The sequence below is a fragment of the Streptosporangium sp. NPDC049046 genome, assembly GCF_040649155.1.
GTDB lineage: Bacteria > Actinomycetota > Actinomycetes > Streptosporangiales > Streptosporangiaceae > Streptosporangium.
This window is the reverse complement of record NZ_JBEZEZ010000013.1, coordinates 1-57,404: the sequence shown is the minus strand read 5'-3', so window position 1 is coordinate 57,404 and position 57,404 is coordinate 1. Positions and strand designations below refer to the sequence as shown.

The 57,404-nt window shown below is 70.1% G+C and carries 47 protein-coding genes and 1 pseudogene (1 of these 48 running past the window's edge); 22 read left to right on the top strand and 26 right to left on the bottom strand.

The annotated features are described in order from the left end of the window. Positions 1 to 842 carry the 3' portion of a prolyl oligopeptidase family serine peptidase gene (locus AB0B96_RS19935; protein WP_362900550.1) on the top strand. Its footprint begins 736 nt before the window's first position, so only the last 842 of its 1,578 coding nucleotides appear in the window; its start codon lies off the left edge, out of view; the stop codon is at positions 840 to 842. A 149-nt stretch (positions 843 to 991) separates the two neighbouring features. Here the strand turns inward: AB0B96_RS19935 and AB0B96_RS19930 are convergent, their stop codons facing one another. From AB0B96_RS19930 to AB0B96_RS19915, 4 genes are all read right to left on the bottom strand, one after another. Then, entirely contained in the window at positions 992 to 1,891 is a 900-nt protein-coding gene (locus tag AB0B96_RS19930; protein WP_362900548.1) for a hypothetical protein, read from the bottom strand. Further along, positions 1,888 to 2,943 (bottom strand): CU044_5270 family protein, encoded by a 1,056-nt coding sequence (locus AB0B96_RS19925; RefSeq protein WP_362900546.1) that lies wholly within the window; start codon positions 2,941 to 2,943, stop codon positions 1,888 to 1,890. Before AB0B96_RS19925 ends, AB0B96_RS19930 begins: the two co-directional genes overlap by 4 nt. After that, a complete protein-coding gene (locus AB0B96_RS19920) occupies positions 2,936 to 3,556 on the bottom strand; it encodes an RNA polymerase sigma factor (protein ID WP_362900544.1) in 621 nt (206 codons plus the stop codon). The genes AB0B96_RS19925 and AB0B96_RS19920 overlap by 8 nt, the downstream gene beginning before the upstream one ends. 298 nt (positions 3,557 to 3,854) lie before the next feature. Then, the gene (locus AB0B96_RS19915) at positions 3,855 to 4,793 is read right to left on the bottom strand and encodes an alpha/beta hydrolase (protein WP_350944167.1); all 939 of its coding nucleotides are present in this window, start codon (positions 4,791 to 4,793) and stop codon (positions 3,855 to 3,857) included. Between the two features lie 350 nt (positions 4,794 to 5,143). Here AB0B96_RS19915 and AB0B96_RS19910 point away from each other — a divergent pair, with 350 nt between their 5' ends. Further along, positions 5,144 to 6,652 (top strand): LCP family protein, encoded by a 1,509-nt coding sequence (locus tag AB0B96_RS19910; RefSeq protein ID WP_362900542.1) that lies wholly within the window; start codon positions 5,144 to 5,146, stop codon positions 6,650 to 6,652. A 180-nt stretch (positions 6,653 to 6,832) separates the two neighbouring features. On the opposite strand, the gene AB0B96_RS19905 is transcribed toward AB0B96_RS19910, so the two are convergent. Further along, a complete protein-coding gene (locus AB0B96_RS19905; RefSeq protein WP_350944170.1) occupies positions 6,833 to 7,846 on the bottom strand; it encodes an enolase C-terminal domain-like protein in 1,014 nt (337 codons plus the stop codon). Positions 7,847 to 8,102: 256 nt separating this feature from the next. Beyond that, entirely contained in the window at positions 8,103 to 9,611 is a 1,509-nt protein-coding gene (locus tag AB0B96_RS19900) for an MFS transporter (protein WP_362900539.1), read from the bottom strand. Positions 9,612 to 9,864: 253 nt separating this feature from the next. Here AB0B96_RS19900 and AB0B96_RS19895 point away from each other — a divergent pair, with 253 nt between their 5' ends. Together AB0B96_RS19895 and AB0B96_RS19890 are read left to right on the top strand one after the other, a co-directional pair. Beyond that, positions 9,865 to 10,494, top strand: a complete 630-nt coding sequence (locus AB0B96_RS19895) for a TetR/AcrR family transcriptional regulator (protein ID WP_362900537.1) — start codon at positions 9,865 to 9,867, stop codon at positions 10,492 to 10,494. Position 10,495: 1 nt separating this feature from the next. Next, on the top strand, positions 10,496 to 10,936 hold the full coding sequence (locus tag AB0B96_RS19890) for a thioesterase family protein (protein WP_362900535.1): 441 nt from the start codon (positions 10,496 to 10,498) through the stop codon (positions 10,934 to 10,936). Between the two features lie 234 nt (positions 10,937 to 11,170). On the opposite strand, the gene AB0B96_RS19885 is transcribed toward AB0B96_RS19890, so the two are convergent. From AB0B96_RS19885 to AB0B96_RS19865, 5 genes are all read right to left on the bottom strand, one after another. Then, positions 11,171 to 12,322 (bottom strand): VWA domain-containing protein, encoded by a 1,152-nt coding sequence (locus AB0B96_RS19885; RefSeq protein ID WP_350944177.1) that lies wholly within the window; start codon positions 12,320 to 12,322, stop codon positions 11,171 to 11,173. Continuing rightward, positions 12,315 to 14,882 (bottom strand): DUF5682 family protein, encoded by a 2,568-nt coding sequence (locus AB0B96_RS19880; RefSeq protein WP_362900533.1) that lies wholly within the window; start codon positions 14,880 to 14,882, stop codon positions 12,315 to 12,317. Before AB0B96_RS19880 ends, AB0B96_RS19885 begins: the two co-directional genes overlap by 8 nt. A 180-nt stretch (positions 14,883 to 15,062) precedes the next feature. After that, positions 15,063 to 16,130 carry an AAA family ATPase gene (locus AB0B96_RS19875; RefSeq protein WP_350944181.1) on the bottom strand — a complete coding sequence of 356 codons (1,068 nt, stop codon included), beginning with the start codon at positions 16,128 to 16,130 and terminating at the stop codon, positions 15,063 to 15,065. Further along, the gene (locus AB0B96_RS19870; protein WP_362900530.1) at positions 16,130 to 17,542 is read right to left on the bottom strand and encodes a DUF5691 domain-containing protein; all 1,413 of its coding nucleotides are present in this window, start codon (positions 17,540 to 17,542) and stop codon (positions 16,130 to 16,132) included. The genes AB0B96_RS19875 and AB0B96_RS19870 overlap by 1 nt, the downstream gene beginning before the upstream one ends. Continuing rightward, positions 17,539 to 19,029, bottom strand: a complete 1,491-nt coding sequence (locus tag AB0B96_RS19865) for an SWIM zinc finger family protein (protein WP_362900528.1) — start codon at positions 19,027 to 19,029, stop codon at positions 17,539 to 17,541. The genes AB0B96_RS19870 and AB0B96_RS19865 overlap by 4 nt, the downstream gene beginning before the upstream one ends. A 220-nt stretch (positions 19,030 to 19,249) precedes the next feature. Here AB0B96_RS19865 and AB0B96_RS19860 point away from each other — a divergent pair, with 220 nt between their 5' ends. Next, positions 19,250 to 19,681: a cupin domain-containing protein gene (locus AB0B96_RS19860; RefSeq protein ID WP_362900526.1), complete on the top strand. Its 432-nt coding sequence runs from the start codon at positions 19,250 to 19,252 to the stop codon at positions 19,679 to 19,681. Between the two features lie 225 nt (positions 19,682 to 19,906). Further along, complete coding sequence (locus tag AB0B96_RS19855) at positions 19,907 to 21,448, top strand: aldehyde dehydrogenase family protein (RefSeq protein WP_362900524.1); 1,542 nt, start codon at positions 19,907 to 19,909, stop codon at positions 21,446 to 21,448. A gap of 6 nt (positions 21,449 to 21,454) precedes the next feature. On the opposite strand, the gene AB0B96_RS19850 is transcribed toward AB0B96_RS19855, so the two are convergent. Further along, positions 21,455 to 21,886 (bottom strand): hypothetical protein, encoded by a 432-nt coding sequence (locus AB0B96_RS19850; protein ID WP_362900522.1) that lies wholly within the window; start codon positions 21,884 to 21,886, stop codon positions 21,455 to 21,457. A gap of 175 nt (positions 21,887 to 22,061) precedes the next feature. On the opposite strand from AB0B96_RS19850, the gene AB0B96_RS19845 reads away from it, so the two are divergent. Further along, positions 22,062 to 22,871 carry a methyltransferase domain-containing protein gene (locus AB0B96_RS19845; protein WP_362900520.1) on the top strand — a complete coding sequence of 270 codons (810 nt, stop codon included), beginning with the start codon at positions 22,062 to 22,064 and terminating at the stop codon, positions 22,869 to 22,871. A 168-nt stretch (positions 22,872 to 23,039) separates the two neighbouring features. Here AB0B96_RS19845 and AB0B96_RS19840 read toward each other — a convergent pair whose 3' ends face one another. Together AB0B96_RS19840 and AB0B96_RS19835 are read right to left on the bottom strand one after the other, a co-directional pair. Next, complete coding sequence (locus AB0B96_RS19840; protein WP_362900518.1) at positions 23,040 to 24,869, bottom strand: M14 family zinc carboxypeptidase; 1,830 nt, start codon at positions 24,867 to 24,869, stop codon at positions 23,040 to 23,042. Positions 24,870 to 25,033: 164 nt separating this feature from the next. After that, entirely contained in the window at positions 25,034 to 25,402 is a 369-nt protein-coding gene (locus tag AB0B96_RS19835) for an ATP-binding protein (protein WP_362900516.1), read from the bottom strand. Positions 25,403 to 25,631: 229 nt separating this feature from the next. On the opposite strand from AB0B96_RS19835, the gene AB0B96_RS19830 reads away from it, so the two are divergent. Both AB0B96_RS19830 and AB0B96_RS19825 read left to right on the top strand, forming a co-directional pair. Continuing rightward, positions 25,632 to 26,456 (top strand): helix-turn-helix transcriptional regulator, encoded by an 825-nt coding sequence (locus AB0B96_RS19830; RefSeq protein WP_362900514.1) that lies wholly within the window; start codon positions 25,632 to 25,634, stop codon positions 26,454 to 26,456. A gap of 34 nt (positions 26,457 to 26,490) precedes the next feature. Then, positions 26,491 to 26,721, top strand: coding sequence for a DUF397 domain-containing protein (locus AB0B96_RS19825; RefSeq protein WP_350944260.1), 231 nt, complete (start codon positions 26,491 to 26,493; stop codon positions 26,719 to 26,721). Between the two features lie 192 nt (positions 26,722 to 26,913). On the opposite strand, the gene AB0B96_RS19820 is transcribed toward AB0B96_RS19825, so the two are convergent. Next, positions 26,914 to 29,883, bottom strand: coding sequence for an AAA family ATPase (locus AB0B96_RS19820; protein ID WP_362900512.1), 2,970 nt, complete (start codon positions 29,881 to 29,883; stop codon positions 26,914 to 26,916). Between the two features lie 14 nt (positions 29,884 to 29,897). Next, positions 29,898 to 30,590: a hypothetical protein gene (locus AB0B96_RS19815; RefSeq protein WP_362900510.1), complete on the bottom strand. Its 693-nt coding sequence runs from the start codon at positions 30,588 to 30,590 to the stop codon at positions 29,898 to 29,900. A gap of 459 nt (positions 30,591 to 31,049) precedes the next feature. On the opposite strand from AB0B96_RS19815, the gene AB0B96_RS19810 reads away from it, so the two are divergent. From AB0B96_RS19810 to AB0B96_RS19765, 10 genes are all read left to right on the top strand, one after another. Beyond that, positions 31,050 to 31,742 carry a hypothetical protein gene (locus AB0B96_RS19810; RefSeq protein WP_362900508.1) on the top strand — a complete coding sequence of 231 codons (693 nt, stop codon included), beginning with the start codon at positions 31,050 to 31,052 and terminating at the stop codon, positions 31,740 to 31,742. Between the two features lie 5 nt (positions 31,743 to 31,747). Next, positions 31,748 to 32,896, top strand: coding sequence for an SRPBCC family protein (locus tag AB0B96_RS19805; protein WP_362900506.1), 1,149 nt, complete (start codon positions 31,748 to 31,750; stop codon positions 32,894 to 32,896). Between the two features lie 46 nt (positions 32,897 to 32,942). Beyond that, positions 32,943 to 33,374, top strand: coding sequence for a gas vesicle protein GvpJ (gene gvpJ, locus AB0B96_RS19800; protein WP_362900504.1), 432 nt, complete (start codon positions 32,943 to 32,945; stop codon positions 33,372 to 33,374). Between the two features lies 1 nt (position 33,375). Continuing rightward, positions 33,376 to 34,266, top strand: a complete 891-nt coding sequence (locus tag AB0B96_RS19795; RefSeq protein ID WP_362900502.1) for a GvpL/GvpF family gas vesicle protein — start codon at positions 33,376 to 33,378, stop codon at positions 34,264 to 34,266. A gap of 31 nt (positions 34,267 to 34,297) precedes the next feature. Further along, positions 34,298 to 34,519: a gas vesicle protein GvpG gene (locus AB0B96_RS19790; RefSeq protein ID WP_350944208.1), complete on the top strand. Its 222-nt coding sequence runs from the start codon at positions 34,298 to 34,300 to the stop codon at positions 34,517 to 34,519. A gap of 45 nt (positions 34,520 to 34,564) precedes the next feature. Next, a complete protein-coding gene (gene gvpO, locus AB0B96_RS19785) occupies positions 34,565 to 35,026 on the top strand; it encodes a gas vesicle protein GvpO (protein WP_362900499.1) in 462 nt (153 codons plus the stop codon). 13 nt (positions 35,027 to 35,039) lie between these two features. Continuing rightward, positions 35,040 to 35,444 carry a gas vesicle protein gene (locus AB0B96_RS19780; protein ID WP_362900838.1) on the top strand — a complete coding sequence of 135 codons (405 nt, stop codon included), beginning with the start codon at positions 35,040 to 35,042 and terminating at the stop codon, positions 35,442 to 35,444. Continuing rightward, positions 35,437 to 36,231 (top strand): GvpL/GvpF family gas vesicle protein, encoded by a 795-nt coding sequence (locus tag AB0B96_RS19775; RefSeq protein ID WP_362900497.1) that lies wholly within the window; start codon positions 35,437 to 35,439, stop codon positions 36,229 to 36,231. Before AB0B96_RS19780 ends, AB0B96_RS19775 begins: the two co-directional genes overlap by 8 nt. Further along, positions 36,221 to 36,496: a gas vesicle protein gene (locus AB0B96_RS19770; RefSeq protein ID WP_362900495.1), complete on the top strand. Its 276-nt coding sequence runs from the start codon at positions 36,221 to 36,223 to the stop codon at positions 36,494 to 36,496. Before AB0B96_RS19775 ends, AB0B96_RS19770 begins: the two co-directional genes overlap by 11 nt. An 80-nt stretch (positions 36,497 to 36,576) precedes the next feature. Continuing rightward, entirely contained in the window at positions 36,577 to 36,969 is a 393-nt protein-coding gene (locus AB0B96_RS19765) for a gas vesicle protein K (RefSeq protein WP_362900493.1), read from the top strand. 204 nt (positions 36,970 to 37,173) lie between these two features. Here AB0B96_RS19765 and AB0B96_RS19760 read toward each other — a convergent pair whose 3' ends face one another. The 3 genes from AB0B96_RS19760 to AB0B96_RS19750 all read right to left on the bottom strand — a co-directional run bounded on the left by AB0B96_RS19760 (position 37,174) and on the right by AB0B96_RS19750 (position 45,211). After that, positions 37,174 to 39,837 (bottom strand): exo 1,3/1,4-beta-D-glucan glucohydrolase, encoded by a 2,664-nt coding sequence (locus tag AB0B96_RS19760; protein ID WP_362900491.1) that lies wholly within the window; start codon positions 39,835 to 39,837, stop codon positions 37,174 to 37,176. 348 nt (positions 39,838 to 40,185) lie between these two features. After that, positions 40,186 to 41,739, bottom strand: coding sequence for an MFS transporter (locus tag AB0B96_RS19755; RefSeq protein ID WP_362900489.1), 1,554 nt, complete (start codon positions 41,737 to 41,739; stop codon positions 40,186 to 40,188). Between the two features lie 124 nt (positions 41,740 to 41,863). Beyond that, positions 41,864 to 45,211, bottom strand: coding sequence for a BTAD domain-containing putative transcriptional regulator (locus tag AB0B96_RS19750; RefSeq protein WP_362900487.1), 3,348 nt, complete (start codon positions 45,209 to 45,211; stop codon positions 41,864 to 41,866). A 215-nt stretch (positions 45,212 to 45,426) separates the two neighbouring features. Here AB0B96_RS19750 and AB0B96_RS19745 point away from each other — a divergent pair, with 215 nt between their 5' ends. Further along, positions 45,427 to 45,753 carry a carboxymuconolactone decarboxylase family protein gene (locus AB0B96_RS19745; RefSeq protein WP_362900485.1) on the top strand — a complete coding sequence of 109 codons (327 nt, stop codon included), beginning with the start codon at positions 45,427 to 45,429 and terminating at the stop codon, positions 45,751 to 45,753. 192 nt (positions 45,754 to 45,945) lie between these two features. Here AB0B96_RS19745 and AB0B96_RS19740 read toward each other — a convergent pair whose 3' ends face one another. Then, complete coding sequence (locus AB0B96_RS19740) at positions 45,946 to 47,205, bottom strand: nucleotide sugar dehydrogenase (protein ID WP_362900483.1); 1,260 nt, start codon at positions 47,203 to 47,205, stop codon at positions 45,946 to 45,948. A gap of 640 nt (positions 47,206 to 47,845) precedes the next feature. Here AB0B96_RS19740 and AB0B96_RS19735 point away from each other — a divergent pair. Then, positions 47,846 to 49,951 carry a DUF4082 domain-containing protein gene (locus AB0B96_RS19735; RefSeq protein WP_362900481.1) on the top strand — a complete coding sequence of 702 codons (2,106 nt, stop codon included), beginning with the start codon at positions 47,846 to 47,848 and terminating at the stop codon, positions 49,949 to 49,951. 44 nt (positions 49,952 to 49,995) lie between these two features. Here AB0B96_RS19735 and rfbB read toward each other — a convergent pair whose 3' ends face one another. The 3 genes from rfbB to AB0B96_RS19720 form a co-directional block, all read right to left on the bottom strand. After that, a complete protein-coding gene (gene rfbB / locus AB0B96_RS19730; protein WP_362900479.1) occupies positions 49,996 to 50,973 on the bottom strand; it encodes a dTDP-glucose 4,6-dehydratase in 978 nt (325 codons plus the stop codon). After that, a complete protein-coding gene (locus AB0B96_RS19725) occupies positions 50,970 to 52,037 on the bottom strand; it encodes a glucose-1-phosphate thymidylyltransferase (RefSeq protein WP_362900477.1) in 1,068 nt (355 codons plus the stop codon). Before AB0B96_RS19725 ends, rfbB begins: the two co-directional genes overlap by 4 nt. Before the next feature lie 133 nt (positions 52,038 to 52,170). Beyond that, positions 52,171 to 52,635 carry a GtrA family protein gene (locus AB0B96_RS19720; protein ID WP_350944228.1) on the bottom strand — a complete coding sequence of 155 codons (465 nt, stop codon included), beginning with the start codon at positions 52,633 to 52,635 and terminating at the stop codon, positions 52,171 to 52,173. Between the two features lie 35 nt (positions 52,636 to 52,670). Here AB0B96_RS19720 and AB0B96_RS19715 point away from each other — a divergent pair, with 35 nt between their 5' ends. Then, positions 52,671 to 53,720 carry a glycosyltransferase family 2 protein gene (locus AB0B96_RS19715; RefSeq protein WP_362900475.1) on the top strand — a complete coding sequence of 350 codons (1,050 nt, stop codon included), beginning with the start codon at positions 52,671 to 52,673 and terminating at the stop codon, positions 53,718 to 53,720. Positions 53,721 to 53,751: 31 nt separating this feature from the next. On the opposite strand, the pseudogene AB0B96_RS19710 reads toward AB0B96_RS19715, so the two are convergent. The 3 genes and pseudogenes from AB0B96_RS19710 to AB0B96_RS19700 form a co-directional block, all read right to left on the bottom strand. Beyond that, positions 53,752 to 54,462, bottom strand: a pseudogene (locus AB0B96_RS19710) (GNAT family N-acetyltransferase); the annotation flags it as partial. After that, positions 54,462 to 55,616, bottom strand: a complete 1,155-nt coding sequence (gene rffA / locus AB0B96_RS19705; protein ID WP_362900473.1) for a dTDP-4-amino-4,6-dideoxygalactose transaminase — start codon at positions 55,614 to 55,616, stop codon at positions 54,462 to 54,464. The pseudogene AB0B96_RS19710 and the gene rffA, both read right to left, overlap by 1 nt. Positions 55,617 to 55,695: 79 nt before the next feature. Then, positions 55,696 to 57,404 (bottom strand): hypothetical protein (locus tag AB0B96_RS19700; RefSeq protein WP_362900471.1); only part of this gene is annotated, 1,709 nt, incomplete at its 5' end.

Genomic DNA, 57,404 nt, shown 5'->3' with positions numbered 1-57,404 from the left:
TGCGCGAGCTGCTCATCCGCGCGATCGGCGCCGTCGACGCGGACTTCCTGCGCTACGACGGCCTGCCCGCGCTGCGCGAGATGCGGCAGCCGGTCCTGGCCCTGTACGGCACGCGCGACCCCTCGATCCCGTTCGTGGAGAGCAGCAAGGCGCTGACCGACGCCCTCACCGAGGGCGGCAACGACGGCTACACGATCCGCTACCTCGACCGCGCCGACCACGGCATGCGCTTCCACGGCGGTCCCCTCGTCCCCGACTACCTGCGGACGCTGTCCAACTGGGTGACGGGTCTGCCGGACACGGCCAAGCCCTCGGTGCACATCGCCGGCGCCACACCGGTACAGCGCCTGGAGGCGAGCGATGTTCCCGCCGCCCCCTGGTACGCCGGGGGCACGATGATCGGCCTGACGCTCTGCCTCGCCGTGGTCGGCTACGTGGTCGGGCCGGTCGCGGAGATGGCGGCGCGACTGCGGGGCCGCGCCACCGCGGCGCAGGCCGACGCCCTGATCTGGCCGCCGATCCGGCGGCGGTTCCGCCGGATGGCGTGGACCGGGGTCGGGCTGCTCGTCTCGGTGGTGGCGTTCATCACGCTGCTCGTGCTGTTCTCGGTCAACCAGGCCGGGGCGTGGCCCGCGGTGCTCGCCGGGTGGCTGGTCATCAGGATCCTGGCACTGCTGATGCTGCTGCAGGAGGTCACGGGCGTGGCGGCCGTCGTGTCGGGACTGCGCGAGGGCTGGCAGCCCTCGCGCCCGCAGAGCTTCGCGGTCGCCGGCGTGCTGGGCGGCACCGGCCTGCTGCTGGTGGCCGCCGCCTACTACGGCCTGTTCTCCTTCCCCTGGTAGGACCGCTCACCTCGTCCGGTCCTCGCGAGTTTCCCTGGATGACCCGTCTCCCCGCGACGCGTTCCCGGGGGCGCGTGGGTCCCGGGAACGCGAAGGCCCCTTTTGGGGAGATGGCGGGCGCCGGCCAGGTCGGCGTACGGAGCGCGGGGTCAGTCGGCGGCCGGGATGGCGGGCTTGTCGTCGGTCCAGCCGACCCTGTAGTAGTCGACCCTGCTCTTGCCCTTGTCAGAGGAGTCGACGTAGTGGGCGAGCAGCGTCATCGTGGTGGTGTCCACGACGAACCGCTCGTCGAGCGACCAGCCCTTCTGGTATTTCTGGACGAAGGGCGGCAGGGCGAACTTCTGGCCTGAGCGGTTCAGCGGGTCCTTGGCTCGGCCGAGGTCCTTGACACCCTTGGTGGTCTTCAACACCTGGTAGGCGGCGGACCTGACCTTGAGCGGCACCGGGTTCTTGTAGAGCAGATCGATCGCGTACTCGGCCACGTACCGATCCAGGTTGTTCAGCCAGTCGTCGATCGTGGACTTCGGAGAGGTGATCTTGGCCTCCTCGGCGGACTTGTCGATCCAGGCCCGCACGTCCTTGACCATGTACGCCCGCAGAGCAGCGGGATCGGTGGGCAGCGACTGGAGCTGCCGGTAGGTGACGAACCGCGCTTCGCCGCCCAGTTGGAAACCACCGGGCCACTTCGGCGTCTTCTTCACGTACCCTTCTCCGGGCTTGGTGGACAGGGAGATCTTCATGCCCTCCGTGCGATAGGTCCACGAGGTCGGCGAACCGTCGGCCTTCCAGGCCGCCCTGTCCTTCTCGCTCTTGGGCCGGGCGCCCAGCTCGCGGTAGGCGCCCCAGAGCTTGCCGTCGGGCGTCTGCCAGTCGACGCTGACCGATCGTTCCGTAACGGTGTAGCCACTGCCGACCGGACGCGGGTGGTCCCTGGTCTGCACCACCTCGACGCGCCAGTAGTCGGCCTCGGGCGGTGTGGCGGCAACCGCGGGAACGGCGAGCAGACCGGTGAGCAGCAGCCCGGCCAGTACGGTCATCGGATATCTCATTTCTTCTCCTTCAGTGGGTTGTCATCGGCCCAGCGGTTTTCCCTGACGGCGGTGAAATTCAGGAGCATGCCGTCGGCCACGGAGCGGGTCTCAAGGGAAAGGGGTGCTCCACTGCCCGGATCGACCACCAGCCGCGTCCGCGTCTCCCCGGCGTACGGTCTCGTGGGGAACTCCCCTGAGCGGTACTCGACCGCCTGCCCGGTGCGGCCCAGCACGTCGGTCACCTGACCGACGGCGTCGGTCTCGGGCATCGAGGCCAGCAGCCGGTAGGCGGCGGCCCTGGTCCCGCTCGTCACCGGCGCGAAGAAGAGCAGGCGGACGACGTTGTCGACGGTCGACCGCTCGTCGGTGCCCTTGAGAAGCTCCCGCAGGTCCTCGGGGGTGTCGGGCAGTTGCTCCAGCTTGGTCAGCGGTCGGCCCGCCATCACGACACGGAAGTCCCAGTCCTCGCTCGAAAACGTGTCCGGCTTCCCCCGCGCCGCCCGTACGACGCCCGGCGGCTCGTCGAACGACAGCATCCCCGGGGTGTTTCCCTCGTAGGTCCACGAGGTCGGCGCTCCGTCCGCGCGCCAGGCCTCCTCGTCCCGGGGCGTCGCGGGCTTGACTCCAAGACGTGTCCAGCGGTACCAGGTCCTCGCCTCCGGGTCGGCGGGGATCCAGCTCTCCTCCAACCGGGTCTGCCGCAGCGTGTAGCCACCGCCGGGAGAACGGAACTCCTCGCCGCTGACCAGGGTGCTTCCCCACCACGCGCCGTCGTCGGACATGGAGGCCACCGAGGCCGCGGCGGCCAGCAGGAACCGCTTGCCGTCCTGCGCGGCGATCACGCCACGTGTGGCGGGCGGGCTCGGCGGCGCCGCCGAGGTGACGACCAGGGTCGCCGCCGCCGCGCCGGCCAGCCCGAGGCCCAGCGCGCTCCACCAGGCGGCCCGGAGGGAGCGCCGTGCCCGCTTCGTGGCGAACGCGGCGTTCAGTCGTTCGCGTCCCGCCTGTTCCACCTCGAGCGACAGCGGCGGCACGGGCAACAGCTCCCGCACCGCCTGGTAGTCATCCATTGGAACCTCCATGCAGGGGGTTGACGCCGCCCAGGGCGGCGCGGAGCCTCTTACGCACCCGCGACAACCGGGATCCGACGGTGCCGTACGGGATGCCGAGCGCCTTGGACACCTCTTCGTGGCTCAGTTCGCCCAGCGCGCTCAGCATCAGCACGTCCCGGTCGCCGTCGGGCAGCGCCAGCAGCTCCCCGGCGAGGCGCTCCTGGGCGTTCAGCGCGTCGACGCGGGTCGCCACGCGCTCCTCGTGGCCGTGCTCCGCACTGGGCTGTGCCGCGGCACTGCGCCGTAGCGCCGCGAGCCTCCGGGTCTCGGTACGGCGGTGCAGCCCGATCAGGTTGGTGGCGATGCCGTACAGCCAGGGACGTACCTCGCCGCGCTCGGGGTCGAACCGATCGCGCTTCCTGAACGCCGTGAGAAACACCTCGGCGGCGAGGTCGTCGGCGGCCTGCTGGTCGAGTCGCCTGCCCAGGTAGCCGTGGATCTCGCGGAAATGCCGGTCGTAGATCTCACCGAACCGTTCTGGACTACGGAGCGACAGCTCAAGCAGGGTCGCGTCGCTGATCTCCCCCGGCGGATCGGCTCGGCCGACCGGACGTGTCACTTTGGCAGTCACGCCTTCTACTCAACCGATGGGACATTTCGCTTTCACGGCCCTTCTCACCAACGAGTGCCCGGCACCCGTGAACGCCCCACGCCTTCGAACGCCGACCGTTCGAACACTGACAGGCGGGCACGCCGACGCCTCTGGACCACGACTCCGCACTCGACGCCCGTGGAGGCCTGACACTCGTGCCGACCAGGCAACTTTGAACGCCGGGGGTCGGGAAACGCGGCCACCGGTGAACGCCCGCCACCGAAGCCGCCGGAGACGAGTCCGGAGTCGCCGAGGGGGCATCTCCCGGCGGACGGGCCTAGAGGCAGCCGTCGAGCCAGCGGTCCATCTCGGCGAGGACGCGCCTGCGGACCGGTTCGGGTGACAGCACCAGGTCGTGTATCCCGCCCCGCACCCGGACGCACGTCACGTGCGAGCCGATGCTGGTCGACCATCGGGCGATCTGGCCGGGGTCGAGCACGACGTCCGCCTCCTGGGCCTCGGGCATGAAGGCGCGCAGCCGCAGGCCCTTCTCCGCGCAGAGCACCAGCACCGGCACGTCCACCCGGAGGCCGTCGTGCAGCCTGCGCTGTGCCCGGCGGATCGCCCCCAGCCAGGCCGCGTGCACCGGGAACCCTCCGATGGGCTTCCACTCAAGGTCGAAGTCCCACTCGCCGTGGTGGCTGCGGTGCAGGCTCGTGCCGTACGCGGTGGCGGCCACCAGGGGCAGGACGGCGCGGGCGGGCAGCCTGGACAGTTGTCTTCGCAGCAGGTCGGCGGCGATCCGCACGGGAAGGGGGACGTTGAGATCGAGGAAGGGACTGTTGAGCACCAGCGCCTGGACGAGGCCCCGGCCGCGGACCCGGTCGGCCCAGAGCGGGGCGATCAGGCCGCCGGTGGAGTGGGCGTTGAGGACGACGCGGTCGTGCCCGTCGCGCTCGCGGATGACGCGTACCGCCTCGTCGATCTCCGGGAAGTACTCGGTGACGCTGCGCACGAACCCGCGGGTCTGGTGCGGCAGCAGCGAGCGGCCGTACTTGCGCAGGTCGAGGCCGTAGAAGTCGAAGCCCCTCGCGACGAAGTGGTCGGCCAGGTGGGTCTGGAAGAAGTAGTCGGTGAAGCCGTGCACGTAGAGCACGGCGCCGCGGGCGGGCTCGGGAGCCCGTCGCCGCACCAGTGAGGCCACCACCGTGCCCTCGTCGTCGTCGGCCATCGGCAGGACCGTGAGCTCGTAGTCGGGACCGAGAACGTCGGGCATGACGGTCAGGGTAGTTCGTGCGAATCATCCGGCCGCATCGGGACCTCCCGAAGGGCTTCGGGGCCTCACGCGGGAAGAGGACCGGGGTGATTCGTCCGGGAAGGCGGCGGTGTTCTCGGCGGCGCCGAGCGCGCGTGAGAGGTCGAGGGGCGTCGGGGATCATCGGGGATCACTGCGGCGGCGCTGTTTTTCGATCTCCGCGAAACCCTGATCGAACCCGATTGCAGCAGAAATGATGAGATATAGGCGTATTAGCTTCCCGGTTTGTTCACCCGTTTGTCGCCCGCGGCCTGGTTTCGCCCCCCTACCATCTCCCCTGCGGCGGTCAAGCGCGAGGAAACGGGGAGCAATTGCGGGACAGATCAAAGCCGCCCGGCGTCGGTGCGGTCATCGGCTGGACGGCACTGGCCGCCGTCGCCCCGGGCGCCGCGCATCTGCGTGCCGGATGGCGCAGGACGGGACTGGCGATCCTGTGCGCGTACGCGGCGCTGTTGCTGGCCCTGCTCTGGGTCGCGCTCACCTCCGACCTCGCCGACCTCGCCGGGCAGCTGGTCACCTCCTCCTGGCTGACCGTCGTCACAGTGGCCTCCCTCGCGCTCGGCGTCGCCTGGTTCACGCTGATCGTGCACTCGTTCGTGGTGATGAACCCCGGCACGCTGCCCAGTACGGGACAGGCGATCGCCGGAGGCGTGGCGGGGACGCTCGCGGTGGCCGTACTCCTGCCGTTCGGCCTGGTCGGGCAGTACGCGGCGGTCTCGCAGTCGGCACTGGACGACGTCTTCAACGCTCCGTCCACACCGCGTCCCGCGAGCGACGGGGACGGCCGCGAGGAGGACCCCTGGGCGGGCCGCGACCGGGTGAACATCCTGCTGCTCGGCGGCGACGCCGACACCCACCGGGTGGGCGTGCGGACCGACAGCATCAACGTGGCCAGCATCGACGTCAAGTCCGGCAACACCGTACTGCTCAGCCTGCCGCGCAACCTGGAGAACGTCCGCTTCGTCCCCGGCTCCCCCATGGCGAAACGCTTTCCCGACGGGTTCCGGCTCCCGGCCAACCCCGACGGCTCGCGCGAGGACCTGCTCTTCGCGGTCTGGGAGTACGCCGACTCGCATCCGGAGATCTTCGGGGGCCGTAAGAACCAGGGCACCAAGACGCTCGTCGACACGGTCGGCTACACGCTCGGGCTGAAGATCGACTGGTACGCCCTGGTCAACATGTGGGGGTTCGCCCGGCTGATCGACGCGATCGGAGGCGTGACGCTCACCGTTCCCCAGGACGTGGTCTTCGGCAAGTACGACGAGGGCCTGGTCAAGGCCGGAACCCGCAAACTGCGCGGCGCCGACGCGATGTGGTTCGCCCGCTCGCGCACCAACAGCGACGACTACACCCGGATGGGACGCCAGCGCTGCGTGCTGGGCGCGCTGCTCTCCCAGTCGGACCCGGCGACCGTACTGTCCAGGTTCAACCAGGTCGCGCTCGCCACCAAGGAACTGCTGCGGACCGACATCCCGCGCCCGATGCTGGAGCACCTCGTGCCGCTGGCGTTGAAGGTCAAGAACGCGAAGGTGACCAGCGTCCAGTTCGTCCCGCCGCTGATCAACACCGGCTACCCCGACTGGACCAAGATCCGTACGGTCACCGCCAAGGCTCTGCGCGCCTCGGTCGTCACCCGGCGCCCTCTCACCGCCACCGCGGCCCCCGGCGCCACCCCGAAGGCCACCACCGAGCAAGGGCCCACCCGCACCCCCCAGGCTGCGGCTGAGCAAGGGCCCACCCGCACGCCCCTCCCGGGAACGAGCGCCACGGCGAAACCGGACCCGACCACTCCCAAGGGCATCACCGAAGGCTGCGGCTGAGCGAGGGCCACCCGTCTCCGGACGACGGCTCTCCTGGCGACGGTCCTCCGGACGACGGCCGAAGCGCGACCGGGTTCCCCGGACAGGCCGGGGCGCGGTCGACCTCCCGCACGATCCGTCACCAGGCCCTCGGCCACCACATGGCGGGCCGGCGCTCCGGCTTTCACGCCGGGGAGCGTGTCAAGCCAGGTACGACTCCTTGGACAGGCGACGGACCCGGTCCTCGTCGATGCGGTGCCCCAGCCCCACCTGGGTGAGCGGCACGGCCACCACGCCGCCCGAGGCGCCGACCGGCGGGTCGACGATCTGCGCGCTGCGCGGCGGCTCGGCCACGTCGCAGGGCAGGTCGCAGCCGGGCAGGCTGGCCGCGGCTACGGTGGCCGCGCGGGCCAGCCCGGTTCCCTTTCCTCCCGCGCAGGCGATCTCCCACCCGGCGCGCACCGCGCGGTCGTGCACCCGCCGCACCTCACGCAGGGAGCCGAGGGCCGCGGGACGAAGCAGCAGCGCCCGGCCCGCCCTCGCGGTGACCGCCTCGTCCAGCTCTTCGGCCGAGGAGACCTCGAGCAGCACCGGGGCGGCGACGCGCTCCTGCAGGTCGGCATGGTCGCCGAGACTCGCGAGACCGGCGAAGGGGCGCTCGATGACGGAGAGCGTGTAGGCGTCCAGCGCCTCGAGGGCGCCGATGTCGGTGTAGGCGCCGCGGGCGTCCACGCCGATGCCCAGCGCCGGGTACGCCTGACGGACGGCGCGCAGCGGCTCGATGTCCCAGCCCGGGTGAACGTCCAGGGTGACGTGGGCGTACCCGGCGCAGACGTGCCGGTTCACCCGCGCGACCAGGCTCTCCAGGTTGCGCTCCGCGCCGATCCTGACGGTGGCCATGAGTGAGGTGCGGGTGCCGCCCAGCGCGTGGGCGAGCGGCACCCCGCGCATCTTCGCCCACAGATCCCAGCAGGCCATGTCGGCGGCCGACCCCCCGGGAATCGAGCCCAGCTCGTCGGGATGCTCCCAGTCGACGCCGATCAGCGCCTGCGCGAGCCCTTCCTCCAGCGCGACCCAGGTCTTGGGGTCGGCATCGACGACCTCGCCCCACCCGGTCATCCCGCCATAGTCGGTGAGCCGGACGAGGATGCTCTCCGGCCGCCTGCCGTACGGCAGTATCAGCCGGAACACCTCGAGCTCACGGATACGCGGCATGGACCCCTCGATCTCTCCGAGCCCGAACGACCTCGGACTCCGGCGACTTTCCGTGCCCGGAGAAGCCGGGCCAGGAAACACGAATCCCGCCCGAAGGCGGGACTCCCCCCTCAACACCACGAAGAACGGCGTTCTTCCCATGGTGCCACGGCGTCTGGTGAACGCCTCCGGCGCGAAGGGGGATTCGGTGGAGAGTCCCCCTTCCACCTGAGGTCTCGGACGCGCAGGGGGTTCGGAGCGCAGAGACGAGCAGGTCTCACGTCCTGGGCAGGACCCGGCCGGCGACGAGTGCCCCGGTGGCCGCCATCAGCGCCGTCAGCCCGAAACAGAGCACGTAGACGGCGACCGAGGCGCCCAGGGCCGCGAGGAGAGCCCCGGTGATCGCTACCGCGACGACCGTGTAGACCGACTCGGCGACACCGAGCGACGCGCTGTTCTCCCCCTCCTGCCCCGGGGGCGACAGCTCCAGGATGAGCACGGAAAGCGTCGGGTAGACGATGCCTATACCGAAGCCCAGGATGATCTCGCCGAGGAAGGCGGTGGCGACCGGGACGACGGCGAAGACGGTCAGGCCCATCAGCGCGAGGCCCGCGGCGATCAGCACCGAGCCGGAACGCAGCACCACAACCCGGTCGAACCGCTTGCGGCCCACCAGCCAGGACCCGAACGACCAGCTCAGCGCGCCGCCGGTCAGGGTGAGACCGGCCATCGTCAGCGACAGGCCACGCTCCTGGTTCAGCATCAGCGGCAGGAACGCCTCACCCCCGATGGCCGCGCCCGCCGCGATCCCGCGCAGGGAGATCACCGAGGGCAGCCCACGGGCCGCGCGCAGGGTTCCCGGGGGGAGCAGCCGAGGCAGAGCCGCGATCAACGTGGCCAGGCCGGCGGCGAGCAGGACGAACCCGGTGCCGCGCGCCGCGCCGCCGGCCTCCGTGAGCGCCGACGCGCCGTACTGTATGAGCGCCGCCCCTGCCGCGACGAGCAGCGCCCAGCCCAGCCGGCGCGCGATCGAGGACCGGGCGCCGGACGGCCGCTTCGTCACCTCTCCTTCACCCGTCCCTGACACCGCCGCACCCGCGCCGGCCTCCGGAACCGGCTCCATCACCGCCCCCGCCCCTGGTCCCGCTGACACCGGCACCGGTTCCGTCTCGGCCTTCTCCGGCTTCGCCATCGGCGCGGAGGCCAGCCCGCGCCAGAGCAGCAGCGCCGCCGGGAGGAGGATCCCCGTCACGCCGATGAAGACCCAGCGCCAGCCCACGTTCTCCACCACGATGCCGGTGATCACCGGTCCCACCATGGAGGGCACCACCCAGGCCGTCGCGAAGATCGCGAATACCCTCGGGTGAAGTTCCGCCGGATAGGAGCGCGAGACCAGCACGTACATCGAGACCTGCAGGATGCCCGCGCCGAATCCCTGTACGAACCGGCCCACGATGAACGCGTCCATCGTCGGCGCCGCCCCGGCGACGACCAGCCCGACGGCGAAGATCGCCACCCCGGTCCACAACGGCGCGACCGGCCCTTTGCGATCCCCCCACCACCCGCCCAGCACCGTCGCGACCACCCCGGCCGCCAGCGCCCCGCTGAACGCCAGCCCGTACAGCGCGTGACCGTCCAGCTCGTCGGCCACGACCGGCATCGCGGTGGCCACCGCGAGATATTCGAAGGCGGCCAGGAAGATGAGGGCCACCATCCCGACCGTGAGAGCGCGGTGGCTCCGGGCGAATATCCCGGCGGGAGGCTTGTCGGTCATCACGGTGGTCATGGGGTCGACGGTACGGCCACCGCGCGGCGGCACACATCGGCCCCCGGATCAGCCCTTGGTCGTAGGACCGGTGTCCACCGACGCGGGAGGCCGGGCTCGGGGCGCCCCATACCGTTTCACGTCGATTCCGGCCGACGCCCACGACGCGGGAGGCCAAGCCCAGCGAAGCGGCGAAGCGGCGAAGCGGCGAAGCGGCGAAGCGGCGAAGAATATTAACGACCGTTCGGTCATATTGTTTGCTAGGGTTCCAGACATGATCGACGGACGACTCCAGCGCGGAGAGCGCACTCGCCGGACGGTCCTCGACGCCGCCGTCCGGCTCGCCTCGGTCGAAGGGCTCGACGGCCTGTCACTCGCCCGGCTGACCGCGACACTCGGCGTGAGCAAGTCCGGACTTTTCACTCATTGGCCCGACAAACAATCGCTTCAACTCGCGATCGTGGAACACGCCAGAAAACAGTGGACCGAGCACATCGTCGAGCCCGCCCTGCGCGGCCCTCGGGGGGTGCGCAGGCTGTGGACCCTGCACGAGCGCCGCATCGACTTCTACCGCGCGGGACACCTGCCCGGCGGCTGCTTCTTCGGCACCGTCGACGGCGAGTTCGACGACCGCCCCGGCCCGGTCCACGACGCCGTCGCCGACGCCGTCGGCAGCTGGATGAACCTGCTGACCCGGCTCAGCGAGCTCGCGATCGAGCTGGGCGAGCTGCGGCCCGGCACCGACCCCGCCCAGCTCGCCTTCGAGATCGAGGCACTCGGCTCGGTCGTGGTCGTCCACACCCACCTGCTCAAACGCGAGCACAGCTACCGGTTCGCGCGCACGGCCGTCCTCGAACGGCTCCGTTCCCTCTCGACCGACCCCGGCGTCCTCCCGGAGACCTGACATGACGACCGTCCTGCGGAGCGGGCACATCCAGCCCGTCCAGATCCACTTCGACGACCTCGACGCGATGGGCGTCGTCCACAACGCTCGCTACGTCCTGCTTCTCGAGCGGGCGCTGTCCGACTACTGGGCCGAGCGGGGGTGGCCGTTCGACCCCGCCCGGTCGCACTTCGCCGAGATCTTCTTCGTGGTACGTGAGTTCTCCATCACCTACCACACGCCGATCAACACCGTGGGCGAGGCCGCGGTGCACTTCTGGCTGGAACGCCTGGGCACCACCAGCGTGGTGTACGGCTTCCGTGTGCTGTCGGCCGACCACACCGTCGTGCACGCCGAGGGCCGCCGGGTCCAGGTCAGGCTCGACCCGGCCACGCTGCGACCGAGCCCGATGAGCGAGCCCTTGCGCGACTCCCTCAAGCAACTGCTCGCCCTCACGCCCTGACCACGCCACGAGCCGGCCCGGGCGCCGCACGTTCCGGCCGCGCCACAATCCGGTCCGCGTCACTCACGCCGCGGACCGCGCCACGGCCCGGTTCGGGTCCCTCGGACCACTGACCGTGCCACGGCCCGGTTCAGGTCCAGGCCACGGACCGCGCACGGCGGGCCGGGGCCGTCGTCCCCTGACGTCCCGGTGAGGGCGGGCCCCCGTGGCCCTACCGCCCTCACCGGGACGGGATCAGGTGGCGGTGCGCTCCAGCCTGCGCTCGGCCCACTGGCCGATGTCGCGGCGCTCGATCGCCGCGGCCATCAGGTCGGGGAAGGCGTCGGGAGTGCAGGCGAAGGCGGGTACCCCCATCGCCGCGAGCGCCGCGGCGTTGTCGTGGTCGTAGAAGGGCGCCCCCTCGTCCGAGAGCGCGAGCAACACGATCACCTGGACACCGGACGCGGTCATCTGGGCGACCCTGCGGAGCATCTCCTCCCGTACGCCGCCCTCGTAGAGGTCGCTGATCAGAATGAAGATCGAGTCATTGGGCCGGGTGATGAGCCCCTGGCTGTAGGCGATGGCCCGGTTGATGTCGGTGCCGCCGCCGAGCTGGGTGCCGAACAGCAGCTCCACCGGGTCGTGGAGCTGGTCGGTGAGATCGACGACCGCCGTGTCGAAGACGACCAGCGAGGTCCTCAGCGAACTCATCGAGGCGAGCACCGCTCCGAAGACGCTCGAATAGACGACGGAGGCGGCCATCGACCCGCTCTGGTCGATGCAGAGCACGACCTCGCGCTGGACCGCCCGCTGCCGCCTGCCGTACCCGACGAGCCTGGACGGGATCACCGTGTTGCGCTCGGGCAGGTAGTTCTTCAGGTTGGCCCGGATCGTGCGGTCCCAGTCGATGTCGGCGACCCGCTTGGGCCGGTGGGTCCTCGCCGATCGGTCCAGGGCGCCGGTCACCGCGGCCTTCGTCTTCTGCACCAGTTTCCGCTCCAGCTCGGAGACGACCTTGCGGACCAGCGCCCTGGCCGACTCGCGCGCCTTCTCCGGCATCACCCGATTGAGCGAGAGGAGCGTGCCGACCATGTGGACGTCCGGCTCGACGGCTTCCAGCATCTCCGGCTCCATCAGCAGCCGGGTCAGGTTCAGCCGCTCGACGGCGTCCTTCTGCATGACCTGAACGACGGTCGAGGGGAAGTAGGAGCGGATGTCGCCCAGCCAGCGCGCCACCCTGGGCGCGGAGGCGCCGAGGCCACCGCTCCGCTCCGACCCCTCGCCGCCGCCGTTGTACAGGGCGGCCAGCGCGCCGTCCATCTGGGCGTCGGTACCGGTGAGCGAGCACCCTGTGCCGTCCGCGTCGCCGCCCAGGACCATTCGCCAGCGGCGGAGTCTCTCATCCATCGGCACTGCCCGTCCTTCCAGAGATCGCCGGTCCCAGAATCGTCAGCACGGTCCGCACGGCCGCCGCCGCGCGCTCCTCGTCGAAGTCCTCCGCGTCCGGCGCGAGGTCGCCGCTGCCCGTGCCCAGGGAGCGGACGCGCGAGCCGATCGAGCGCCGCTCCGGGGCGGCGAAGGCGCCGAACGTCCTGCGGAGCAGGGGGAGCACGTCGACGAAGGTCTCGGGTGCGAGCCCGGTGAGCCACTCGTCGATCAGCCCGAGCAGCCGGGGGTCGTGCACGAGCAGCAGCCCGCCCCCCGACAGGAATCCCTCGATCCAGGCGGCCGCCCTGGCCGGCGGGTGTCCCGCCGACATCGCCCGCGACATCCGCCGCCCGACCTCGGCCGTGTCGAGGTCGGCGGCGTCCAGCAGGATCCTGGTGAGCCGTCCCTCGATGAGCCCGTGCAGGTCGGTGCGGCCGCAGGCCCCGCGCAGTGCCACCAGCCACCGCTCCCGCGGCGCCTCCTCTCCGACCTTTCCTGACTCCCCGGAACCCCCCTCGGGGGCATGGGCGCCGTCCGGGTCGGTGGGGCCGGTGTCGAGCAGGGCGACGGCGGCGTGTACGGCGTCGATGTGCCGGATCAGGTCGCGGGCGGCGTCGTCGTCGAGACCGGTGACGGCGCCACCCAGGCCGACGCAGATCCTGGTGAGCATCGCCTCCACGATGGTGGCCAGGCCGGTGGCCGGGGTGCCGCGCACGTCGCCGTAGCGCTGGGCGCGGACCATCGCCGGGAGCGCGTCCATCAGGTGCGTGACGTCGTTGTCGAGAGCGGCCCGCGCCGAGAGGGCGTCGAGCACGTACGGCAGCGCTTCCGGCAGGTCGGCGACGAGGCAGCGCTCCACCAGGCCGGTGAGCCCGGCCAGCGTCACACCGCCGGTCCCGCCCCGCCCGCCACCTCCCGGGCCGGCCGTCCCCGGAGCACCGCCTCCCGGACCGGCCGCACCGCCGGAAGCACCGTCCCGGGAGACCGTGCCGGGTGCTCCTCCCCCGTCGGCGAGGTCTCGGACGCGCGCGGCGGCGGCGGCCGGGACGGTCGTGCCCCAGGAACTCGCCTCGATCAGGTCGATGTCGAACTCGGGCCGCCAGGCGAGCGACCACGACTCGCGGAAGGTGCCCTTGCTCCGGCTCTCCTGGGGGGTGCCCCAGCCGACGCCGAGCAGTCGCAGCCGGTGCAGCAGCCTGCTGCGCTCCAGGTCGAGCGGTTTGCGCAGGTCGAGGTCGTACTCCCGATCGAGCGCCTCGGGCTTGAGCCTCACCCGCCGCTGCTCCTCGCGCAGGTGACGCTGGAGAGGGACCATCGGGGTGTCGTCGGGCACCTGGCCGAGCCGCTCCCCGACGACCATACGCCGCTGGATCAGCTCGACCGGCAGGTCGTCGCCCTCGCACAGCACCGCCCTGACCGCCTCGGTGACCTCGGCCAGCCCGGCCAGCGGCCGTCCCCTGAGCACGGCCAGGCTTTCCGCGAGCCGGACCGCCTCGATGACGTGCGCGGAGGAGACCGGCAGGTCCTCCTCGCGGAGCACTCCGGCCGCCGCCGTCAACCACCGCTCGACCGGCCGGTCGGGGGAGGCGAACAGGTGGTCGTACCAGCCGGGGGAGGTCACTCCCGCGCCGTACCCGCTCCAGGCCGCCAGCCGCCCGTACGTCCACGGCACCCAGGTCATCTCGGCCTTGACCTTGGGCAGTCCTCTGAGCAGCGCGTCGTCGGCCTTCGCCGTGGGCAGCCCGGCTCCCCAGGGCGCGCCCTCGCGCGACGTGCCCGCCAGCGCGGGGACGTGCCAGGCCCCGCAGACCACGGCGATCCGCTCGAACCCGTCTTTCACCGCCCTGCGGATCGTGCGCCGCATGAATGCCTCGCGCCGCGCCTCGTACGCGTCGGCGACGTGCCCCTCGCGGACGGCCTCCATCGCCTCGGCGATCATGTGGAACGGGGTGTCGCCGCGGTGCTCGACCGCGTCCTCCCACCACCGCTCCGGGTCGTCGTACCCGGCGGCGCGGGCGAGAGTGCCGATCGGATCGATCCGTACGGACTCCGGGGCGGCGTCGTCCGCCCCGCCGTCCGTGTCGCCGTCCGTGTCGCCGTCGTGGGCCGCTTCGTCCCGGGTCTCGGGGGCCTTGTCGTCCGGTTCTCCCGCTCCGGCGTCCTCCGGTGCCTCCTGCCGCCTGCGCTCCCCCGGCCCGGCGCCCTCGGGCCCGCCGGGACGGGAGGCGAGGCCGTGCACGGCCGGCAGGTCGCAGAAGCGGACCGGGATGTCCGCCGCGACGGCGTGGCGGATCGCCTGCCACTCGGGGGAGAACACCGCGAACGGCCAGAAGGCGGCCCTGGACGGCTCACCCGGTACGTGGGCGAGCAACGCGACCGGCGGCCGCAGGTCGGGATCACGTGCCAGCCTGACCAGTTCGTCCGCCTCGGGCGGACCCTCGATGAGAACGACGTCCGGCTTGAGGCGTTCGAGCTCGTCGCGCAGGGACCGCGCCGACCCCGGGCCGTGGTGCCGGATTCCCAGCACGGAGACGCTCATCGGCGTCCCCCGCCCGCCCGGGGAAGAAGCGTGACCGGCGGCCCCGACGACATGGAAACCGGGAGGGCGAAGACCTGTGAGAGGGGGACCTGACGCGCGAAGACCGGCGGCACGGAGACAGGAACCAGAGGGGCCGAGAACGCGGAGACCGGGAAGGCACCCATCTCGGGGGCCACCGCCTCAGCCCGCGTCACGGCAGGCCCGGTAGAAGTCGCGCCAGTCCTGGCGCTCGCGCACCACGGTCTCCAGGTATTCGCGCCAGACGACGCGATCGGAGACCGGGTCCTGGATCACGGCGCCGACGATGCCCGAGGCCACGTCGGAGGCGCGGAGCACCCCGTCGCCGAAGTGCGCGGCCAGGGCGATGCCGTTGGTGAGGACGGAGATGGCCTCCGCAGTGCTGAGCGTTCCGCTGGGGGACTTGACCTTGGTGCGGCCGTCCTCGGTGACACCTGTGCGCAGTTCCCTGAAGACCGTGACCACGCGGCGGATCTCCTCCAGGCCGGTGAGGGTCTCGGGCAACTCCAGGGAACGGCCGAGCTGACCGACCCGCCGGGAGACGATGTCCACCTCCTCCTCGGCGGTGGCGGGGACCGGCAGCACGACGGTGTTGAACCTGCGGCGCAGCGCGCTCGACAGGTCGTTGACGCCCCGGTCGCGGTCGTTCGCGGTGGCGATGATGTTGAAACCACGCGCGGCCTGGACCTCCCGGTTGAGCTCGGGGATCGGCAGCGTCTTCTCCGACAGGACGGTGATCAGCGCGTCCTGGACGTCGGAGGGCATGCGGGTCAGCTCCTCCACGCGGGCGAGCCGCCCCTCGGCCATCGCCCGCATCACCGGGCTCGGCGTGAGCGCCTCCATGGACGGGCCCTCGGCGAGCAGCCTGGCGTAGTTCCAGCCGTAGCGGACGGCCTCCTCCGCGGTGCCCGCCGTCCCCTGCACCAGGAGGGTGGAGTCGCCGCTGATCGCGGCGGCCAGGTGCTCGGACAGCCAGGTCTTGGCGGTGCCGGGCACGCCGAGCAGCAGCAGCGCGCGGTCGGTGGCGAGCGTCGCCACGGCCACCTCGACGATGCGCCGCGGCCCGATGTACTTGGGGGTGATCTGGTCGCCGTCGCCCAGGACGTAGGTGGTCACCGCCCAGGGCGACAGCTTCCAGCCCGGCGGACGGGTGCGATCGTCGCCCTTGGCCAGGATCGCCAGCTCCTCGGCGTACTGGTCTTCGGCGTGGGCCCGCAGAACCGTTGTCACTATCTGAGCTCCTTCAACATGTCGTCACGGAAACGCAGGAGGGCGGCGACCTCCTGGATGGGGGGCTCCGGCGAGAGGCGCCCGGCCATGTCGTGCAGGGCGGGGTCGACGCGTTCGCCGGCGAGTCTGGCCAGCTCCCCGAGGTTCCACGGCTGGGTGCCGGAAACGTCGATGATCTTCTGGAGGACGGCCGTGGCCAGGACGGGTCCCCAGGGGGCCGCGGCCCCGCCGAGGACCATGATCAGCTGACCGTCCAGGCCGTGCCGCCGGACGAAGTCGGCCGCGACGATCTCCTGCTTGTCGCGGGGCAGCGCGGCCAGCAGATCGGCGAGCGGATCCCAGGCGAAGAGCTCCAGCGCCCACTCCGGGTCGCCCTGGATGACGGAGGCCCTGACCCAACCGGCCATGAGCTCCCGACCCCAGTCGACGACCTTCATTCGGACCAGGTCGCGGGGCGGTCGTCCGAGCAGCCGAGGCCAGACGCCGAGCGGGGTGCGGGCCACGGCCTGCTGCAGCCACCAACTCCGCTCACCGGTCCCCCGGGGCGGTTTCGCCCGGATACCGTCGCGCTCCATGCTGCTGTCGCAGGCCACCGGCGGGGTGACGTGGATCTCGCCGCCGGAGACGGTGACGTAGCGGGCGACCCGCTCGGCCATGCGCAGGGCCAGGCGCGATCCGGGGAGCCGGGTGAGCAGGTCGGCGGCCTGGTTGCGGACCTCACGGCGGCGGTCGTCGAGCGCGGCCTCCAGGAACGGCTCGTCGTCGGGCGAGAGCCCGGTGACGAGCACCTCCAGGAACGCCGCCCTGTCCTCGGCGGTCTCCTTCTCCCAGCCGGCGGCGAGCAGCTCCCTCGCTCTCGCCGGGTCGGTCGCCCGCAGCGCTCCCAGATGGACGCGGCGGTCACCGAAGGTGCCGAACTCCCAGATCTCGGAGACCTCGTCGGAGCCGGTGGTGGCGGCTCCGGTGACCTCCTCCAACAGGAAGGCCCACGCCGGGTTCAGCCCGGCCAGCCAGCGTCCGCGGTTTCCCGCGAGGACGCCGAGGTGCGGGCGGATCGACCGGTCCTTGGCCGCGTGGTCGAGAAGCTCGGGCAGCAGGTGCGGCGAGAGGCGGTATCCGCGCGCGGCCGCGGTCTCCAGCCACTCGGTGAGCAGCCTCGGCTGCTCACCGCCGAGGATGCGGGAGAGCCGCTCCCCCGCGGCGCGCGAGACCGCGGGCTGCTCCTCGGGCGCCGCGACGGCCGGCGGCTCGCCCGCGGCGACCGGCCGCCGTCCCGCGCGCATCCGCAGCGTGTGCACGGCCGCGCGCCCGAGCAGCTCGACCTCGCTCGCCTCCTGACCCGGCAGAGGGCGCCGGTCGGTCCCGACGAGCGCGGTGGACACCAGGTCCTCCCATTCGGCGGAGGTGCTCACAGGACGATCACCCTGCCTTCCTCGTCCCAGGTCGTGAGAGGGCGTAGCCCTCTCGGGGTCCATTCGGCGGCGACGGTCAGCGGGTGACCGCCCGAGGTGGCGACCAGCCGCCACGGGGTGCCCGCGGACGGATGGAGCGGCAACCCGCCGGAGGGTCCGGCCAGCAGCCGCGAACCGCTGCCCGCGGGAGTCACCCCCTCCAGCACGAGCGGCCAGGAGTCGAGCCAGGGGTCGCCCGCGAGGGCCTCGGCCACCTCGTCGAGAGCCTGCTCGACGGTGAGGCCTGGCGGCGGCCCCGCCATGGCGCCCCGGTCACGGGCGACGTCATGAGGGGCGGGACCGTCACGAACGTCGCCATGACGACCGGGATCTCGGTGGGCGAGGTCATCGTGAGCGGGATCGCGGTGGGCGGGATCATGGCGAACGGTGTCGTGACGGGCGGCGACCACCGCGCGCAGCGGAGCGGAGCCGGGAAAGAACGCCAGGTCGGCGTCGATGGTCGTGCCGGTGACGAGTGAGGCGTCGAGGGCCTGCCCGACCGGGGCGAACGAGAGCACCAGCGCCGCCCGGCCCGTCGCGCGCCCGCGAAGCCAGACCCGGCGCGCGATCAGCCGGTCGTGCTCCTCGTCTCGCCGTCCCAGCACGTCCCACAGGTCGCGCACGGTGCCGCGGGCGAGCACCTCCTCCTTCGTCATCGGGAAGCCGATCCGGTCGCGCACTTTTTCGAGAAGCCCCACGGGGGCCGCTTCCCCGCGTACCTCCTCGCCGTCCCGCGCGTCGGAACGGACCTCGGAGCCGCCGCCCACCCGGAGGGGAAGGCTGCGATGGGCCACGCAGAGCAGGTGCAGCAGCGCGTACTCGCTGAGGAGACGTGCGGGCCAGTCGTCGCCGTCCAGCGCGGCACCGAGGCGCGACAGCGAACCCGCGACGCCGGGCGCCTGGGCGTCGATCAGGCGTTTGACCAGTTCGTCCCACTGATCGTGGCGCCGCGACTTCGCGATGCCCTGTCTGACCTGGTCGGCGAGCCAGCGCTCCAGATCCGACAGCCCCGCGGTCACCCGCTGCTCGCGCTGCGCGGCCCGGCGACCGTCGGCAGGACCGGGCTCGGCGGCCCTGGCCGCGCGGGCCGTCCCCGCCTCCGCCGCCTTGGCGGCGCGACCGCGCCGCCCTTCGAGCCACTCGGCCACCCAGTCGGCGGGCTCCTCGGCGGCCGGAACACCGTCCGCCGACCACAGCAGCAACAGACCGAGGGCGTGTTTGCAGGGAAACTTCCTGCTGGGGCAGTTGCACCGGTAGGCGGGCTCCGACAGGTCGACGCACGCCCGGTAGGGCTTGGAGCCGCTGCCCTTGCACTCGCCCCACACCGCGTCGGCGGTCACGCCGCATCCCGACCACTTGCCGGGGGAGGAAACGCCCTGGGCCGCTTTCTTGGACGAGGCGTCGGGCGCGAGCGCCAGCACCTGATCCCGGTTCCACCGTTCGATCACGGACCGAACCTAGCCAACCCCGCCGACAAATCCGGACCCGTCCGCGACGGCCGTCCCACAGCACGTCGAACAGAACCACACCCCTCACGGAACCACACCCCTCACGGCCGTCCCACAGCACGTCGGGCAGAACCGCACCCTCACGGAAGCACACTCCCGAGGGCCGTCCCCCAGCACGTCGAACAGAACCGCGTCCCCGGAAGTCCCTAGAATCGGTGCGATGACGACTCCTTCACGTCCTCCGCTCGCCGAGGCCCTCGACCTGCTGCCGCACCCCGAGGGCGGCTGGTTCCGGGAGACCTGGAAGACCTCCGTCGACCTCACCCCGCCCGGGTACGCCGGTGCGCGAGCCACCGCCACCGGGATCTACTTCCTGCTGGAGCCCGGTGAGGAGTCGCGCCCGCACGTGGTCACCTCCGACGAGGTGTGGTTCTGGCACCGGGGCGGCCCGCTGACCCTGATCCTCGGCGGCCACGAGGGCCAGCCCTCGGAGAGCGTGACCCTGGGGCCCAGGGTGGAGGACGGGCAGGTCCTCCAGGCCCTGGTGCCCGGCGGCACCTGGCAGGCCGCCCGTCCCATCGGCGACGAGGGCGTGCTGGTGAGCTGCGTCGTGTCACCGGGCTTCGACTTCGCCGACTTCCGCATGCTTTGACGGAATGCTTTGACGGAGGACGTGCTCGGCTCCGCCGCACGGCCGGGGCCGAGCTCCGCGTGGCTGGACGGGTCGCGTACGGGTTCCGCCGCCCTTCGCATGCTCCGATGGACGACAGGGCGGACGGACCGGCGCGAGGAGATGACGCGAACGGCCTCCCGCCGAGGTGACGGGTTCCCGGATCGCGGGGAGAATGCGGTCAAGGTCCACACCGGGAGGTCGAGGATGACCAGCGAGATCGTCTCCGTCATCGGCGGAAAGGAAACGTCCAACGGCACGGCCTACGAGTCGGTCAACCCGGCTCGGGTGGACGAGGTGGTCGCGCGGGTCCGGCTGGCGGACGCGAGCACGTTCTCCTCCGCGTGCCGCACGGCCGCCGCCGCGCAACGGGAGTGGGCGCGGGTCCCCGCGCCCGTGCGGGGTCGGGTGATCGCCTCGATCGGACGCCTGGTGGAGGCGAACGCCGAGGAACTGGCCCGCCTCGTCACCCGCGAGATCGGCAAGCCGTACGCCGAGGCGCTGGGCGAGGTGCGCGAGATCGTCGACACGTGCGACTTCTTCCTCGGCGAGGGCAGACGGCTGTACGGGCAGACGGTCCCCTCGGAGATGCCGGACAAGAACCTGTTCACCTTCCGGGTCCCCGTGGGGGTGGCCGCGGTGATCACGGCGGGCAACTTCCCCGTGGCGGTGCCGTCGTGGTATCTGGTCCCGGCCCTGCTGTGCGGCAACGCGGTGGTGTGGAAGCCCGCCGAGTACGCGGCGGCCTCCGCGCACGCGCTCTACCGGCTGTTCGTCGCGGCGGGGCTGCCCGACGGCGTACTGAACCTGGTTCTCGCCGACGGCGCCGCGACGTTCGAGGGGTTGGCGGCGGCCCTGGCGGAGGGCACGGTGCACAAGGTCGGATTCACCGGCTCCACCGAGGTGGGCCGCCGTGTCGGCGAGCTGTGCGGGCGCCACCTGCAGTCTCCGTGCCTGGAGCTGGGCGGCAAGAACCCGATGGTGGTGATGCCCGACGCCGACCTCGACCTGGCCGTGGAGGGCGCGCTGTTCGCGGGCTTCGGCACCGCCGGGCAGCGGTGCACGTCGCTCGGCACGGTGATCGTGCACGAGAGCGTCCACGGGGAGTTCCTCGGCCGGTACGCACGCGCCGTGGCCGGGGCCGCGATCGGCGACCCCTCGGGGGACGTGCTGTGCGGGCCGCTGCTCGACCAGAGGTTCGCCACGCGCTATGAGGAGTATCTGGGCTGGATCCAGCCGCACCACACGGTCGTCTCCGGCCCCACCGGCCGCATCACCTCGGACAACCCGCGCGGCGACTTCACCGGGGAAGGTGGTCTCTACTATCACCCGGTGATCGTGGACGGCGTCCGCCCCGGCGACCGGCTCTTCCTGGAGGAGACCTTCGGCCCCATCGTCGGCGTGACGTCTTTCGACACGCTGGACGAAGCCGTCGATCTGGCCAATCTCCCCGGCTACGGGCTCTCCTCCTCCGTCTACACCACCGACCCGGCGTCGGCGTTCCGCTTCCGCGAGGGCATCGGCGCGGGCATGGTCAGTGTCAACAACTCCACCTCGGGCGCGGAGGCCCACCTCCCCTTCGGCGGCAACGGCAAGTCGGGCAACGGCAGCCGCCAGTCGGGGATGTGGGTCCTCGACCAGTTCACCCGCTGGCAGGCGATGAACTGGGACCACTCGGGCAGGCTCCAGAAAGCCCAGATGGACGTCGCCGAGATCGTCCCCGACCTGGACTTCCGCCTTCCGACCTGACCCCTTTCAGTGGTGGGTCACCACGTACTCGAACACCTCGAAACCGGTGAAGAGCACGAACGCGACGGTGAGGAGGGCGTACAGCAGGACGGGCTGCGCCAGGAGGCGACGCGGCCGGGGTACGGCGGGTGAGAGTCCGGGCTCGACGTCGGGAACGGGGGTGGGGTCGGGAACCACGGAGGACATCGCCGAGGTCGGCGCGGCGGTGACGCGGGGGTGCGCGCTCGGCGGGAGGGCTCGGACGCCGTCGCGGCCGCAGGCGGGACAGCTCGCCCCCGACCAGGGCGGCTGGACCACGACACCCGACCGCAGCCAGAGAACGGCATCGTGTCCGTGTCCGTCGCTCAGATGGCGGACGAGGTATTCCTCCTGCCACCGGTGCCCGCAGTGCGCGCACCCCAGCGGCCAGGTCTCGTGAGCACTGAATTCCTCGTGCACGAGGACCCCCTCAGTCGTGTCAACGAATATCCGTCCTGAGTGTGAACTCACTCCCCCGTCACAACAAGTGATGAAACAGTACGAAAACCGTTACGACCACATAGTGAGACTATTCTTCTTGAAATATGAGACTCCTGCTACGGTCCGAAGAGCGCGACGACAAGGGAGGGTTCCCATGACAGGCAAGGACGCCGTCTACACGCACGGGCATCACGAGTCCGTGCTCAGGTCCCACAGGTGGCGTACGGCGGAGAACTCGGCGGCACACCTTCTGCCGCACCTGAGACCGGGCATGAGGCTGCTGGACGTGGGGTGCGGACCGGGCACCATCACGGCCGACCTGGCGGAGCGGATCGCGCCCGGCGCGGTCACCGCGGTCGACATCACCGAGGAGGCGCTCGGGCCGGCCCGCGTGGAGGCGGAGCGGCGCGGCCGCTCCGACATCACGTTCGCCGTGGCGGACGTGCACGCACTGGAGTTCCCCGAAGACACCTTCGACGTCGTCCACGCCCACCAGGTGCTGCAGCACGTCGGCGACCCGGTCCAGGCGCTGCGCGAGATGCGGCGGGTCTGCGCACCGGGCGGCGTCGTCGCGGTACGCGACAGCGACTACGCCACGTTCACCTGGTTCCCCGACACACCCGCGCTGGAGGAGTGGCTGGACCTGTACCAGAGGGTGGCGAGGGCGAACGGCGGCGAACCCGACGCGGGACGGCGGCTGCTGTCGTGGGCGCACGCGGCGGGGTTCACCGACGTCTCGGCCACTTCCTCCGCCTGGTGCTTCGCCACCCCCGACGACCGCGCGTGGTGGGGAGGCATGTGGGCCGATCGGGTCCTGAAGTCGGACATGGCCCGCCAGGCGCTCGCCTCGGGCGCCGCCACCCAGGAGGACCTGCACCGTATTTCGGAGGGCTGGCGGTCCTGGGCCGCGAATCCGGACGGCTGGCTGTCGCTGCTCCACGGCGAGCTGATCTGCCGCGTCTGAGCCTCGACGCCTCGGGAGCCATCTCGCGGACCCGCCTCCCCCGAGGCTTCCCGGCCGCTCCGCCCTCCCACACGCCCGCGCGATCCGGCGTTCCCGAGGTTCCCCGATCTCGGGCGAGGGGAAGGCCGACGGACTCGGGGCGCCCGGTGGGGGCGCCCCGAGGAAGGGTCAGGGCTGCTGAGTGATCTTGACGTTGTCGATCCCGGCCTCGACCAGGGAGGCGCCCGAGGCGTCACCGGCCTCGATCAGGATGCGGACCGTCTGCCCCGCGAAGGCGGAGAGGTTGGCCGTCGCCACGGCCCAGGCGCCGTTGCGGTTGGAGGCCGCGCCGAGCTGCTGGAACACCTGGGTGGTGGTGGAGCCGACGACCTTCACGCGCAGGAAGTCGGCGCTTGAGGAGTTGGAACCGTGTGCCAGATACCACGACAGCGACAGGTTCAGCGTCCCGGTCGACGGCAGGGTGATGGCCGGGGAGCGGATGCTGGTGATGCCTCCGTCGACGTCGTAGTCGCCGGCCGCGGCGCCCGCGAGCCTGCCGGTGACCAGGTCGTTGGTGCCGCTCACGGTGGTGCCGAGCTGCTTGGCGCCGCTGGAGTTGGTGGCCTGCGGGACGCCGCGCTCCCACTGGCCCGAGGTGGCGGTGTCGGTCCCCGACGGGTTGGTCGTCCAGCCGGTCGCCGTCTCGAACTCGTCGGAGTAGACGGTCACCGGCGGGGTGCCGGTCCCGCAGTACTGCGACTCCTTGCCGATGATCCGGTAGACGCAGTCGGCGTACTCCAGGAAGCGCAGCGTGGCCTCCTTGTTGCGGGTCGTCTGCGGGCCGATCTGCTCGTCAGGGGGATAGAAGCCCGGCGAGGAGCTGACCGGGTACATCTCGAAGGTGTAGCTGAAGATCTTGTAGACGCCCCACAGCCAGTCGTCGATCGTGCCGTCGGTGATGTAGAGGTCGCTGGCCTGCTGGGGGGTGTAGTTGTTGGTGGAGGCCATGTTCTGTCCCAGGGCCGCGTGCGCGTCGCGGTCGTCCTGGGTGAGGCCGGGGCCGGTGTCGTTGTAGGTGTAGCCGTACGGCCACAGGATCAGCTCGCTGTAGGTGTGCCAGTCGATGTGCGCCTTGATCTGCTGCACACCGCCGACGACCCGGCTGCGCACCCAGTTGGCCACCGCCCTCACCTCGGGGGCCGATTCGGCCGCCGAGCCACGGTAGGTGTCGCTGGAGGCGGAGCCCGAGGAGCCTCCGCAGCAGCCCCAGTTGTAGCCCCAGTTGCGGTTCATGTCGGTGCCCACCGCCGAGGAGCCCGAGTTGGGCTGGCGGTTCTTGCGCCAGGAGCGGTAGGAGCCCGTGGCGATGTCGTACTCGCCGCCGTCGGGGTTGAGGTCCGGCATGATCCAGATCTCGCGGCCGTTGACCAGGTTGGTGATGCGGCTGTCGGTGCCGTACCCGTCGGTGAACAGGTTGAGCAGATAGATCGCCATCTCGACGGTCAGATGCTCGCGGGCGTGCTGGTGGTGGGTGAACAGCACCTCGGGTTCGTTCTCGTCCGTGTTGACGTTGTCGCTGATCTTGACGGCGATCAGGTCGCGTCCCTCGTACGAGGTGCCGTAGCTGATCTTGCGGGCGATCGCCGGGTGGTCGGCGACGATCTGGTTCACCGCCGCGGTCATCTCGGCGTAGTTGTGGTAGCCGGAGTCCGCCGACGGGAAGTCGGCGAGCCGCTCCGGCCCGGTCGGGTATAACGACTTGGGGATCTTCGTGACGGTGTAGCCGAGTTTCTTGATCTCGGCGACCTCCGCCTCGCTGGCGGTGATCACGACCGAGTCGGGGTCGACCTGGTCGATCGCGGCGCCGGTGGCGGCCACCGCGCTTCGCTGCTGGGCGGTGCTCGGCCCCTGGACCTTGTACTGGCTGTTCGGTTGCGGCTCGGCCGAGGCTCCCGCCCCGGTCACACCGAGACATAACAGCGCCAGGGCGGCGAACACCACGATCAGACGGCGTCTCACCTGCGTCCTCCTCAGGCACGCACTCTAGGGTTTTGTCGCATGCCTCCACTGAGAGTCAAACAGCGGCGTTGATTAGCAAAGGCCCAAATTTTTGCGGCAGCGGTAACTTCGCCGCACAGCCGAATGGAACCCGGGGTGAGATCGGGGTGAAACCCGGCCAGAGCTCAGAACGCGACCTCGAACCAGAGAATCCTGGACCCCTCGGGGGCGTCGTCCTGGACGCCCCAGTCGTCGGCGAGCAGATCCACCAGGAACATGCCCCGCCCGCCCTCCGCCTCCGGCTCGTTGCGCACGTGCGGCACCGACGCCCCCGACCCGGCGTCGCAGACCTCGACCAGCACCGCGGTCGATCCCACCGCCACGGTCATCGCGACCTCGCCGCCACCTCCGGAGCCGGAGTGGAGCACCGAGTTCGTCACCACCTCGCTCACCAGGAGGACGACGTCGTCGGACGCGGGATGCCCCTCACCGAGCAGCTCCCTGACCCGGCTCCGCGCCACCGACACCGACTCCGGGACTCCTTTGAGGGTCATCGTCGATCCTGGCGAGACGGCCCGCCGTCCGGTCGTCATGGTTCCTCACTCCCCGACACGCGTATTCCCTGCGCGTCGCCCTCTGAGATGGCACACTCACTCACGGTGAACTGTTCTATCAAGGACTGCAATACCTCATGTTGGGATTCCACAGATTTGCTATCAAAGGACGGAGGGAGGTGGATGCGTGGCCTCTCGACACAGCCCCACGGCCCGTCATCGCCGTCTGATGGCTGAGCTGAGCCGTCTGCGAAAGGACAGTGGGCTGACACGGGGAGAGGTGGCCGAGCGGATCGGTTCCACCGACACCACCGTCTGGAGGTACGAGACGGGCCAGTCCCGGCCTCGCCCTTCGGACGTGTCGGCCCTCACCGAGGTGTACGGCGTGACCGGGGAGGCGAGAGACTCCCTGATCCAGATGGCCGTCGAAGCCAGAAGGCGGAGCTGGTGGCACCCCCACCGTCAGGCTTTCAAACCGGGCTTCGACTCCTACATCGGGCTTGAGGCCGAAGCGTCGCTCGTGCGCTCGTACGAGCCGCTGGTCGTCCCCGGCCTGATGCAGACCGAACCGTACGCACGCGCGGTGATCGAGGCGACCTCAGTAGTCCAGACCCCCTCCACGGTCGAGGAGACGGTCTCCGTGCGCATCTCGCGTCAGCGGTTGCTGCACGGGCCCGGTGACCCGATCCACCTTGTCGCCGTGCTCGACGAAGCGGTGATCCGGCGTCGGATCGGCGGTGGCGACATCATGTCGGAGCAACTGGAGCATCTCGTCCATCTCAGCACGCTGCCCAACGTGGAGATACGGGTCGTCCCGTTCTCCGCGGGGGCGCACCCCGCGATGGACGGCCCGTTCTGCCTGCTCAGCTTCCCCGAACCCGAAGACCCCGACCTGCTCTACCTGGAGCAGGCCGCGAGCGGGGACGTGCCGGACAACCCCGAGCAAGTCCGCCGATACGCCTCCATGTTCGAGAGTCTCTGCGAGATGGCTCTCGGCGAGGATGCCTCGGCAGCCTTCATCGCCCAGATGGCGAGAAGGTTCTCCTCCCCCTAGCAGTAGAAGGAAGAAAAAAGTGCGAGGGTCCACGATGGATCTGTCCGGCGCCGAGTGGCGTAAGAGCGGTCGCAGCACCAACGGAGGCAACTGCGTGGAGGTCGCGGTCGTCCCCGGCGAGCAGGCGGCCGCCCGGCACAAGGCGAACGCCGATCGGCTGTACCTCGTCCGCGACTCCAAGGATCCGGGCGGCCCGGCGCTGGCGTTCACCCGGAGCGAGTGGGACGCCTTCGTCGGCGGCGTGAAGGACGGCGAGTTCGACTGACGGACCTCCGGGGGAACCAGCCTCACGGTTCCCCCGGAACCTCCGACCACAGCCCGCCCGCGGCCCCGGCCCGGCGGGCTGTGGTCGTCGTCTCTCACCCGCTATCCGTCACTCCTTACCCGTCGCCGTTTCCCGGTCCTCGTCACTCGCCGGCCGTCGCTCGCCGGAGATTCCAGGACCGGCCGGGAGTTCTCAGTGCGGAGGCCGCTCCTCGGTGCCGTTGTAGCCGAGGATCCGCATCGCGACCTGCGGGTCCATCGCCGCGGCGAGCAGCTGGGCACGTTCTACGGCACTGTCCCGCTGAGCCTCGGCCCTGGCCTTGGCCGCCTGTGTCCCCCTGGTGAGCGCGGCCACGATCGCCGCCCCCACGAGTGCCGCCAGCACGGCGACGAACACCACCGTGAGCGTGCCGGAGTCCGGCGAGCCCGCGCGGCCCATCGCGACCGTCCCACCACCGAGCACGTAGGCGCCCAGCGTCGTGAAGACCGCGAGTGCGGCCAGGCTGGCCACGACCACGAACACCATCCGCGACTTCCCGCCGCGCGAGGCGGGCGTCGGCGGCGGTGGCGGTGACGTGGACTGTGACGGCGACGGTGCCGGGCGAGGCACCCGGGTGTCGTCGCCCCAGGGCACGAAGTCGGGTCCAGCCGCGGAGGCCGGCGGCACCGGAGACACAGCGGTCGACATCGTGGCCGGCAGCGTCGGCACCGGGCTCGACACCGCGTTCGACACCGGGGCGCCGTGGCCGTTACCCGTGAGCATCGCCCCCTGGACGACCACGGCCGCGGGTTCGAGCACAGGCACGGCCTGCGGAACGGGCAGGGCCCGCGCCACGTGGCTGTGCTCGCGGTGCGCCCGCGCCGCCTCCAGGTGATACTCCTCGATCTCGGCGTAGAAGTCGTCCGAGGCGTAGACGGAGCCGTCGATCAACGGCCCCCGTCCGCGTTCCAGGATCGCGACCACGTCGTCGCCGTTGAGCGTCTTGTGCGCCTCCAGCGCGTGCGCCAGGCACAGGACGTCCCGCCGGTGTTCGCGCAGCAGTCGCTCGGTGCGGTCGAGCAGGCTCACCAGGTTGAACTCGATGCGCTCGCCCAGCACGTCGGGGGCGAGCGGCTGGCCGCCACCCGGTGTCTTGGTGAAACCGATGCCTCCGCCACCCGGCTTGGGCATCGACTTGCCACCCAGGATCTCCAGCTCCTGCAGCGCGGGCACCGAGGTCACCCCGCGGCCCATGCCCCAGTGCGCCTCCATCAGCGCGGTGAGGTACGTCGCGGAGAACAGGTCACCGGAGACCCCTGAGGAGTTGTCCTCGCCGAAGAACATCCGCTCCCCCGCCAGGGAGGCGAGCGAGACCATGATGTCGGCCTCGTGCTCGGACTTCCAGCGGGTGAACTGGTCTTCCGGCTTGATGCTCGCCACCATGCCGAGGTAGTCGGCGCCCTTCTCGATCGTGGCGATGTCGATCTCCAGGTGGTAGCGGGTGCGGTACGCCGCCACGGCGTGGCAGGCCTCGTGCACGGCCACCGCGTGCCGCTCGCGCTCGATGTACTCCACGTCCTCTGGCGGGCCGAGTTGTTTGAGCCGCTTGGCGCGGGTCACGTCCGACCAGGTGATGGTCTCCCTGCCGTCGCGGATCGCGGTGATGAGCGACTCGTTCACCAGGTCCTTGATCGTGGCACCGGTGGCGTAGGGGGTGATCGTCGCCAGCTTGTCCAGCTGCGCTTCGGTGAGCTCGTGGTCGACCTTGTCGAAGTAACCCCGGTAGGTGCGCACCCGGCCCGCCTTCGAGGGGTAGCCCACCTTGTAGATGCGGTCGATGCGGCCAGGCCGCAGCAGAGCCTCGTCCAGCGAGTTGGGCATGTTGGTGGCCATCATGACCAGGATCCGGTACTTCGGCGGCGGCTTGGGACGCATGCCGAAGAGCCTTCGCACGTGCCGGTTGACGATGCCTCTCGGCTTCTTCAGGCCCGACAGCTCGGTGAGCAGCGCCTGCAACGTGCCCGCGTCACCGCCGCCCCCGCCCATGCCGCCCATCATGAAGCGGCTGCGGCCGGTGTCGGGCTCGCTCGGCTCGGCCGCGCCCTTGCGGGTCAGCAGCCACCGGGTGTCCTCGCTGAGGTAGCCGAAGCCGTGGCATCCGGCGGCGTGCGGGGAGAACCCAGGGGCGCCCCTGGGACCCTGCTGCGCCAGCGAGCCGCGTTTGCCGAGGGAGTCGGCCTCGTCGAAGAAGACGATCACGCCGCCGTAGCGCAGTGAGAGCTTGCGGAGCTTCCTGAACAGCGACTTCACCTTCAGGATGCCGATGCCCATGAACATGTTGACGAACGCGCCGGGGTCGACGAACACGTACGGTTTGCCGGTCTCCCCGGCCACGGCCTCGGCCATCAGGGTCTTGCCGGTGCCCGGCGGCCCCCACAGCAGCAGGCCGCTGGGCACGTAGCCGCCGCGCTCCTCGATCGCGTCCGGCCGCTCCAGAAAGACGATGTTCTCCTTGACCCGCTCGACGACGTGGTCCTGGCCCCAGACGTCGGTGAAGCGGGTCTTGATGTCGTCGGGGAAGTACGTCTCCACACCGCCCCGCGACAACAGCCAGAACAGGCCGATGAACTGGAAGGCGATGAAGAAGAACGCGAAGGCGAGCTGCGCCATGTACGGCAGGGCCTGCCAGAGCAGCGCGGGCGCCTGGAACAGGGCGAGCGCCGGAGAGGTGTCCAGCACCTCCCCGAGGATGAGGGCGAGCACCGTGATCCAGAACACCCACTTGATGGCCCGCGCCATCCTGAAGCGGTTCCAGTCGGAGAAGCGGCGATGGGTCCAGCGTTCGAAACCGCCGAAAACACCGCGCGTCCAGAACCGGTTGTATCCGGCGGAACGCTCGCTGACGAAGAAATGGAGTTGCCTCAGGAACTCGGCCCCGAGGAGCCAGAAGATCCACGGCGCCGCGATCGCGGTGATGATCATCGCGTCCTGGAACGTGATGATGCCCTCGTACGAGGCCATCTCACTCCACACCAGAACGAAATAGATGATCGTGAGAATGAGCAGGAATTTAATCCGGTCCCAGAACGGCATCTTCTTTCGCCTGTCGGGGTGCGGATCTGTCGGGCCGGAGCCGGGAGCCCGGAGTCCTTCGAAGTTGGGGGGCGGTGGAGGTGACTGCATGGACGGGCTTCTCCTCACCCGGTGAGTCGCTTGACCTTGAAGGATTGCGCGATCTTCTCGAGTTCCCCGGCGCGCTTCCGGTAACAGGCGGCCGAACAGCGGATCAGCAGGGTGGAGATCTGCTTGCCGTCCTCGGCCAGATAGGAGGTGAGGTCGAAGGTCTCGATCCCGGCCCCCTGGATCGCGTAGTTGAACCGCACGTGCACCCCGCGCAGGCCGTCTCCGGGCCGGAGCACCTCGTCGGCGAGCAGCTCGAAGTCCTGCAACGGGTAACCGGGGATCTTCGCGTACTCCTTGCGCACCGTCTCGGTGACGGGCAGCACGGAGTTGCGCATGGTGTTCAGGGACAACGAGTCCTGCTCCTCGGGGAGGAGCTTGGTGATCCTGGCGAAGACGAACGGTTCGTCTCCGGTGCCGTAGCCGAGAAGGTGGTCTGGAGAGGGCTGGGAGTGGGCGTCGTAGGCGGCCGACCAGATGAGCTGCTTCTGCAGTCGCGCGGTGGCCGATTCGGGATCGGCCGCGATGGTCGCCTTGTCCAGCGCGGCCTGGTCGACCTTCCGCCAGGTCGCCGGAACCTTGAAGTAGGTCTGCCCGTCGTCGTGGCGGACGTAGGTGAACTCAGCACGTGCACATCCCGTGAGCCCGCCGACCATGGCGGAGACGACCGCCACAGTCACCACGGCGAACCCGGCCCTTGATCTTTTCACCAGGGCTATACCTCCGCTTTACGGGTTTAACGAGGTGGTTGTGCCCGTTTTTTGCGCGACTCTCTCCTGTCCCGACTCACCGAACTTCGAAAATCTTGACCAAATCTTTCCGGGAACCCGGCCTCACTTGTTACACAAAGTCGATGTTGGATTCCCGACATCATTGAACCTCCCCCCTCCGCCCCAGTACAGGGGCCGGGCGGGCCCACTCCACCTTCCCTGCGGACCGGATCCCCTTGAACCACGGGGATCCGGTCCGCTTTGCCGTTTTTTTACCTACATATACGGTTATCCACCCTTTTAGGGGTATAAGGCTCATAATCCCTAAAGTGTGACTCTTTCTGCCTTTGCCGAGAAATGGCATTAAACAGCACCAATGCCTTCTTCTTCGGCGATATACCGGCGAAAACCCCTCAGGGACCGGAACGACGACGAAGCGGCCGACAAGGAGTGATTACCGTGAGGAACGAAGTACGCATAGCCCTCGCCGTGGCCGGCGGCTACCTTCTGGGGCGACGCCAGAAGCTGCGACTGGCGATGGCACTGGCCGCCGCCGGGGCGACCGGTCGGCTGAGCGGCGGCCAGAGCGACCTTCTGCAGCAGGCGCTGAAGGTGATCAGTTCCTCCCCGGAACTGGCGAAGATCACCGAAAGCGTGCGTGGCGACCTCGTCGACGCGAGCAAGGCCGCCGCCAAGGCCGCGGTGAGCAGGCAGGTCGACTCGCTCAGCAACAGACTCCACGACCGGGCCGAATCCCTGCGCAACCCCCTGGAGGACCTGGGAGAGGAACCAGAGGAAGGCGAGGAGGGCGAGGAGCCCAGGCGCGGGCGCGTGAAGGGCATCCTGTCCCGCAGGAAGGCACGGCGCCGGGCCGAGGAGGAAGAAGAGTACGAACCGGAGACGGACGAGGAGGAAGAGGAAGAAGAGGAAGAAGAAGAGGAGGCTCCGCCCGTCCGCAGGCGTTCCGCCACTTCCGGGCGCCGCAAGCCTGCGGCCAAGTCCACCGGTAAGGCACCCCGGGACTCCGAGGACGAGGAGGAAGAAGAAGAGGAGGAAGAGGAGCCACGGGCCAGGGCCAAGCGCCGCCCTCCTTCCCGGAGCGGATCCACCTCTTCCCGCACCAAGCCGACGCCCGCCAGGGCACGGAGGTGACCTAGATGGCCGAGACCTCGAAGAAGCGCCCCGACGGTGAGGGCGACAAGGAAGCACCCCCCAGCCGACTCAAACAGGAGTTCCAGAACCTCGCCGGAGCCATTGGGGAGCGGGCTCTGTCAACGGTGAGCGAGAAGATCCAAGGCGCGACCGGCCGGTTGACCGACTACGCAGAAGGCGGCGGGTCCGGCCTGCTCAGCGCGATGACCGGATCCAAACACCCCAAAGCGTCCATCGCCGGAAGCATGGTGAAGGGCCTGGGCAAGATGGCGATCGGCGGCCTGACCAAGAAACTGACGGGAGGCGGGGGCAAGGGCGGCCAGAGCGGGAAGCTGAAGATGATCAACATCATCGAGACGATCGACATCGGCGCCCCCGTACGCGTCGTCTACGACCAGTGGACCCAGTTCGGCGACTTCCCGAGCTTCATGAAGAAGGTCGAGGGCGTCGACCAGAAGTCCGACGAGAAGCTCGATTGGACGGCGAAGATCTTCCTGTCCCGCCGGACCTGGGAGTCGACGATCCTCGAACAGCTGCCCGACAAGCGGATCATTTGGCGGTCGAAGGGACAGAAAGGGCACGTCGACGGTGCCGTGACCTTCCACGAGATCACTCCCGACCTCACCCGGGTCCTGCTCGTCCTGGAGTACTACCCGCAGGGCCTCTTCGAGCGCACCGGCAACCTGTGGCGCGCCCAGGGCAGGCGTGCGCGCCTGGAGCTCAAGCACTTCCGGCGGCACGTCATGAGCCGGGTGCTCCTGAAGCCCGATGACCTTGAGGGATGGCGCGGCGAGATCCGCGACAGCAAGGTCGTCAAGGACCAGGAGACGGCACTTCGCGAGGAGAAGGAAAAGGAGGAGGCCGAGAAGGGCTCCGAGGAGGAGCGCGGCGAGGCCGAGGAGCCGGAAGAGGGCGAGGAGGAGTTCGAAGAAGAGCCCGAGGAGGACGAATTCGAAGAAGGCGAAGAGGAGGAGGAAGAGGAAGAGGAGCCCGAGGAGGAGCCGGAAGAGGAGCGCGCAGCCGACGAGGACGAAGAAGAGGAAGAAGAGGAAGAGCCTCCCAGGCGTCCGCGGCGTCGCAGGTCCGCCGCTTCCCGGAGCGAGGAAGAGAAGCCCAAGCGCCCCACCCGCCGCAGGACGGCCAGTCGTACGTGACCGGGCGTGACCGGGAAATTCTCGGGGACAGCGGGGAGGAGACGCCATGAGCATCGTTCAACCTTCGGGAGCCGGTGCGAGCGGTCGCGGATCCTCGTCAGGATTGGCCGACGTCATCGACACGATCCTCGACAAGGGACTCGTGATCGACGCCTACGTCAGGGTCTCCCTGGTCGGGATCGAACTGCTGACGATCGACGCCCGGATCGTGGTGGCCAGCGTCGACACCTATCTGCGCTTCGCCGAGGCCGTCAACCGCCTCGACCTCACCCAGACCGGCAAGCAGAAGGGGCTGCCGGAACTGGTGGAGGACATGACGCAGGGCGGTAGCAAGGCGAAGGTCAAGGGCGCGACGCAGGGACTGCTGGACGCGGCAGGGGAGAAGATCAAAGGCCTGACGACCGGCGAGGACGAGTTCGAGGAGGCCGACGAGGAACGTGAGCCGACGCCCCGCCGCAGACGGCGCAGGGAGGAGTGAGATGTCCGGTTCCACTGACAAGCGCGGGGCGGTCCGGTCGGACAACCCTGGGAGCGGTACCCGCGGGACGACACAGCACGACACCGCTCGCGCCGAACGAGCCGCCACGGCCCGCCCCAAAGGACCCCGATCCAAGGAACACGGCGCCCCCGGGAGCGTCACCGGCACCTACGTGTACGGGATCATTCCGTCCGACGTCGAGCTGACCCCGGGCACCCGAGGCGTGGGAGATCCGCCGAACGTGGTCGAGTTGGTACGCCACAAGGAGATCGCCGCCCTGGTGAGCGACGTCTCCACCGACCGCCCCCTCGGCAGGCCGGACGACCTCATGGCCCACGAGCACCTGCTCGACGCCACCGCCACGCAGGTGCCCGTACTCCCCCTGCGTTTCGGAGCGGTGGTGACGGACGCCCAGGCGGTCGTCGACGAACTGCTCGCCCCCTACTACGACGAGTTCCTCGCCACGCTGAACGAACTGGAAGGACGCGCGGAGTACGTCGTGAAGGGACGCTACGTCGAGCGGGCCATCCTGCGGGAGGTGCTCGACGAGGATCCGGAGATCGCGCGGCTGCGTGAGGCGATCCACGGACGCCCCGAGGAGGCGACGTGGGACACGAGGATGCGGCTCGGAGAGCTGATCAACACGTCGATCGCGGCCAAGCGTGAGGCCGACACCGACGCGTTGGTCGAAGCCTTCGACCCGCTCTGCGTCTCCGCCATCGTCCGCGAGCCCACCCACGAGCGGGACGCCGTCCACGTGGCCCTGCTCGCGGACACCGACCGTGGCCGGGAGATCGAGGAGGCCGTGGACGAGTTCGGGACCCGGTGGGCAGGCCGTGTCGAGCTGCGCCTGCTCGGCCCGCTGGCACCGTACGACTTCGTCAAGACGTAGGCGCCGGGATGTGTAAGGAGGTTGATCGATCGTGGAACCACTGGGGCTCATCTTCGGCCTGCCGCTCGCGCCGCTGCGCGGGCTGATCCGGCTCGCGGAGCTGCTTCAGGAACAGGCCGAGCAGGAACTCCGGAGCCCCGCGGCGGTGAGGCGCCGCCTGGAGGAGCTGGAGGAGGCCAGGGCCTCCGGCGAGATCTCCGAGGAGGAGGAGGCCGCGGCCGCGGAGCGGATCCTTGGAGATCTGCTCACCTAGCCGGTAGGACCGCATCGCTGCGGAGACGACGAGGGGAATGATCCCATGCCTGTCAGGCGCGGAACCCGTGAGAAGCGTTCCGCCGACGATTCCTACGAGACCGCCGGCGACGAGACCTTCGACGAGGACTTCGACGAGGACGAGGAGCCCTACGAGGACCTCTCTGAGGAGGACCTGGACGAAGAGGACGAAGAGGAGGAGGAGGACGAGCCCGCGAAGAAGCCGCGGCGGCGTTCCTCCGCCCTGTCCGCGGCAACCGCCGGAGCTGCGGGGTTGCGGCACATCGCCGACCTGACCTCGAAGGAAACGGAAGGGGTGACGCTGGTACGACGGGCCGAGGACGGCTGGCTGGTCGAGGTCGAGGTCGTCGAGAGCCGCCACATCCCCTCCTCCGGCGACATGCTGTCGCTCTACCAGATCGAGCTGGACGCCACCGGCGACCTGCTGTCGTACCGCAGGGTGAAGCGCTACCGGCGCGGCCGGGCGGACAGTGCCGAGGGGGGCTGACGTGGCCGACGTGATGCGATCCGGCGGGTCCTTTCCGCGCTCCTCCGGCGGGCGGGAGTCCTCCGCCAACCTCGCCGACATCCTGGAGCGGGTGCTCGACAGGGGTGTGGTGATCGTGGGTGACATCCGGGTGAACCTGCTCGACATCGAGCTGCTCACCATCAAACTGCGCCTGCTCATCGCCTCGGTCGACACGGCGCGGGAGCTGGGGATCGACTGGTGGGAACACGATCCGTGGCTCAGCTCCCGCGACCGCGACCTGATCGAGGAGAACCGCGTCCTGCGCGACCGGCTGTCCGCCGTCGAGAGCGACGAGGAGATGGAGGGCACCCGGCGCCGTTCCCTCGACAGAGGATCCTCCGGTGACGCCCGGGAGCTTCGATCGGCAGGAAGGTTCAGGGAGGAGCGCGATGGCTGAGACGGGCACATATCTCTACGCGATCGCCCAGGATGTGGGGCACCCTCTCCTGGAGAACGTGGCGGGCGTGACCGGAGCGCCGGTGCGCGCGATCACCCACGAGGGCCTGGCCGCGTACGTGAGCCCGGTGCCCCTGGAGGAGTTCGGCGAGGAGCCGCTGCGGCGTTTCCTGGAGGACCTGGACTGGGTCGGGGGGACGGCCCGCGCCCACGACCGGGTCGTGGAGGCCGTGGCGAAGGAGGCCCCCACGGCCCCGGTCAGGCTGGTGACGGTCTACAGCAGCGAGGACCAGGTCCGTGACCTGCTCCGGCGCAGGCACGACGACCTCGCCGAGGTGCTCGCCCACGTCACCGGATGCAGGGAGTGGGGGGTGAAGGTGTACGCCAAACCGAGTGAGGAGGCCCCTCGCGCCGAGGAGGCCCCCGAGGAGACCGACAGCCCGGGAACGGCGTACCTGAAGCGCCGCCGGGCGAGCCTGCGCGGCAGGGAGGACGCCTGGCGTCTGGCGGCGCGGCGGGCCGAGGACATCCACACCACCCTCGCGTCCATCTCGGTCGCCTGCCACCGCCATCGGCCGCAGGACCCGCGACTGTCCGGCCGCGAGGAGACGATGCTGCTCAACGGCGCCTACCTCGTCGCCGAGGACCGCCGTGAGGAGTTCGTCGCGGCCGTCGACGCGCTGCGGGGCGAGGAGATCGAGATCCAGCTCACCGGCCCCTGGGCGCCGTACTCCTTCACCTCGGTGGACCTCGGCCCGACCCGTGCGGAGATACTCGATGCCCCGTGACCACCAGCCGAGGGGCGCCGAACTCGCCGCCGCCGGACACATCCCCCCCGAGCGCGTGGCACTGGTGGACCTGCTCGACCGGCTGCTGGCCGGCGGGGTGGTGGTGAGCGGGGATCTGGTGCTGTCCATCGCCGACATCGACCTCGTCCGCATCTCCCTGCGCGCCCTCATCACCTCCGTGCGGGCCTCCGACCCGATCCCGTCCGCCCACCCGCACGGCGCGGTCGCGCTCCCGTGGAACTCGGGCGAGGAGGGAGCGCTGTGACGAACCGCCCCCCTGGCGCCCCTCGGGCGAGCGATGTGAATCCTCTGCCCGGCGCCCCCCGGGCAGAGGACCTCGGCGGCATGGAGGATCCTCGTGTCACCCGGGAGCGACTCCGCCCTCCCGCGAGGAGACGGTTCAAGGTCACGCGAACCACCCCCGCGGGCAGGGCCGGGAACGCGCGAGGACCGGCACGGACCGTCCGCTGGAAGGTGAACACCGATCCCGAGGCCGTCGGACGGGACCTGTCCCGCCTCGTGCTCACTCTCGTCGAGCTGATACGGCAGCTGGTGGAGCGCCAGTGTGTGCGCCGGATGGACCAGGGGGACCTCTCGGACGAGCAGGTGGAGGTGCTGGGCGTGACACTGATGCGCCTCGAGGAGGCGATGACCGAGCTGTGCGAGCGCTTCGAGCTCTCACCGTCCGATCTCAACCTCGACCTCGGGCCGCTCGGAACCCTCCTGCCCACCGACTGACGACGACGATGTCCACGGTGACGCCACGGTGTCGTCAACGGGGTCTGCCCCACCGACCGGGAGGCGTTCACCCGCGTCCGGTGAGCACGGGCGAACGCCTCCCGGACAGAGCCGGCCGATGCCGGCCGATGCCGTTGACGACACCGTGGTCGGTCATCGGGAGAGCCAGGGCCCACCGGGAGGCGTTCGCCTACGTCCTCGGTGTCAGGTCAGGTCCTCGCACTTCTTCGCGTCGGGATCGTCGGCCGCCTGCGGCACCCAGCGGACGTTCGCGAACGACGCGGAGAAGGCCCCCTCGGTGTAGACGAGGAACGGGGTGTTGACCACCTCCAGGTCGAGGCCCGCCGCGGCGAAGCAGGCGACGGGGATCTTCACGGTCGACTTCACGCCGACCGGAAGCCCCTGGAAGAGGGAGGTCGCCACCACCTCGGAGAGGCACGGATAGACACAGTGGACGCCGAGCACGGTCCTCGCGGCCGGCGCCTGGTGGACGATCGTGTCGAAGACCAGCGCCCCCTTCGTGTTGAGGTAGCCCCGCAGGTCCGTGCCACCCGCCGGGTTCTGCAGGTAGAGCTGGGCGGGACCGATGCCGGTCCAGGTCGCCTTCAGAGCGTCCTGCTGCACGTTGACGTCGGAGGGCACCACGGTGATCTCGGCGTGCGCCGCCTCGCCGTCGGCGCCGATCTCGGTGCCGCCCCAGTTCTCGGCGGAGCCGATGAAGCTCTTGTACGGCGCGATGTCGGTGCGGTTGAAGATCTCCAGGTCCTCGCTCGCCTCGCCGCCACCGCCCTGCTCACCGCAGCCGAACGGCGGCGCGGTCTCGTCGAGCTTGCCGACCTGCCCGCTCTGGCCGTCACGCAGGCCGTACCCGAGCGGGAAGAGCGGGTCGTATCCGTCGGCTCCCGGGTTGAGCGGCGACTGGCAGGCGCTCTTCGGCCACGAGTACGGCAGCCTGCCGGTGAAGCCGTCGTGGTGCTTGCCCCGGACGAGCACGTCGGCGACGCCGCCGCCCTCGGTTCCCGGCAGCCACGCCGCGACGAAGGCGTCGGAGCGGTTGAGCTCCTTGTTCATCCACAGCGGCCGGCCGCCGACGTAGACGGTGACGACGGGGGTGCCCTTACCGGTGACCTTGTCGAGCACCGCGAGGTCGGCCGGGTAGATCTTGGCGGCCTCCAGCGTGCGCCGCGCCAGGTCGCCGATGCCCTCGGCGTACGGGGTCTCGCCGATCACCGCGATGACCGCGTCGTACGCCGAGGGGTCGACGCCGTCGCCGGTCTCGCTGAAGGTGACACGGGACTGGCCGAGCGCCTCGCGCAGCCCGCCGAGGATCGTCGTGCCCCTGGGGAAGTCGGCGTTGACGTTGTTCGTGCCCTGCCAGGTGAGGGTCCATCCGCCGGTCTGGTTCTGCAGGCTGTCGGCGCTCTTGCCGACCACGAGGACCTTGGACTTCGCGGCCAGCGGCAGCACCCTGCCGTTGTTCTTGAGCAGGACCTGCGATTTGCGCACGGCCTCCCTGGCGAGCCTCCTCGTCTCCGCCGCGTCGGCGGACCCGGCGAAGGCGCGCTTGGAGGGCTTGGGACCGTCGAGCACTCCGGCGCGCAGTTTCACCCGCAGGATGCGCGTCACCGCGTCGTCGATGCGCGCCATCGGGATCGCGCCGCTCTCGACCTGGGCGATCGTGTTGGTGATGAACGCCTTCCAGTCGTTGGGCACCATCACCACGTCGATACCCGCGTTGATCGCCTGGGGACAGCTCGCGTTGGTGCATCCGGCGACCTGGCCGATGCCGTTCCAGTCGGAGACGACGACGCCGTCGAAGCCCATCTTCTGCTTGAGGATGTCGGTGACGACGCGCTTGCTGCCGTGCAGCTTGCCCTCGTCGATACCGAGGTCGGCGTTCTTCCAGCTGTTGAACGAGACCATCACGCTCTGGGCCCCGGCCGCGAGGGCACCGTAGTAGCCCTGACCGTGCACGTTGATCATCTCGGCCTCGGACGAGGGGTTGACGCCCTGGTCCACGCCCTTGAGGGTGCCGCCGTCACCGATGAAGTGCTTGGCGGTGGCGATGACGCCGTCCTGGCCGATACCGCGCGGATGCTTGCCCTGCAGGCCCTTGACGGCCTCGTACCCGTACGCCCGGGTGATCCTGGGGTCTTCGGAGAAGCCCTCGTACGTGCGGCCCCACCGGTCGTCGAGGGGGACGGCGACGCTGGGCGCGAACGCCCAGTCCTGGCCGGTGGCGCGCGTCTGCCGGGCGGTCGCCGCCCCGATGTCGCGCACGAGACACGGGTCCTGGGCGGCGCCCAGCCCGATGTTGTGCGGGAAGACGGTGGTGTCGTAGACGTTGTTGTTGCCGTGGACGGCGTCGGTGCCCCAGATGACGGGGATCTTCGCGCGGGTGGCGACGGAGGCGTTCCAGTAGGCGTCGGCGAGGTCGAGCCAGGCCTTCCGCGCGGCGTGCTTGTCGCGGCCCGGCCAGGAGCCGCCGCCGTTGAGCACCGAGCCGATGAAGTATCGCCCGACCTCCTCCGGGGTGATCGCGACGATCTCCGGCTGGGTCATCTGGCCGACCTTCTCGGCGAGCGTCATGCCCGCGAGGATCTTCGCCACTCGCTTCTCGTCGGACCGGTTCTGCTCGATCCTGCTCTTGACCTTGGGCCATTCGGAGAGGGCGGGCAGCTTCTTCTCGATGCGGGCACAGCCGCGTGCGTCCAGGGCGGGCTTGCCGATCACCGGCTGCCGGCCGCCCGTCGCGGTCTCGGCGCCCGCGCTCGGAATCCCGGTGACGCCCGCTGACAGGACGGCGAGACTCGCCAGCACCGCGAGTCCGCTCCGGCGGGCGCCCTGTCGGGCGAAGGGTCTGATCATCGAGGATCCGTTCTCGAGGTACTGCGATGGACCTGCGGATCCCCCGAGTCCGCACTTCGCAGATCCTGACGCTGTGACACAGCCGAGTCAATACTCTCGCGAGAGCGCTCTCTCATACAAAAACCTGCTCTGCGCATGCCTTGCGACCCTAGAACCGCTTCTACCAGGGGAATCTCAACATCCGCACCTTCGGTGTTACATTTAAGTGAGAGCGCTCTCAGGAACCGGGCCCGCTCGCGGCGAGACGTCGCGAGCGGGTCGACGGTCAGGGCTCGGCGCCACCGCGGTCGACGGCGAGGACGCGGGTACCCGAGGGAAACGGGGAAGCCGATCACCTCGGGGTCCCGTTCAGCCACGCGCCTCGGGAAGAAGCTCCTCGGGGATCTCGGGAATCACGTCGGGGACACCGCGCAGGCCGGCGAGCGAGACCACCGCGAGTACGGCGATCATCATCGCGGCGGTGATCGCGGTCACCTGGACCCCGGCGACGAAGGCGAGCCTCGCGGCCTCGGCGACGGTCTCCCCCAGTCGGCCGGGAAGTGCCGTGGCCGCCTCCAGCGCGGTGGGCAGCGACTCCACGACGGGAGCGGCCACCTCGCCGGGCAGCCCTTCGGGGAGCCGGAGTTCCCCCCGGTAGACACCGGTCAGGACGCTGCCCAGCACGGCGATACCCAGCGCGCCGCCCAACTCGAAGGACGTCTCGGAGATCGCCGCCGCGGCACCGGCCCGTTCCCTGGGCACGCTCGCGAGCACGGTGTCGTTGGTGACCGCGAACGTCAGCCCGATGCCCACCCCGCAGACGATCATGGGGCCGAGGAAGTACAGGTAGGAGGTGTCCGGCGTGATCCGGCCGTAGCAGGCGAAGGCCACGGCGGCCATCGCCAGGCCGAGCGCCACCGTCCTCGCCCGGCCCCACCGGGCGATCAGACCCGCGGCCAGGACCCCGCCGACCGCCGCCGACAGACCTCCGGGCAGTCCCGCGAGACCGGCCTGAAGGGGTGACCAGCCCAGGACGAGCTGGAAGTACCAGGCGAAGATCAACGACAGCGCGGACATGCCGAAGATGGCGATGAGGTTCGCGCCGACCGAGGCGGAGAAGGCCCTGCGCCGGAAGAGGCGGACGTCGATCAGCGGCTCGGCCAGCCGGGTCTGCCGCCGCGCGAACAGCGCCAGGGCGATGATCCCCACCGCACCCCCCGCCAGGACACCGGCGTCGGTGACGCCGTACGCGGCCGCCTCCTTTACAGCGTAGATCAAACCGATCACGCCGGCGATGGACAACGGAACGCTCACGAGGTCCACCCGCCCCGCGGCGGGGTTGCGCGACTCGGGGAGCACGAGGAAACCGGCGACCACGATGAGCAGCATCACCGGCAGGTTGATCAGGAAGACCGATCCCCACCAGAAGTGGTCGAGCAGCAGGCCGCCGCCGACCGGTCCCAGGGCGAACCCCGCCGCGCCCATCCCGCTCCACAGGCCGACCGCCGTGGTCCTCTCCTTCGGGTCGGTGAAGACGTTGCGGATGATCGACAGGGTGGAGGGCATGATCGTGGCGCCCGCCACGCCGAGCAGGGCCCGGGCGGCGATGAGCAACTCGGGGGTGGGAGCGTACGCGGTCACCGCCGAGGCCGCTCCGAAGGCCACGGCGCCGATGAGGAGCAGCCTCCTGCGGCCGATCCGGTCGCCGACGTTGCCCATCGTGATCAGCAGCCCGGCGAGCGCGAACCCGTACGCGTCACCGATCCACAGGATCTGGGTGGACGAGGGCCGCAGGTCCGCGACGAGCTGAGGGAGGGCGAGGTGCAGGACGGTGACGTCGACGGAGAGGAGCAGCGCCGCCAGGCAGGCGACGGCGAGGGTCGCCCATTTGCGGCGATCCGTGATCGGGGAGTGATCCTTCATGCCCGCCATCGTGATCGGCGGCGCTGACGGCCCGCGCACCTCCCGCTGACGGTCCCCTCATCACCGCCGTGACCGGACCGCGCGGGTCCCCGATCATCTCGGAATCCAGGACATCCGGGCGAGATCACGTGGCGAACACCGCGAGCACCTCGCTGCGCGACAGGCGGGTTCCCGCGCGCCACTCCCGCTCGTAGGCGGCGTCACCGGTCCGGGCGCGGACGGCCGCCGTGACGCCGGTGTCGAGGTTCGCCGCCGGGGTGCCGCCGAGGGCCGTGGCCGCGCCCAGCAGCCGGGCCGCGCCCGTGGCGTCCCTCTCCAGTAGCGCGACCTCCGCCAGACCTTCGAGCACCAGGCCCGCCACCGGCGAGTAACGCCGCAGCGCGGGTTCCAGTGCCCTGAGGTGCCAGGCCCTCGCCCCGGCGCCGTCTCCGCCCGCCGCGGCGATCCGGCCCAGCTCGACGGTGATCCGCGACCGGATCTCCTCGGTGGTGTACCACTCCTGCGTGCACAGCTCCAGGGCGCCGAGGGCGAGGGCGCGCGCCTCGTCCAGATCCCCTCGGAGCCTCGCGACCTCGGCGAGGCCACGCCGGACCTTGGCCATCACATCGGGAACACCGGCCCTGCGGGCGTGGCCGGCCGCGCGCAGGTACTCGGCGTGAGCGGCCGCGAGATCACCGTCGCGTACGGCCGACGCGGCCTCCTGGCAGACGAGCTCCGCGATGTCCTCGTCCGATCCGAGCTCCCGCGCCAGCCGGAGCGCCTCACCGGCGAGCGCGCGCGACGCGGCCCTGTCCTGCCGCAGGTCGGCGAGCCCGGCCAGCTCGGCCAGCGTGAGCGCGCTCCCCCAGCGCTCCCCGATGGAGCCGAACAGCTCCAGTGCCTCCCCGAAGTGGTGCTCGGCGCTCGCGGCGTCGCCTCCGGACAGATGGAAGTAGCCGTAACCGAAGCGGCTGAGCGCCCGTACCCACGGATCGGTGATGACGGGCAGCGGCGGTTCCGGCAGGAAGTCGGGCGGTCCGGTGAGCATCGGCCACAACATGGCCAGGAACGGCCACCGGTACGGCCGGTCGAGCGGCGGGATGATCTCCGCCAGCGGGACGAGGCGCCGGGGCGACCGCGACTCGCCGAAGGCGGCCACGAGCACGCTGATCGCGTACTCCTCCTCCATCCCCTCGATCGGCGCGACCCCCGTCACTCCCCCGGACGGCACCGGCCCCGCCGCGCTCCCGACCGGCTCTTCGGCCTGCTCTTCGCCTCGCGCCGATCCGGCCGCCTTCTCGGCCGTTCCTTCGGCCGGTACCGACCCGGTCACCTTCTCGGTCGCTCCCTCGGCCGGTACCGACCCGGTCGCGTCCTCGGCGGAGGGCGATCCGATCGCGACGAGCAGGTCGGCGGCGAGGCCCGCGCCCTCCGAGCGGCGGCCCCGCAGCCACCAGTACATGGCGAGTCCCGCGACCAGGCGCAGCGCCTGCTCGACCCTGCCGGTGTCGACGGCCCAGCGCAGCGCGGCGTGCAGGTCGTCGCGTTCCTCGTCCAGCCTGCGCAGCCACTCCAGCTGCCCGGCACCGCGCAGGTGGGAGTCCGCCGTGGCCGCCAGGTCCGCGTAGTACGAGGCGTGCGCCTCGCGACGCGCCTCGGTCTCGCCGGTCTCGGCCAGCCGTTCGGCGCAGTACGCGCGGATGGTCTCCAGCATCCGGTAACGCTCGCCCACCCGCTCGACGAGCGACTTCTCCGCGAGGGAACTCAGCAGGTCGACGACCTCCTCCTCGCTCGGTCCGCACACCCGGGCGGCCGCCTCCAGCGTGGCGCCGCCCACGAAGACGGTGAGCCGTCCGGCCAGCGACCGCTCGTCGTCGTCGAGCAGGTCCCAGCTCCAGGCGACCACGGCGCGCAGCGTCTGGTGCCGGGGCAGCGCGGTGCGGCTGCCGCGTGACAGCAGCCGGAAACGGTCGCCCAGCCGGGACGCCACCTCGGCCACCGGCAGGGAGCGCAGGCGCGCCGCGGCGAGTTCCAGCGCGAGCGGCAGGCCGTCCAGGGCGCGGCAGATGCCCAGCACCTGCTCGACGTTGGCGTCGTCGACGCGGAAGCCGGGACGCACGGCCGCCGCCCTGTCGGCGAAGAGCCGCACGGCGGGGTAGGCGAGGGCTTCTTCGGCGCCGGTGCCCGCCCTCGGCACCGGCAGCGGCGCGACGGGGTGGAGCACCTCCCCGGTGATACCGAGCGCCTCCCTGCCGGTCGCCAGGACACGCAGTCCCGGGCAGGCGGCGAGCAGGTGGCCGGCGAGCTCGGCGACCTCCGCGACCAGGTGCTCGCAGTTGTCCAGCACGAGCAGCACGGGCCGGTCGGCCAGCACCGCGACCAGCCTGGCCAGGGGGGCCGGAACCGGGCGTCCGGGGAGCAGACCGGCGTCGCGGACACCCAGCGCGCCGAGTACGGCCTGGACCGCCTCTCCCGCGCCGAAGACGGCGGCCAGTTCCACGAAGCACATGTCGCCGGGCTCCTTCGCGGCGACCTCGCCGGCCAGCCGGGTCTTGCCCGCGCCGCCGGGACCGACGAGGGTGACCAGTCTCGCCTCGCCGAGCAGCGCGTGGAGCCTGGACATCTCCTCTTTTCTGCCGAAAAAACTGGTCAGCGGGGCCCGCAGTCCCGACCTGACGGGCGCGGCGGCGGCGCCCTCGCCGCCCTCACCGCCGGCGGCACCGTGAGCGGCACCGGCCGCGGGGACGCCGGCGAGGGCGGGGTCGGCCCTGAGCACCGCGAGGTGCACGGCGGCCAGCTCAGCCGACGGGTCCACCCCGAACTCCTCGCCGAGGACCCGTCTCGCCCCCTCGTACACCTCCAGGGCCTCGGCCTGCCTGCCCGAGCCGTACAGGGCGCGCATCAGCTGCCCGTACAGCCGTTCCCTGAAGGGGTGGGCGGCGGTGAGTCCCTGCAACTCGGCGACGAGCTCACGGTGACGGCCCAGCTCCAGCTCCGCCTGGACGCGGTCCTCCACGCAGTCGAGCCTGAGCCCTTCCAGCCTGGCCGAGGGCGCCGGGGCGAACGGCGAGTCCCCCACGTCGGCGAGCGCGGGCCCGCGCCACAGGGAGAGCGCCTCGCCCAGCAGCCGCACGGCCCTGTCGTGCTCGCCGGAGGCGAGTGCCCGGCGACCCTCCGCGACGAGCCCTTCGAATCGGTGGGCGTCGACGGCGTCGGCCCCGGCCGCGAGCCGGTAGCCCGCCGGGTGGAACTCGATCACCTCCTGGTCGCCGAGTGCCCTGCGCAGCCGCGAGACCTGGGACTGCAGGGCGTTGGCGGCGTTCGCGGGCGGGTCGTCGCCGTACAGGCCGCCGATCAGCCGCTCGGTGGTCACGACCTTGCCCACGTCGAGGAGGAGCATCACGAGCAGCGCGCGCATCCCCTGTCCGCCCACGACGACCACGCGGCCACCGTCGAGCCGAATCCGGGTGGGGCCGAGGATGTCGAACCGCATATCCCGATTATCGCGGCATCCCGCCCGCCGCCGATCGGAGTCCGCGCGTGCAACACGGGATGATCCCTGGTACGAAATACATCTACATACCTGGACTTTAGGGAAAAAAGATCTTTCCCTGAGGCCGGAAGCGGCGGGGGCGGACGGGGTAAGGACTCCACTGGCCGTTCCCGGCGGGGAACGGCTGCCGGGGGGCTTCCACACGGAGGTATTCGATGAGACATGTCTACGGCTGGGAACACGGTGAGAACGAACCCGGCGACCTCTTCGGGGTGACCATCGAGAACCTCTTCGCCGAGGTGTGGTCCCGGCAGGGAATCTCGAACCGCGACCGGCGCATGCTGCTGATCGGCCTGCTCGTCGGCCAGGGCATGAACGAGGACGTCGACCTCCAGTTGGACGCGGCGCTGCGAACCGGCGACCTCACCCCCGACGAGCTCCGCGAGATCGTCGTCTTCCTCACCCACTACGCGGGATGGTCCCGGGGCGGCAGGCTCAACAACCAGGTCGAGGAGCTGATCGCCCGCGTCATGAGGTCCTGACTCGTGCTCCGAGTCGGCGACGGTGCTCGAAACCCGATCGCCCGCGTCATGAGGTCCTGCCCCTCCGGCGCAACCACCCCCGGCCGGGCCCACCGCTCCCCCACCCCGTCGGATCGCGGTCATCCGGCGTGGGGCGTCCCGGCGGAGGCCGCCGGGACGCCCCACGGCGCGAGGTCACGGTCTCTCCTGAGGTCACAGCCTCTCGACGTTCGGCCCCCGGCAGCGGTTGCGGGTGTCGAAGACGAGGGCGCTCGCCCGCTGGACGAGCTCGTAGTCGAAGCAGTCGTGGTCGGTGAGGACCACCACCGCGTCCGCCGCCGCCAGCTCCCGCTCGGAGAACGCGACGACCTTGATGCCCTGCGGCAACAGGAAGCAGTCCACGTGCGGATCGGCGGCCCGCACGTCCGCGCCCAGCTTGCGAAGACCCCTCACCACGTCGATCGCCGGTGACTCTCGGCAGTCTCCGGCGTTCTTCTTGTACGCGAGGCCGAGCGCGAGCACCCGGCTGCCGTTGACCGGCTTGCGCAACCGGTTCAGCGCGAGTCCGATCCGGTGCACGACGTGGTCGGGCATGTGGTCGTTGATGTCGTTGGCCAGTTCCACGAACTGGAAGTTGTGTCCCAGGCTGCGCTTGACCTTCCACGACAGGTATGACGGGTCGATCGGCAGGCAGTGCCCGCCGACGCCGGGACCGGGGGTGAAGCGCATGTATCCGAACGGCTTGGTGGAGGCGGCCTCGATCGCCTCCCAGACGTCGATGCCGAGTTGCTGGGCGAAGATCGACAGCTCGTTCACCAGGGCGATGTTGACGTGCCTGAAGGTGTTCTCCAGGAGCTTGCACAGCTCTGCCACCTGCGGCGAGGAGACTCGGACCACCTTGTCCACTATCCTCGCGTAGAACGCCTCGACCCTCTCCAGGGACGCCCCGTCTATCCCGGAGACGACCTTCGGCGTGTTCCCCAGGCGCCAGTGCGCGTTGCCCGGGTCGATTCGCTCGGGACTGTAGCCCAGATGAAAGTCCTGTGGTGCCCGCAGCCCTGAGCCCTCCTCCAGCAGCGGCAGCAGATACTCCTCGGTGGTCCCCGGATAGGTGGTGGACTCCAGAACCACCGCGGCACCCCGCCGCAGCAGCGGGGCGAGCGACTCCCCCGCCGCGCCGATGTGGCGCAGGTCGGGAACGCCCTCGCGCAACGGCGTCGGCACGGTTATCACACAGACGTCGAACCCCTCGGCTGCGGCGTAGTCGGCGCTGGCCATGTATCGGCCGGACCGGTGGGCCAGGGACAGCATCTCGTCGTCGACGTCCTCGACATAGGACTCGGCGGCGTTGAGGCGCTTGACCCTCCACTCGTCCACATCGATTCCCACGACGTCGAAGCCCGCTGTGACGGCCCCCATCGCAAGTGGCAGGCCGACGTACCCCTGGCCGATCACCACCAGTTTCTCTTTCACGGCAGAACCCCTGTCGATTCGGGACAAGACAACCTCGACTGTAAGAGTCCTGCTTTCCCGCACCGCCCATCCCGCCATTGTCCGGGCGTGTCGCCCAGGGGCCGGAGCTGCTCAAGCCCTGCACACGAGGCCCTGCCGACCACCGACAACAGAGCAAAAACCTTGAAACATACACAATTACTTCAAATATACTTTTATGTATTTTATGGCCACATTGAAGGCTGTCGACAAAGAGGGCGGGCGGACATGAGGGCGAAAGCAGGCCACCTCCACCTACCCACGAAGACCTCTCCGAACAGCGCAGATGCCACTTTAGTACCGAAAATCAAGCAATATCCAGAAGTATTGGTGAGTAAATTTTCCATCATCCGCACGCCAACATGCGCTTTTCCCGGCCGCACACGAACCCGCGTACGCCAACCCCCACGGCAGAGTCGTCAGCGTGTTAGGTGACACCCTTAAGCGGCGTGACGATAATTCGATTATTTCTCTCAATATCCACCCTCGGTCACCTCTGTGGTTAATGCGACAAATCACACAGAAGGTCGACAAAAATTCAATTTTTATTCATGACAGATCACAGACGACGGATAACACCGGGCGTCTGACGCATCACGAGATCAGTGAGGAGTTGTGTCGCATGTCCAAAACCGTTCGCGACGCGCCCGACCAGACGGCCGGCACGACCGCGACCATGATCGACACCGGAAGGGCCCGGAGCCGGCCGCTCCTCCGGCTCCGCCCGCCCCGACCGCGAGGTTCCGCCGGCCGCGTCCTTTTGAAGGCGGCCGTGGCGGCCGTCCTCGCGATGGGCGCGGTCGCCGGCACCCCCGGCGGCGCCAGCGCGGCCGATCCGGTGAACATCGGCAGCGCCGCGCCGTTCGGAGTGCTGGCGGCCGCGATCACCAACGTGAACTCCACGACGGTCACCGGCAACCTGGGGGTGAGCCCGGGGACCACGGTGACCGGCTTCCCGCCCGGCACGGTCTCGGGGACCAAGCAGATAGGAAACGCCGTCGCGGCGCAGGCCAAGGCCGACGCGACCGGCGCCTACAACGACGCCGCCGGGCGCACGCCCGACGCCACGGTGGCCGCCCAGCTGGGCGGGACGACCAAGGGGCCGGGTGTCTACAACTCCGTCACCGGGAGTTTCTCGATCAGCGGGACGCTCGCCCTCGACGCGCAGGGCGACCCGAACGCCGTCTTCATCTTCCAGGCCTCCAGCCTCGACGCGGCGAACATCAGCAACATCAGCCTCCAGCGCGGAGCCCAGGCCAACAACCTCTTCTGGCAGATCAGCGGCTCGGCGACGCTGGGCACGTACTGCACCTTCCGCGGCAACCTCCTGGCGCAGGGCACGGTCGCGATCGGCAGCGGGGCCAACGTCAACGGCCGCGTCTTCGCGCTCAACGGCACGGCCGCCATCCAGGGCACCGGTAGCCTGCCGTTCACGCGCCTCACCGTGCCGAACGACCCGCCGACCACCACGAGCCTGACCTCCTCGGCCGACCCCGCGTGGAGAGGGGACCCGGTCACCCTGACGGCGACGGTGCAGCAGGTCAGCGGTACGGTCGTCCCCGCCGGCGAGGTGGTCTTCAAGGACGGCTCGACAGTCCTCGGTTCGGCCTTCCAGACCGATGGCATCCCCGCCAGGATCACGGTCTCCGACCTCTCCGGGGGAGATCACAGCATCGTCGCCGTCTATCTCGGGGGGGACACCTTCGACAACGAGGCTCTGATCCACTTCGCGCCGAGCACGTCACCACCCGTCATCCAGAGCATGTCGGACAGCCTGTGGAACAGTGCCGGGGTGCCGGCGGTCCCCGCGCAGCCCGACACGCAGGGGGTCACCCTCGGCGTCAAGTTCAGGGCGGCGACGAGCGGGACCGTGACCGGCATCCGGTTCTACAAGGGCCCGCAGAACACCGGCACCCACATCGGCAGCCTGTGGACGAGTGGCGGCACCCTCCTGGCCAGCGCCACCTTCACCGGCGAGACCGCCACCGGCTGGCAGGAGGTCAGCTTCTCGACACCGGTGGCGGTCACCGCCAACACCACCTACATCGCCTCGTACTACGCTCCGGTCGGCCGCTACGCGACGACCCGCCCCTACTTCGTCTCCGCGTACGTCAACGGCCCGCTCACCGCCCTGGCCGACGGCGCCTCCGGCGGCAACGGCGTCTACACCTACGGGGCGGGGAACACCTTCCCGACGAGCACCTACCAGGCGACGAACTACTGGGTGGACGTCGTGTTCATCCCGACGGACAGCCTGTGGGACAGGGTGGCGGTGCCCAGCGTCCCGTCGCAGTCCGATCCGCAGGGGGTTTCCCTCGGTGTCAAGTTCAAGGCGGCGACGAACGGGAAGGTGAGCGGGATCCGGTTCTACAAGGGCCCGCAGAACACCGGCGTCCACACCGCCAGCCTGTGGGGGATCGACGGCACACTCCTGGCCAGCGCCGTGTTCTCCGGCGAGACCGCCACCGGCTGGCAGCAGGTGAACTTCTCACAACCCGTCAACGTCACCGGCGGCACCACCTACGTCGCGTCCTACCACACCACATCCGGCAACTACTCGACGGACCGCCCGTACTTCACCTCTCAGTACGTCAACGGCGCCCTCACCGCCCTGGCCGACGGCGCCTCAGGCGGCAACGGTGTCTACACCTACAGCCCGAGCAACATCTTCCCGACGAGCACCTACCAGGCGACGAACTACTGGGTCGACCTGATCTTCCACAGCTGACACGATGCTCGTGTGACCGGTGCCCCCGTGGCACGGGTCCGGTGTCAGGGCGTCCGCTCCTTGAGCGGACGCCACCACCGCGGGTTGTCCCGATACCACCGGATCACCTCGGCCAGGCCGTCGCCGAAGTCCTTGCGGGGCTCATAGCCGATGGCCCGGATCTTCGTCCAGTCGACGCAGTAGCGGCGGTCGTGCCCGAGCCGGTCGGCCACCGGCTCGACCGCCTCCCAGCCCGTGCCGAGCGCGGCCAGCAGCCGCCCGGTCAGCTCCCGGTTGGTCAGCTCGACGCCGCCGCCGATGTTGTAGACCTCGCCGGGCGCGCCCTTCCTCAGCACCGTCTGGATGCCTCTGCAGTGGTCGTCGACGTGCAGCCAGTCGCGCACGTTGAGCCCGTCACCGTAGAGCGGGACCTTCTCACCGTCGAGGAGGTTGGTGACGAAGAGCGGTATCAGCTTCTCGGGGTGCTGGTAGGGGCCGTAGTTGTTGGAACAGCGGGTCACCCGGACGTCGAGCCCGTGGGTGCGGTGGTAGGCGCGGCACAGCATGTCGCCACCCGCCTTCGCCGCCGAGTAGGGCGAGTTCGGCAGCAACGGTTCGCTCTCGCTCCAGGCCCCCTCCTCGATAGAGCCGTACACCTCGTCGGTGGAGACCTGAAGGAACGTGCGGACTCCGCCCTCCAGCGCGGCCTGGAGAAGTCTCTGGGTCCCCAGCACGTTCGTCGTCACGAAGTCGCCCGCGCCCGCGATGGACCGGTCGACGTGGCTCTCCGCCGCGAAGTTCACGACCACGTCGTGGCCGGGAACGACGTCCGCGAGAAGCCGCGCGTCGGTGATGTCGCCCCGCACGAACGCGTAACCGGGGTGGCCGTCGAGGGGGGCGAGGTTGGCAAGGTTGCCCGCGTAGGTGAGCTTGTCCAGGACGGTGACCCGTGTGTCCTCGCAGCCGGGCCAGGAGCCGAGCAGCAGGGACCTGGCGTAGTGGGACCCGATGAACCCGGCTCCGCCGGTGACGAGGACTCTCATGCGCGCACCTGGATCCTGCTGTGGTCGCCCACCATGAGCTCGTGGGTGTTGGAGACGCCGGCCGCGCGGCTGACCTCGACGCCGCGCCCGATCAGGGAGTGCGCGATACGCGAGACGCCCTGCACGGAGGAACCGTCGAGCACGATGGAGTATTCGATCTCGGCGCCGCCGACCAGGCAGCCGGAGCCGATCGAGGTGAAGGGGCCGACGTAGGAGGAGAGGATCTTGGTATCCGCGCCGATCACGATCGGACCGCGAAGGACCGAGTTCTCCACCACCGCGCCCGGCTCGACGACGACCCGCCCGGTGACCTCACTCAGGTCGTCCACGGTGCCCCTGATGTCGGGCTCGACGCGTTCGAGGACGATGCGGTTGCACTCCAGCATGTCCTGGAGGCGCCCGGTGTCCTTCCAGTAGCCGCTCACAAGATGCGAGTGGACGCGGAAGCCGTTGTCGAGGAGCCACGCGACGGCGTCCGTGATCTCCAGCTCGCCGCGCGCCGACGGGGTGATCGCCCGGACCGCCTCGTGGATCGCCGGGGAGAAGATGTAGACCCCGACGATCGCGAGGTCGCTGCGCGGGTGCTCCGGCTTCTCCTCCAGCCCGAGGATCTCGCCTTCCGGCCCTATCTCGGCCACTCCGTAGAACTGCGGTTCGGCGACCCTGGTGAGCAGGATCTGCGCGTCGTGGTCGGCCAGGCGGAAGGCGTCCACCAGATCGGTGATGCCGTCCACCAGGAAGTTGTCCCCCAGATACATCACGAACGGCTCGTCGGCGAGGAACTCCCCGGCGATCAGGACGCAGTGCGCCAGCCCGAGGGGAGCCTCCTGGGCGATGTACGTGACGTCCAGCCCGAACCGCGAGCCGTCGCCCACGGCGTCCCGGATCTCGCGGCCCGTGTCGCCGACGACGATGCCCACGTCGGTGATGCCGGCCTGCCGGATCGCCTCAAGCCCGTAATAGAGCACCGGCTTGTTGGCGACCGGGACCAGTTGTTTCGCCGAGGTATGGGTAAGCGGGCGCAACCTCGTTCCCTTACCGCCCGCCAGAACGAGTGCCTTCAACGCTCTTCGAGTCCTTCCGCGAAGAACACATGGCCGTGCGGCCACATGTCCGCCCGACTTTACCGGAACCCGAAATCGACGCCTCTTCACCGGCTCACACCTTTACTGAAGAGCGTACGGCGTTTTGTCGATTTCACACTTTTCCTCGGTCACGGAACACCCACGCCCGGTTTATCGCGTAACTCAGCGGCGGGCTCGTCAGTATCACCATCCCCTGGGCCACCATGATCGGGACCCCGGCGAGTTCCACCAGAAGCGGGACCCCGACGACGGACGCCGCGAGGAAGCTCAGCCCGACCACGTAGAACCGCAGGTAGCCCGCCGGCCAGGAATACCCGGAGTCGCGGAAGACCACCAGCCTGTACCAGGGGTAGACGATCACCACGGTGATCAGGTGGCTGACCACGACCAGGAAAAGATAGGGAACGCCATCTTCAAAGGCCAGCAATCCTAAGCCGAGGAGAACGTAATAGACCATAGCCGTCATGGCGCCGGCGAACAGATATGTGATGCGGTGGCCACCAAAGGCCGAGATCACAGCCGGCCGCCCGAAACGCGGGTTATTGTCACGGACGGTTCCACCTTCGACTTCAACCATGTGACGGCCGCTCCGGATCGTGGTCAGACATTGGGATGAAACAGGATTGTAGTGGGCGACAAGAAATAATCGGGGGATCAATGTCGGTGTCGGTGGTTATTCCGTGTTACCGCTCAGCGCGGACCCTTCCGGCGCTGGTGGACAGGCTCATGCCGGTCCTTCACGGCCTGGCCGTCCGGCACGAGGTGATCCTCGTCGTCGACGGAAGCCCGGACGACACGTGGGAGACCGCCGCGGAGCTGGCCCGCCGGGTCGACGCCGTCCGGGCGATCCGCCTGTCCCGTAACTACGGGCAGCACAACGCGCTGGTCGCCGGCATCAGGGAGGCGGCGTTCGAAGTCGTCGTCACCATGGACGACGACCTGCAACATCCCCCCGAGCAGATCCCCCTCCTCCTGGCCGCGCTCGAAGGCGACCGCCTCGACCTGGTGTACGGCGTCCCGCACGACGAGGAGCACGGGTTCCTGCGGAGTCTCGCGTCCCGGTCGGTCAAGGCCGCCATGGCCGGCGCGCTGGGCATCCGCACCGCGCGTACGATCAGCGCCTTCCGGGCCCTGCGCACGCACATGCGCGACGGGTTCGAGGGCCTGTCGGGACCACACGCGTCGGTCGACGTGGCCCTGTCATGGGCCACCACGCAGGTGGGCTCCGTCGGCGTGCACATGAACGAGCGCGACCACGGGCGATCGAACTACACGCCGCGCCTGCTGGTCGGGCACGCGATGAACATGCTCCTCGGTTACAGCACCGCTCCGCTCCGCGCGGCGAGCTACCTCGGATTCCTCGTCGGTGTGATCGGCCTGCTGCTGGGGGGCGCCGTCCTGTGGCGTTTCGCCGCGGGCGACACCACGGTGGCCGGGTTCACCACCGTCGCCTCGATGGTCGCGCTCTTCTCCTCCGCCCAGCTGTTGTCCATCGGAGTCCTCGGTGAGTACATCGGCCGCATTCACGGAAACGGCATGGGCCGTCCGACGTACGTGGTGCGCGAGCGCGTCGGGTCGTCCGCCGCCGATCTTCCCCAGCGGCCCGGCGGCCCTGGCGTTCACGCACGCGCAGGAGCCGGCTCCGGACCAGATGAACGGTGAGGAGGGTCTGGACGGGCTCGAATCCGTACCTCGCCCATGCCCTCTGCACCCGCGTGTTGTGTCCCTGGGTGGAGATGACGACCTCCGCCGCGCCACGCGCCAGCGCGCGGTCCTCGACGGCCCTGAGCAGGTGGGCGTAGAGACCACGCCCCTGTGAGCCGGAGACCACTCCGGCCAGAAGGATCTCCGTCCGGGGACCGTCCTCCTCCAACGTGGCCAGCCCGAGCGGGCGGGGCACCTCCACTCCGGCGCCTCGATCCTCCAGTGTCAGACACTCCCCCTCCGCGGACGACCTCAGCGCCCATTCCCGGTAGCCCGCCAGGGCCTCGGCCGCGTCGAACAGCGGATTGGCCAGATAGTGGTTCCCGTACACGCCGAAGATGTCGGAGACCAGTGCCTCCACCGCGGCGGGACCGGCCGGCTCCGACGTTCGCAGCCCGGGTGACGGAGCAGGCCCGCGCCCCTCTCCCGCGTGCAGGCGCCAGTACACCAGGGAGTCCGCGAACACGGCGGTCCGGCCGAGCGCGGCCAGCTTCGCGAACCAGCCGACGTGTTCCGCCGGGTACCGGAGCACGACGACGTCCGCGACCGACCCCAGGAGCGCCTCACGGACCGCGGAGAACGGCGCCCCGGACTCCACGGGGACGGTGAGACGCTCCACGGAACATCCGAACCTGGCCGATTCCAGCGGCGACTCCACGGCCCGTACGGCCCGCGCCTCGATCACGTCGCGCCAGGCCATCAGCTCACCTCGTAGGACCGGACGGCGTCGATCACTCGTGCCACGCCGGTCTCGTCCAGGTCGGCGTAGAGCGGCAGCCGCACGAGGCGGTCGGCGACCCTCTCCGCGACCGGGCAACCCCCCGGGGCCACGCGACCGAACCTCACCCCCGCGGGCGCGGCGTGCAGGGGCTGGTAGTGGAACGTCGCCTGCACGCCTTCCCCCCGGAGATGGTCGATGAAGGCCCGGCGATTCTCCAGATCCGGGAACAGCAGGTAGTACAGGTGCGCCGGATGCGCGCAGCCGTCGGGGATCGTCGGCCGGGAGATCCCGTTCCCCCTCGCCCAGTCCGCCAGTTCCTCGTGGTACCGGTACCAGACGGCGTGGCGCCGGAACTGGATCTCGTGGAACGACTCCAGCTGCGAGGTCAGCTGTGAGGCCAGGACGTCGGACAGCAGGTAGCTGGAGCCGATGTCGACCCATCGGTACTTGTCGACCTGACCGCGGAAGAACCGGCTGCGGTCGCTGCCCTTCTCCCGGATGACCTCGGCACGCGCGACGAGACCCGCGTCGTTCAGCAGCAGCGCGCCGCCCTCCCCGCACTGCACGTTCTTCGTCTCGTGGAAGCTCTGCGCGGCCATGCTGCCGAACGATCCGAGCGACCGGCCTCGATAGGATCCGCCCAGGCCGTGGGCGTTGTCCTCGATGAGGGTGAGGCCATGCCGGTCGCAGAGTTCGGCGATCTCCTCCATCGCGCACGCGACGCCCGCGTAGTGGACGACCACGACGGCCCGCGTGCGATCGGTGATCGCCGCTTCGATCAGCCGCTCGTCCACGTTGAGGGTGTCGGGCCTGCAGTCGACGAAGACCGGGACCGCCCCGCGCAGCGCATAGGCGTTGGCCGTCGACGTGAAGGTGAACGACGGCATGATCACCTCGTCGTCGGCCCGGAGATCCAGGAGGATCGCCGACATCTCCAGCGCGTGCGTGCAGGAGGTGGTCAGCAGCACCTGGCCCGCCCCGGTGATCTTTCCGAGGATCTCCGCGGCCCGCCGGGTGAACGGCCCGTCTCCGCAGGTGGATCGTCGGCGCACGGCCTCCCCCAGGTAGTCCAGCTCGTTCACCGAGATGTGCGTCCTGTTGAAGGGGATCGTCTTCAGGTCGGTTGCGTTCACGGCCGAAGTGAACAACGAAAGGACCGGCCGACACGCGTCGCGCCGTCGTTACTTGGCGATCCATTACGCAAGTCTTAGGTCACGCCGATCCGTCCGGAATCCGGTAGACGGCGCAGTCGCCGGAGCGGAACCGCAGTTCGGCGAAGTCCCCGATCCTGGAGGTCCGGCCGGTGCGGCGCTCGTCGGCGAAGAGCCAGCGCACCCCGTAGCGCTCGCGCAGCCGCCCGATCGTGGCCGCCGAGGGGGCCTGGAAGGCGGCGTCGTTCAGCCGGATCCGCTCCTCGTCCCAGAACGGCAGGTACTCCGGCGGGGACCCCGGCCGCCAGTGGCTCATGTTCGCCGCGGTGTAGGTCCATCCCTCGACCAGCACCCGCCGCTCCGACAGGGCGGCCACCCAGAACTGACGGCTGTCGCACGGGTTCTCGTACCCCCAGCGGCAGTGCGCGTTCGTGGCGACCAGGTCGTCGGGGTCCGAGTGGGCGCGCAGCCACCGGCCGGCCTCCAGGGCACCCTGGGGAACCGCCTGAACCGGCACCGGCGGGACCTCCCCGAACGTCCGGGCCACCGGGACGCTCTCCGCGCCCGGGAGAACGCGCGTGAACCAGGCGGCGGGCGGCCCGACCGCCGCGAACGCGACAAGCATGAAGGCCCAGGCCCGCAGGCCGCCGCGCCCGGTCGCCATCAGGGCGACGGCCACCAGCACGACGACGGCCAGGAGCGCGGCGTAGGGCAGGTACAGCACGGTGTCCGGCCGGCCAGGGGGCAGGGGGGTCCTGACGTCGCACAGCATGCGGATCAGGTAGGCCGTCATCACACCGGCGCCGACCGCGTACGCGATCGTCCCGAGCGGCATCCGTGCCCGTCGCACGATGACGGAGAGCCCGTAGGCCGCGACGATCATCATGTAGGGATAGCAGGCCCCGAAGAAGTAGAGCTGGCCGAGGTGAGGGTGCCCGAGCAGGAGCACGGCGGCGACACACGCGGCGCCCATGCCGAGCAGGAGGACCACCGCCGGTCGCAGGAGCAGTCTTGGCCTGCACAGCAGCCCGAGGATCCCGCACCACGCGACGGCCAGGCACAGCGCGTACAGCACCGTGACACCGAGCACCGAGAGCGGCGGCGGCTCGGCCGCGCCGACGTGGCCGGTCAGCTCTCCCCAGGCCCGGCGCAGCAGGGAGAGGGGGTCGACCATCGTCCCCTGCCTCGCACCGCCGAACAGTACTACCTGCGCGAAGAGGGAGCACGCCACCGTCATCCCGAGCGCGACGAGCGCGGACCGTGGTATCCGGCGCCGCCTGATCACCTCGACCCCGACGACGGCGGCCAGTCCCGCGGCGAGCGGGGGAAGGTGGGTGGCCTTGGCTCCCATCACCGCCACCATGAACACGCCGAGCAGGAGCCATCTGCCGACGTCACGTCTCCGGCCTTCGAGGAGGTCGACGAGCAGCAGGACGACCGGGGCGAACAGGAGGGCCCCGAAGGTCTGGGTGGGGCCTGTCCAGGACTGGAAGCCTCTCCAGGTGAACATCCCGAGGTTCACCCCCAGGTAGAGGTTCGGGGCGGTCATGAACACGGTGCCCGTGATGGCGAGGAGTGTGGCGGGGTGGGAGCGGGTGAGGCGGTGGGTGATCATGGCCAGGAGGATGGTCAGGGTGAACATCATGGGGAGCATGCCCAGGCGGAAGAGCAGGACGAGGGGTTCGATGCCGGTGAGGTGGCTCGCGGTGGCGAAGTGGGTGTAGACGAACCAGTGGTAGAGCAGGGGTTGGCCGTCGACCATGGGGACGG

Excerpts from the sequence above, each read along its gene's own strand:
- AB0B96_RS19930 (WP_362900548.1), bottom strand. The coding sequence starts at position 1,891 with ATGAGATATCCGATGACCGTACTGGCCGGGCTGCTGCTCACCGGTCTG.
- AB0B96_RS19925 (WP_362900546.1), bottom strand. The coding sequence starts at position 2,943 with ATGGATGACTACCAGGCGGTGCGGGAGCTGTTGCCCGTGCCGCCGCTG.
- AB0B96_RS19915 (WP_350944167.1), bottom strand. The coding sequence starts at position 4,793 with ATGCCCGACGTTCTCGGTCCCGACTACGAGCTCACGGTCCTGCCGATG.
- AB0B96_RS19905 (WP_350944170.1), bottom strand. The coding sequence starts at position 7,846 with ATGCCGCGTATCCGTGAGCTCGAGGTGTTCCGGCTGATACTGCCGTAC.
- AB0B96_RS19900 (WP_362900539.1), bottom strand. The coding sequence starts at position 9,611 with ATGACCACCGTGATGACCGACAAGCCTCCCGCCGGGATATTCGCCCGG.
- AB0B96_RS19895 (WP_362900537.1), top strand. The coding sequence starts at position 9,865 with ATGATCGACGGACGACTCCAGCGCGGAGAGCGCACTCGCCGGACGGTC.
- AB0B96_RS19890 (WP_362900535.1), top strand. The coding sequence starts at position 10,496 with ATGACGACCGTCCTGCGGAGCGGGCACATCCAGCCCGTCCAGATCCAC.
- AB0B96_RS19885 (WP_350944177.1), bottom strand. The coding sequence starts at position 12,322 with ATGGATGAGAGACTCCGCCGCTGGCGAATGGTCCTGGGCGGCGACGCG.
- AB0B96_RS19880 (WP_362900533.1), bottom strand. The coding sequence starts at position 14,882 with ATGAGCGTCTCCGTGCTGGGAATCCGGCACCACGGCCCGGGGTCGGCG.
- AB0B96_RS19860 (WP_362900526.1), top strand. The coding sequence starts at position 19,250 with ATGACGACTCCTTCACGTCCTCCGCTCGCCGAGGCCCTCGACCTGCTG.
- AB0B96_RS19855 (WP_362900524.1), top strand. The coding sequence starts at position 19,907 with ATGACCAGCGAGATCGTCTCCGTCATCGGCGGAAAGGAAACGTCCAAC.
- AB0B96_RS19845 (WP_362900520.1), top strand. The coding sequence starts at position 22,062 with ATGACAGGCAAGGACGCCGTCTACACGCACGGGCATCACGAGTCCGTG.
- AB0B96_RS19835 (WP_362900516.1), bottom strand. The coding sequence starts at position 25,402 with ATGACCCTCAAAGGAGTCCCGGAGTCGGTGTCGGTGGCGCGGAGCCGG.
- AB0B96_RS19830 (WP_362900514.1), top strand. The coding sequence starts at position 25,632 with ATGGCTGAGCTGAGCCGTCTGCGAAAGGACAGTGGGCTGACACGGGGA.
- AB0B96_RS19825 (WP_350944260.1), top strand. The coding sequence starts at position 26,491 with ATGGATCTGTCCGGCGCCGAGTGGCGTAAGAGCGGTCGCAGCACCAAC.
- AB0B96_RS19820 (WP_362900512.1), bottom strand. The coding sequence starts at position 29,883 with ATGCAGTCACCTCCACCGCCCCCCAACTTCGAAGGACTCCGGGCTCCC.
- AB0B96_RS19805 (WP_362900506.1), top strand. The coding sequence starts at position 31,748 with ATGGCCGAGACCTCGAAGAAGCGCCCCGACGGTGAGGGCGACAAGGAA.
- gvpJ (WP_362900504.1), top strand. The coding sequence starts at position 32,943 with ATGAGCATCGTTCAACCTTCGGGAGCCGGTGCGAGCGGTCGCGGATCC.
- AB0B96_RS19795 (WP_362900502.1), top strand. The coding sequence starts at position 33,376 with ATGTCCGGTTCCACTGACAAGCGCGGGGCGGTCCGGTCGGACAACCCT.
- gvpO (WP_362900499.1), top strand. The coding sequence starts at position 34,565 with ATGCCTGTCAGGCGCGGAACCCGTGAGAAGCGTTCCGCCGACGATTCC.
- AB0B96_RS19780 (WP_362900838.1), top strand. The coding sequence starts at position 35,040 with ATGCGATCCGGCGGGTCCTTTCCGCGCTCCTCCGGCGGGCGGGAGTCC.
- AB0B96_RS19775 (WP_362900497.1), top strand. The coding sequence starts at position 35,437 with ATGGCTGAGACGGGCACATATCTCTACGCGATCGCCCAGGATGTGGGG.
- AB0B96_RS19770 (WP_362900495.1), top strand. The coding sequence starts at position 36,221 with ATGCCCCGTGACCACCAGCCGAGGGGCGCCGAACTCGCCGCCGCCGGA.
- AB0B96_RS19765 (WP_362900493.1), top strand. The coding sequence starts at position 36,577 with ATGGAGGATCCTCGTGTCACCCGGGAGCGACTCCGCCCTCCCGCGAGG.
- AB0B96_RS19760 (WP_362900491.1), bottom strand. The coding sequence starts at position 39,837 with ATGATCAGACCCTTCGCCCGACAGGGCGCCCGCCGGAGCGGACTCGCG.
- AB0B96_RS19755 (WP_362900489.1), bottom strand. The coding sequence starts at position 41,739 with ATGAAGGATCACTCCCCGATCACGGATCGCCGCAAATGGGCGACCCTC.
- AB0B96_RS19750 (WP_362900487.1), bottom strand. The coding sequence starts at position 45,211 with ATGCGGTTCGACATCCTCGGCCCCACCCGGATTCGGCTCGACGGTGGC.
- AB0B96_RS19745 (WP_362900485.1), top strand. The coding sequence starts at position 45,427 with ATGAGACATGTCTACGGCTGGGAACACGGTGAGAACGAACCCGGCGAC.
- AB0B96_RS19735 (WP_362900481.1), top strand. The coding sequence starts at position 47,846 with ATGTCCAAAACCGTTCGCGACGCGCCCGACCAGACGGCCGGCACGACC.
- rfbB (WP_362900479.1), bottom strand. The coding sequence starts at position 50,973 with ATGAGAGTCCTCGTCACCGGCGGAGCCGGGTTCATCGGGTCCCACTAC.
- AB0B96_RS19720 (WP_350944228.1), bottom strand. The coding sequence starts at position 52,635 with ATGGTTGAAGTCGAAGGTGGAACCGTCCGTGACAATAACCCGCGTTTC.
- AB0B96_RS19715 (WP_362900475.1), top strand. The coding sequence starts at position 52,671 with ATGAAACAGGATTGTAGTGGGCGACAAGAAATAATCGGGGGATCAATG.